This is a genomic window from Flavitalea flava, from assembly GCF_054461575.1.
In genome coordinates this window covers 1-57,671 of the sequence record NZ_JBTLQH010000029.1, presented here as the reverse complement: position 1 = coordinate 57,671, position 57,671 = coordinate 1, and the positions used below count along the sequence as shown (strand labels likewise).

The 57,671-nt window shown below is 45.7% G+C and carries 47 protein-coding genes (1 of these 47 running past the window's edge); 24 read left to right on the top strand and 23 right to left on the bottom strand.

The features are described 5' to 3' along the window. The 3 genes from ACX0G9_RS22005 to ACX0G9_RS21995 all read left to right on the top strand — a co-directional run. Window positions 1–173 carry the 3' portion of a tetratricopeptide repeat protein gene (locus tag ACX0G9_RS22005; RefSeq protein ID WP_459067118.1) on the top strand. It extends 463 nt beyond the left edge of the window, so only the last 173 of its 636 coding nucleotides appear in the window; its start codon lies off the left edge, out of view; its stop codon occupies window positions 171–173. 304 nt (window positions 174–477) lie between these two features. Next, entirely contained in the window at window positions 478–840 is a 363-nt protein-coding gene (locus ACX0G9_RS22000; RefSeq protein WP_459067117.1) for a hypothetical protein, read from the top strand. Next, window positions 824–1,726, top strand: a complete 903-nt coding sequence (locus ACX0G9_RS21995; protein WP_459067116.1) for a hypothetical protein — start codon at window positions 824–826, stop codon at window positions 1,724–1,726. Before ACX0G9_RS22000 ends, ACX0G9_RS21995 begins: the two co-directional genes overlap by 17 nt. Before the next feature lie 49 nt (window positions 1,727–1,775). Here the strand turns inward: ACX0G9_RS21995 and ACX0G9_RS21990 are convergent, their stop codons facing one another. From ACX0G9_RS21990 to ACX0G9_RS21930, 13 genes are all read right to left on the bottom strand, one after another. After that, window positions 1,776–2,696 carry a hypothetical protein gene (locus tag ACX0G9_RS21990; RefSeq protein WP_459067115.1) on the bottom strand — a complete coding sequence of 307 codons (921 nt, stop codon included), beginning with the start codon at window positions 2,694–2,696 and terminating at the stop codon, window positions 1,776–1,778. Window positions 2,697–2,736: 40 nt separating this feature from the next. Beyond that, entirely contained in the window at window positions 2,737–4,029 is a 1,293-nt protein-coding gene (locus tag ACX0G9_RS21985) for an MFS transporter (RefSeq protein WP_459067114.1), read from the bottom strand. A 16-nt stretch (window positions 4,030–4,045) separates the two neighbouring features. Next, window positions 4,046–7,222 carry a glycoside hydrolase family 20 zincin-like fold domain-containing protein gene (locus ACX0G9_RS21980; protein WP_459067113.1) on the bottom strand — a complete coding sequence of 1,059 codons (3,177 nt, stop codon included), beginning with the start codon at window positions 7,220–7,222 and terminating at the stop codon, window positions 4,046–4,048. 19 nt (window positions 7,223–7,241) lie between these two features. Beyond that, window positions 7,242–8,345 (bottom strand): acyltransferase family protein, encoded by a 1,104-nt coding sequence (locus ACX0G9_RS21975; protein ID WP_459067112.1) that lies wholly within the window; start codon window positions 8,343–8,345, stop codon window positions 7,242–7,244. Window positions 8,346–8,357: 12 nt separating this feature from the next. Next, window positions 8,358–9,779 (bottom strand): RagB/SusD family nutrient uptake outer membrane protein, encoded by a 1,422-nt coding sequence (locus ACX0G9_RS21970; RefSeq protein WP_459067111.1) that lies wholly within the window; start codon window positions 9,777–9,779, stop codon window positions 8,358–8,360. 54 nt (window positions 9,780–9,833) lie between these two features. Then, the gene (locus ACX0G9_RS21965; RefSeq protein ID WP_459067110.1) at window positions 9,834–12,953 is read right to left on the bottom strand and encodes a SusC/RagA family TonB-linked outer membrane protein; all 3,120 of its coding nucleotides are present in this window, start codon (window positions 12,951–12,953) and stop codon (window positions 9,834–9,836) included. A gap of 126 nt (window positions 12,954–13,079) precedes the next feature. Continuing rightward, entirely contained in the window at window positions 13,080–13,832 is a 753-nt protein-coding gene (locus ACX0G9_RS21960; RefSeq protein WP_459067109.1) for a glucosamine-6-phosphate deaminase, read from the bottom strand. A gap of 55 nt (window positions 13,833–13,887) precedes the next feature. After that, window positions 13,888–15,339, bottom strand: a complete 1,452-nt coding sequence (locus ACX0G9_RS21955; RefSeq protein WP_459067108.1) for a Gfo/Idh/MocA family protein — start codon at window positions 15,337–15,339, stop codon at window positions 13,888–13,890. A gap of 129 nt (window positions 15,340–15,468) precedes the next feature. Further along, window positions 15,469–16,485: a LacI family DNA-binding transcriptional regulator gene (locus ACX0G9_RS21950; RefSeq protein ID WP_459067107.1), complete on the bottom strand. Its 1,017-nt coding sequence runs from the start codon at window positions 16,483–16,485 to the stop codon at window positions 15,469–15,471. A gap of 23 nt (window positions 16,486–16,508) precedes the next feature. Next, window positions 16,509–17,081 (bottom strand): biliverdin-producing heme oxygenase, encoded by a 573-nt coding sequence (locus ACX0G9_RS21945; RefSeq protein ID WP_459067106.1) that lies wholly within the window; start codon window positions 17,079–17,081, stop codon window positions 16,509–16,511. Between the two features lie 52 nt (window positions 17,082–17,133). After that, window positions 17,134–17,499 (bottom strand): response regulator, encoded by a 366-nt coding sequence (locus ACX0G9_RS21940; RefSeq protein WP_459067105.1) that lies wholly within the window; start codon window positions 17,497–17,499, stop codon window positions 17,134–17,136. Between the two features lie 21 nt (window positions 17,500–17,520). Continuing rightward, complete coding sequence (locus tag ACX0G9_RS21935; protein ID WP_459067104.1) at window positions 17,521–19,743, bottom strand: ATP-binding protein; 2,223 nt, start codon at window positions 19,741–19,743, stop codon at window positions 17,521–17,523. A 102-nt stretch (window positions 19,744–19,845) separates the two neighbouring features. Then, the gene (locus ACX0G9_RS21930) at window positions 19,846–20,274 is read right to left on the bottom strand and encodes an SRPBCC family protein (protein WP_459067103.1); all 429 of its coding nucleotides are present in this window, start codon (window positions 20,272–20,274) and stop codon (window positions 19,846–19,848) included. A 241-nt stretch (window positions 20,275–20,515) separates the two neighbouring features. Between ACX0G9_RS21930 and ACX0G9_RS21925 the strand changes: the two genes are divergently transcribed. The 6 genes from ACX0G9_RS21925 (at window position 20,516) to ACX0G9_RS21900 (ending at window position 29,236) form a co-directional block, all read left to right on the top strand. Then, window positions 20,516–22,777, top strand: coding sequence for a TonB-dependent receptor domain-containing protein (locus ACX0G9_RS21925; RefSeq protein WP_459067102.1), 2,262 nt, complete (start codon window positions 20,516–20,518; stop codon window positions 22,775–22,777). Window positions 22,778–22,845: 68 nt separating this feature from the next. Continuing rightward, a complete protein-coding gene (locus ACX0G9_RS21920) occupies window positions 22,846–23,301 on the top strand; it encodes a carboxymuconolactone decarboxylase family protein (RefSeq protein WP_459067101.1) in 456 nt (151 codons plus the stop codon). 20 nt (window positions 23,302–23,321) lie between these two features. After that, complete coding sequence (locus ACX0G9_RS21915) at window positions 23,322–24,215, top strand: sigma-70 family RNA polymerase sigma factor (protein ID WP_459067100.1); 894 nt, start codon at window positions 23,322–23,324, stop codon at window positions 24,213–24,215. Window positions 24,216–24,303: 88 nt separating this feature from the next. Beyond that, window positions 24,304–27,384: a ligand-binding sensor domain-containing protein gene (locus tag ACX0G9_RS21910; RefSeq protein ID WP_459067099.1), complete on the top strand. Its 3,081-nt coding sequence runs from the start codon at window positions 24,304–24,306 to the stop codon at window positions 27,382–27,384. Window positions 27,385–27,441: 57 nt separating this feature from the next. Next, window positions 27,442–28,095 (top strand): response regulator, encoded by a 654-nt coding sequence (locus ACX0G9_RS21905; RefSeq protein ID WP_459067098.1) that lies wholly within the window; start codon window positions 27,442–27,444, stop codon window positions 28,093–28,095. Window positions 28,096–28,315: 220 nt separating this feature from the next. Next, window positions 28,316–29,236 (top strand): hypothetical protein, encoded by a 921-nt coding sequence (locus ACX0G9_RS21900; RefSeq protein WP_459067097.1) that lies wholly within the window; start codon window positions 28,316–28,318, stop codon window positions 29,234–29,236. Between the two features lie 94 nt (window positions 29,237–29,330). Here ACX0G9_RS21900 and ACX0G9_RS21895 read toward each other — a convergent pair whose 3' ends face one another. Next, a complete protein-coding gene (locus ACX0G9_RS21895) occupies window positions 29,331–30,317 on the bottom strand; it encodes a hypothetical protein (RefSeq protein ID WP_459067096.1) in 987 nt (328 codons plus the stop codon). A 300-nt stretch (window positions 30,318–30,617) separates the two neighbouring features. Between ACX0G9_RS21895 and ACX0G9_RS21890 the strand changes: the two genes are divergently transcribed. Beyond that, window positions 30,618–30,923, top strand: coding sequence for a hypothetical protein (locus ACX0G9_RS21890; protein WP_459067095.1), 306 nt, complete (start codon window positions 30,618–30,620; stop codon window positions 30,921–30,923). 175 nt (window positions 30,924–31,098) lie between these two features. After that, window positions 31,099–31,533, top strand: coding sequence for a hypothetical protein (locus ACX0G9_RS21885; protein WP_459067094.1), 435 nt, complete (start codon window positions 31,099–31,101; stop codon window positions 31,531–31,533). 15 nt (window positions 31,534–31,548) lie between these two features. On the opposite strand, the gene ACX0G9_RS21880 is transcribed toward ACX0G9_RS21885, so the two are convergent. Together ACX0G9_RS21880 and ACX0G9_RS21875 are read right to left on the bottom strand one after the other, a co-directional pair. Further along, a complete protein-coding gene (locus ACX0G9_RS21880) occupies window positions 31,549–32,256 on the bottom strand; it encodes a DJ-1/PfpI family protein (protein ID WP_459067093.1) in 708 nt (235 codons plus the stop codon). 101 nt (window positions 32,257–32,357) lie between these two features. Then, window positions 32,358–34,616 (bottom strand): S9 family peptidase, encoded by a 2,259-nt coding sequence (locus ACX0G9_RS21875; protein WP_459067092.1) that lies wholly within the window; start codon window positions 34,614–34,616, stop codon window positions 32,358–32,360. 415 nt (window positions 34,617–35,031) lie between these two features. Between ACX0G9_RS21875 and ACX0G9_RS21870 the strand changes: the two genes are divergently transcribed. Both ACX0G9_RS21870 and ACX0G9_RS21865 read left to right on the top strand, forming a co-directional pair. Continuing rightward, complete coding sequence (locus tag ACX0G9_RS21870) at window positions 35,032–35,643, top strand: RNA polymerase sigma-70 factor (protein ID WP_459067091.1); 612 nt, start codon at window positions 35,032–35,034, stop codon at window positions 35,641–35,643. 66 nt (window positions 35,644–35,709) lie between these two features. Further along, entirely contained in the window at window positions 35,710–36,051 is a 342-nt protein-coding gene (locus ACX0G9_RS21865; RefSeq protein WP_459067090.1) for a hypothetical protein, read from the top strand. Window positions 36,052–36,116: 65 nt separating this feature from the next. Here the strand turns inward: ACX0G9_RS21865 and ACX0G9_RS21860 are convergent, their stop codons facing one another. Then, on the bottom strand, window positions 36,117–38,489 hold the full coding sequence (locus ACX0G9_RS21860) for an ABC transporter permease (RefSeq protein ID WP_459067089.1): 2,373 nt from the start codon (window positions 38,487–38,489) through the stop codon (window positions 36,117–36,119). A 318-nt stretch (window positions 38,490–38,807) separates the two neighbouring features. Between ACX0G9_RS21860 and ACX0G9_RS21855 the strand changes: the two genes are divergently transcribed. Continuing rightward, the gene (locus tag ACX0G9_RS21855; RefSeq protein ID WP_459067088.1) at window positions 38,808–39,806 is read left to right on the top strand and encodes a hypothetical protein; all 999 of its coding nucleotides are present in this window, start codon (window positions 38,808–38,810) and stop codon (window positions 39,804–39,806) included. Between the two features lie 324 nt (window positions 39,807–40,130). Here the strand turns inward: ACX0G9_RS21855 and ACX0G9_RS21850 are convergent, their stop codons facing one another. Together ACX0G9_RS21850 and ACX0G9_RS21845 are read right to left on the bottom strand one after the other, a co-directional pair. Then, window positions 40,131–40,694 carry a Crp/Fnr family transcriptional regulator gene (locus ACX0G9_RS21850; protein WP_459067087.1) on the bottom strand — a complete coding sequence of 188 codons (564 nt, stop codon included), beginning with the start codon at window positions 40,692–40,694 and terminating at the stop codon, window positions 40,131–40,133. 89 nt (window positions 40,695–40,783) lie between these two features. Continuing rightward, the gene (locus ACX0G9_RS21845; protein ID WP_459067086.1) at window positions 40,784–41,488 is read right to left on the bottom strand and encodes a type 1 glutamine amidotransferase domain-containing protein; all 705 of its coding nucleotides are present in this window, start codon (window positions 41,486–41,488) and stop codon (window positions 40,784–40,786) included. A gap of 184 nt (window positions 41,489–41,672) precedes the next feature. Here ACX0G9_RS21845 and ACX0G9_RS21840 point away from each other — a divergent pair, with 184 nt between their 5' ends. From ACX0G9_RS21840 to ACX0G9_RS21830, 3 genes are all read left to right on the top strand, one after another. Then, on the top strand, window positions 41,673–42,050 hold the full coding sequence (locus ACX0G9_RS21840; protein ID WP_459067085.1) for a VOC family protein: 378 nt from the start codon (window positions 41,673–41,675) through the stop codon (window positions 42,048–42,050). A 76-nt stretch (window positions 42,051–42,126) separates the two neighbouring features. Further along, entirely contained in the window at window positions 42,127–42,579 is a 453-nt protein-coding gene (locus ACX0G9_RS21835; protein WP_459067084.1) for a hypothetical protein, read from the top strand. Window positions 42,580–42,852: 273 nt separating this feature from the next. Then, window positions 42,853–45,762, top strand: a complete 2,910-nt coding sequence (locus ACX0G9_RS21830; RefSeq protein ID WP_459067083.1) for a M16 family metallopeptidase — start codon at window positions 42,853–42,855, stop codon at window positions 45,760–45,762. A gap of 19 nt (window positions 45,763–45,781) precedes the next feature. Here the strand turns inward: ACX0G9_RS21830 and ACX0G9_RS21825 are convergent, their stop codons facing one another. The 3 genes from ACX0G9_RS21825 to ACX0G9_RS21815 all read right to left on the bottom strand — a co-directional run bounded on the left by ACX0G9_RS21825 (window position 45,782) and on the right by ACX0G9_RS21815 (window position 47,908). Further along, a complete protein-coding gene (locus ACX0G9_RS21825; protein ID WP_459067082.1) occupies window positions 45,782–46,309 on the bottom strand; it encodes a DinB family protein in 528 nt (175 codons plus the stop codon). 52 nt (window positions 46,310–46,361) lie between these two features. Next, the gene (locus ACX0G9_RS21820) at window positions 46,362–46,946 is read right to left on the bottom strand and encodes a hypothetical protein (protein ID WP_459067081.1); all 585 of its coding nucleotides are present in this window, start codon (window positions 46,944–46,946) and stop codon (window positions 46,362–46,364) included. A 104-nt stretch (window positions 46,947–47,050) separates the two neighbouring features. After that, window positions 47,051–47,908, bottom strand: coding sequence for a DUF6597 domain-containing transcriptional factor (locus ACX0G9_RS21815; RefSeq protein ID WP_459067080.1), 858 nt, complete (start codon window positions 47,906–47,908; stop codon window positions 47,051–47,053). A gap of 423 nt (window positions 47,909–48,331) precedes the next feature. Here ACX0G9_RS21815 and ACX0G9_RS21810 point away from each other — a divergent pair, with 423 nt between their 5' ends. The 6 genes from ACX0G9_RS21810 to ACX0G9_RS21785 all read left to right on the top strand — a co-directional run bounded on the left by ACX0G9_RS21810 (window position 48,332) and on the right by ACX0G9_RS21785 (window position 55,275). After that, the gene (locus ACX0G9_RS21810) at window positions 48,332–49,204 is read left to right on the top strand and encodes an RpnC/YadD family protein (protein WP_459067079.1); all 873 of its coding nucleotides are present in this window, start codon (window positions 48,332–48,334) and stop codon (window positions 49,202–49,204) included. 99 nt (window positions 49,205–49,303) lie between these two features. Further along, window positions 49,304–49,837 carry a DinB family protein gene (locus tag ACX0G9_RS21805; protein ID WP_459067078.1) on the top strand — a complete coding sequence of 178 codons (534 nt, stop codon included), beginning with the start codon at window positions 49,304–49,306 and terminating at the stop codon, window positions 49,835–49,837. A 1-nt stretch (window position 49,838) separates the two neighbouring features. Next, window positions 49,839–50,399 carry a GNAT family N-acetyltransferase gene (locus ACX0G9_RS21800; protein WP_459067077.1) on the top strand — a complete coding sequence of 187 codons (561 nt, stop codon included), beginning with the start codon at window positions 49,839–49,841 and terminating at the stop codon, window positions 50,397–50,399. A gap of 124 nt (window positions 50,400–50,523) precedes the next feature. Further along, entirely contained in the window at window positions 50,524–51,156 is a 633-nt protein-coding gene (locus ACX0G9_RS21795) for a hypothetical protein (protein WP_459067076.1), read from the top strand. 39 nt (window positions 51,157–51,195) lie between these two features. After that, window positions 51,196–52,905 carry a hypothetical protein gene (locus ACX0G9_RS21790; protein WP_459067075.1) on the top strand — a complete coding sequence of 570 codons (1,710 nt, stop codon included), beginning with the start codon at window positions 51,196–51,198 and terminating at the stop codon, window positions 52,903–52,905. An 18-nt stretch (window positions 52,906–52,923) separates the two neighbouring features. Continuing rightward, on the top strand, window positions 52,924–55,275 hold the full coding sequence (locus ACX0G9_RS21785) for a tetratricopeptide repeat protein (RefSeq protein ID WP_459067074.1): 2,352 nt from the start codon (window positions 52,924–52,926) through the stop codon (window positions 55,273–55,275). Here ACX0G9_RS21785 and ACX0G9_RS21780 read toward each other — a convergent pair. Beyond that, complete coding sequence (locus ACX0G9_RS21780) at window positions 55,272–56,435, bottom strand: LacI family DNA-binding transcriptional regulator (protein ID WP_459067073.1); 1,164 nt, start codon at window positions 56,433–56,435, stop codon at window positions 55,272–55,274. The two genes, ACX0G9_RS21785 and ACX0G9_RS21780, sit on opposite strands and share 4 nt — an antisense overlap. Window positions 56,436–56,650: 215 nt before the next feature. Between ACX0G9_RS21780 and ACX0G9_RS21775 the strand changes: the two genes are divergently transcribed. After that, window positions 56,651–57,671 (top strand): TonB-dependent receptor plug domain-containing protein (locus ACX0G9_RS21775; RefSeq protein WP_459067072.1); only part of this gene is annotated, 1,021 nt, incomplete at its 3' end.

Below are 57,671 nucleotides of genomic sequence, written 5' to 3'. Positions count from 1 at the left end.
TTGAACGGCGATTACTGTATGTAAACCTTGCAAATTCCTATCTTAAGCTTAATCAAAACTCCAAGGCCCTACTCCTGCTGGATAGCGCTAAATCAGGTCTTTCAAAGGGAGTTTTATATAATAAGGTAATTGCCATTGAACGAAGTGTAAAATCCTTTGATATAAGTAACTGATGAAATCGAGTTTTAACTATCGGGCGCGCCCCATTACTTTTGCCAGCAGGTTTTTGATATAGTTGGTTATTTTGTTGCCGGAGATCCTGATCGAATTATACCCCAGGCCAGTGTTTAAAAACTGTTATTATGCATGACGCTTTCTGGTATATAAATTGTTGTAAATCAAACAAATACATATTAATTAACGAAAGTGTTATTGAAAAATGCATTTTTATTAAAGTATAATAAAAACTGTGAATTATCAGGAGGGATATGAGCCTACACCAGAAATTAGTAATAAAAATATTAGTATCTTAGTAGTATGAAATTTTATAAAAAAAATAATATTTCTCAAATAAAAGTCAGCCCAAGGGTAACAACATTGCACAGGTTCATTCGAATCCTTAAAAGTTTCAAGAAAAACAAGATAACTTACAACTTTTCAGAAATCGAGACAAGCCCTGCCGGTTCAACCGAAATTCAAAAGCTTGCTCGTGAGGCAGGACAAGCTGCAGCTTCCGAAGCAAAAGCTATCGGTATTCCAAAAGTTTTTGCAAAAAATGATCAGGTTCTTAAACAATTTCCTGATGGCCGGATTGAAGTAATACCAATCTCGGAAGGCCTCAAAGAAAAGGTGTTTTTCAGGCAATTAAAATTAGGGGTATTACATGCCAGAAAGAAGTAAAAGGCTACGTATCCTCGCAGGCCCTAATGGAAGTGGCAAAAGTACCATCGTTAAAAAAATCAGGAGTAATTATTATTGCGGTTATTTTGTGAATGCTGATGAAATTCAGGTAATACTTGATGAAAAGAAAGTATTAAACTTAAGTGTCAATTATGGTCTTGAAATTCCTCCTGAAAGTTTTGACAAATACCTTTCTTCAGAAGGGAAAAGTTGGCTGATAAAAGCAGCTAAAGAGAATACTCCAATAAATATTTATTTTTCCGACAACAATATTGTTATTAAGGATGGCCTAATGGCTGCAATTTATGATGCGGCTATTGTTGCGGATTTTATTCGGTTACAATTGCTTACAAAAAATAGCACGTTTACTTTTGAAACGGTCCTTAGTCACTCATCCAAGCTAGACTTTTTAAAAAATGCAAAGGAGTGCGGATACAAAAATTACCTCTATTTTATTTGTACTGTGAGTCCGGCCATTAATATTGCCCGTGTAGCTCAACGGGTATTGTTGGGAGGTCATGATGTACCTTCCGATAAAATAGAAACCCGATATTTCAGTTCCCTGGCACTTCTTTCGGATTTAATTCCACATACATATCATATTGTAAAAAAAGATGCAACAAAAGCTGTTCAATATTTTTTAAAATCAATTGAGGGAGATTATAAGAATGCCTATTATGATTTAGCAGTTTGTTATGAGAAAGGAGTTGGAGTAAAAAGAAGTTTTAAAGCAGCTTTTGAGTCCTATTTAAATGCCGCATTATTAGGGGATAAACAATCTTTATATGAAGTTGGAAGGTGCTATTACTATGGAATTGGTGTTTCCAAAAATATAAGTATTGGCCAAGTCTGGCTTAGGCACGCTAAACTTAATGGGATAATTTAACTTCTCTACCTAAAACCCATTTAATGGTATTTCTTGATGGATTACTCTATTAGCCAAGCTTCTTCTCCAAAGCATCAATCTCCTTCAGCAGCCGCTGATAAACCAAAGTCTGTTCTTCCTGGTAATTATCCTGTATCTGTTCCCGGCAATATTTTTCGGCGAGTTCCAGGTGTTTATTTTGGATAAGTAGGCTTATTAGTTCTTCATTATAGCCGTTTTTATAACGCACCGTTCTGAACAGGTGATAATATTGCGTGAATAAGCCGCAGTTCTTTATAATGGTGAACATAGTCGCTATATAGATCCCGCCATTATAATAATCCTGCGGTTTGCTGGTTGCAAACCTTTTTATTAGCTTTTCGGCCAATGTCTTCTTTTTTTCCCAACTACAGGAATCGATAAGGCTGGTCAGAAAAGATAAATAATAGGTCCGAATCGTATGAAGATTTCCAGGGAGCCGGTCCGCAATAAAACCCGTCGCGATATTCCAGGAATCGTCATTTTGCAAATTTTGGAACTTCTCCATTACTTTTGCCAGCAGGTTTTTGATATAGTTGGTTATTTTGTTGCCGGAGATCCTGATAGTCAATTCTGCTTCTTCACAAGATTCTACCAACGCATTAAAATGCAGGAATGATTTTTTGTTGGTTAGATCGGCACAATAGTGCGTAATAATAGGATCATGGATCTCTGTCCACAGATCGACTATTTTTTTAACTTCGGCGGCATTTGCCTTTTCCCTGTTTTTTAAAACGGTTTTGACCGCATTATGGGTAAGGCGTTTTATGAATAAAGGAGTATAATGCTTTTCCGGAGATGCAAAGCGTTGCAAAAAAGAAAATTCAAGATCCTTATTTTTTACGAGCGTCTCTTTTACCCACGATTTCAGAGATGCAGGATCGGCCTCCTGCATCAAGGCTTCCAGCTGCCCTGCCTTTTTGCCATTTCCTATGGGTGATTGATGAGGCATTGTTTTTCCCAACCTTATATTCAAACATTAGAAGCTCTCCTTACAACTTCACTTTCTCCATCTTCGGTACGATAAAATGAATTATTGCCCAGGCCAGCATAAAGGAGCTTCCGCAGATAATAAAAATAATATTATACCCGGCCACGATATTACCGGCATTCTTATAAAAATCGAGAATAAAGCCGATAAAGAGCGGGAATAGTACGCTGCCGATCGCACCGGCCATGCCACCCAGACCGACAACGGAACTGATCGCGCGTTTTGGGAACATGTCAGGGACGATGGCGAAGATATTGGCACTCCAGGCCTGGTTGGCCGCTACGGAAATACTGATTAAGGTAACGACTACCCACATGTTGGTAGTATACCGGGAGAATATGATCAGTATCACTGCTACCGCTGAAATAAATAGTGCTATTTTCCTGGCCTTATAAACCGGGTAACCTTTTTTGATTAGCCAGGAGGAAAGATAACCGCCACCCAAACTGCCGATCATGGCACCGGAATAAATAATAGCTAATGGCAAATTGGGTTTTTTCAGATCCAAATGAAAATAAGAACTGAAGTAGGAGGGAAGCCAGAACAGAAAAAAGAACCAAATAGGATCCGTAAAGAACTTGCCTGCAATAAATGCCCAGGTTTGTTTTAGCCCTAGCAGCCGGCCCCAGGTCACTTTGCCTTTGGAGGGGTCCGCTGCTCCCTCCTCGGCTTCATCACTATTGATATATTCAAACTCAGCCTTGGAAAGCCGTTTCTGCCGCGCAGGTATTTCATAAAAAATCAGCCATAAGACCAGCCAGATAAAACCCAGGGAGCCGGTTATTAAAAAGGCCGCCTGCCAGCCATACCAGGCTAAAAGCCAGGGAACCAGGATTGGGCCGACGCAGGCACCGATATTGGAACCCGAGTCCAGTATGCCGATGGCCAGGGCTCTTTCTTTTTTGGGGAACCATTCCGCGGAGGTTTTTATGCCTGCCGGATAATTTCCGGATTCTCCCAAGCCCAGCAAACCTCTCACCAACCCAAAACCAAAAGTGCTTTTCACGGCGGTATGCAACATGGCGGCCAGACTCCAAAGGGTGATGGAAAATGCATACCCTTTTTTAGTGCCGATCCTATCGATTATCCGTCCATAGACCAATTGACCAACGGCATAACAGGCGGTAAAAGCCATGACGATCCTGCTGAAATCCGTTTCCGTCCACATAAATACCTTTTCCAATACCGGTTTTAATAAACCGAAGATCTGCCGGTCGATATAATTGATGGTAGTGGCGGTAAACAAAAAAAAGCAGACGATCCAACGGTAATTCCTGATAGTAGATCCTGGCATATGGTATTGTTATGTATTAATTCGTAATGCCCGGAATCCACCGCAGCGCATTTTTATAATATATTTTATCGACGACATCACGGGGCAGTTTTAAACCTTTAAAAGTACCATTGACCTTTGGTACGTGCATCAGGTCATCGGTGGTAAAAAAGCGCCAGTGCCGGAGCCAGACTTCATGGGCATGCCGTCCCAATCCTTCGGCTCCTTTTATATTTTCGTTGACGATATCCGAGGCGTCGCACCGCATATCCGTCCCGTACAAAAGTCTGTCCTGGTATTTGATAAAAAAATCATGCACCTTTTGCCAGTTCGTCAAGGCCTGGTATTGAAGATGGGAAATGCGCTCGGCCATGTCAACGGCCATGTTGGGGAATTTGTCGAGTCGTTTGGCCAATTCATCGACGCTCCATTCCAGACTGCCCAAATGAGCGCCAATAAAGATAAGATCGGGATGTTTTTCCAGCATATGATCCCTCACCCGGATATATTCTTCATAGGAGGGACGGTCAGGATGTAAATACATGTGTTGATCCGGATGCACCGCCGCATAATCCCTGTTCCCCTTTACCGTCATTTTATCCAGGGGCAGCCAGGAATTTTTATGTTCGCCCAGATGGCCGATCAACGGGATATGGCTTTTTGCCAGGAAATTCAGTATGGTATCGAACCGGGGGTCATCGATAAAGACGAGTTTGCCGGCGGTATCCCGGAGTTCCATACCGACATTTTTCCAGACTTTAACGGCAACGGCGCCCTGCGCGAATGATTGTTTCAGATAGGCGATCACTTCCTCCGACCATCCGGGACGGTTGAAATTTTTTAAGGAAAAGGTGGTGGCATAGGTCATCCTTCCGGGATAGGCCCGGATTTCTTTGATGGCGAACGCCTGCTGTTCTTCGATGGGCATTCCATCCGACCCATAAACATTGATGTTCAGCATCCGGAAATTATCCGCCTCCGCCTGTCTGATAAAGGCCGTGTCGGCCTCTTCCGTAATATGCTCATGCGAATCGATCTTTTTAACAGATCCGAAATCGGCTACCGTGTAGTATGGTGCTAACCATGCCGCCACTTTTTTATTCATTTGCAGCTCGATAAAATAGTTCCAGTCGGTAGTGTTTTTCCAATCGGTATGGTTAGGGACATCCGCCCAATGTGCCCGGGGATTGGAATCCCAGCTATAATCATCGGGGTTTTTTAGTATACGGGTAACGGCATAGACTTTCTCGAATTTTTCCCGGATCTCCGGGAACCCGGCAAGACATTTTTCGATCTGCTGCAGCTGGCTTTTCCGGTCGCCTTCTGCGGCTACATCATACCGGTGCAGCAGCAGGAGTAATCTGGCGGAATAAGCCTGGACCTCATTGATCTGATACATTACCTCCAGGGCATACCTGTTCCTGCGGGCTAGCAGCAAGGACTTTTGGATCCTGTTCCTTATTTCATAATAAATGGAGTCTGCATATTTAGCCTTTTCGATTTTGTCTTTATACAGACGGCTCCATTCCCCGCGCCGCTGCGGGTTCGGCATGTCAAGGAGGTTATAGGATGGTTGATAATTTTCACGGTCGCCCTCCTTTAAAAAGGCAGTTTCCCAGAAGGTGACTTCGTCTTCGAGTTTATTCTGAAAATCAAAGGAATCAGCGGACAAAGCCGGTGAATAAAAACGATGTCTGAACAGGGCGTGCGCAATCGGTTCGGGGTAGTCGGCGGCATTCCAGCTGAATAAGGCAAAATCATATATGCCCCGCCAGGTGGTCTCGAAATGCGGCGAGCTGTCATCCCAATTGGTGCATACAATTTTATCGATTTTTTTAGCGGCGCTTAACTGGCAAAAATCCCTTATCCCATTGAAATTGGAATGATTTCTTGGCAGCAGCAGGTATGACTGTTGGGAAGCCGTTGCTGCCATCACATCCAGCTGATGCGTCTTGTACCAATCGAGCGCCATTTTATTTCCCGGCAGGGCCGGCGTCTCGTAATTCCATCTTGCATAAATACAGGTTGACGGAAAAAGAGAAATGCTTTCGTTTAGGACAGATTGTTTTGTTTTCCATAACTCATCTGCCTTTTCTGCACTCACAGCGGGGTCATAGGTTGTTTCGTAAAGACCGGCGATCTTGAATAACATATCATCCCAGAATATAGGAATACGATGGTGAGCGATGGCAAAATCGGTTACTTTTTTGAGCCAGTACAACTGAAGCTCTAGCGGTTTCATACCCGACGCTTTTGCGAGAGACGACTTACCCAATGCGCCTACTTCATCGCCCCCGACATGCAGATATTTCCCAAAGGGAGTCGCAGCTATGGCATCTTCGTAGAGGGAGAACTGAAGCGCATAGGTTTTGGGGTTCAGCGGATCAAATACAAAATCGGACAAAGAATCATCACGCAGCTCTTTGTACTGTTCGTGTTTTAAAATAAAGGAGGCATGCCCGAGTCCCTGCACTAATGGACTTATTTCTATATTTCTATCCCTGGCATATTTACTGATCGCTATAAATTCTTCGACGGATAAGGCATTGGATACCCCTACCGCCTTTGCCTTGCGGTAACGAAGTTTGTCTTCGAATTCTATAATGACGGTATTGATCTTGATCTTTGCCAGCCTATCGATAATGCTGTAATAATAGTGACCTGCATCCAAATGAGCTTTAAGATCGATATGCACAGCCCTACAGGAAATAGCAGGATAATCGACGATCCGGCAGGCCGGAATTTTCACGAGTTGATCATGTGCGTCTTCCAGCAGCTGACCTAATGTCTGAAGCCCATAAAACAAACCGGCCTGATCACGCGCCCGGATGGATACCCGGTCATGCTGAAGGTCCAGGATATACCCTTCATCCGAAGGAATATCCAGTTCTTTGTCAATGACCAAACTTACTACGCCCCTGGTTGGGAGGGCGTTTATGGGCAAAGCCTCCAGCATTTCCGGCATAACCGCCGGCCGGGGCGTATTCTTTAGGTAAATCTGGCGCAAATCCGAATACAACAACCCATCACCCTTTAATAGCGTAATCTTTTGAGGTCTGGGGAGCAGTTGAAAATAATGATTAAAACTATCCAGATTTGCGACCAAGCCCCTGGAACCAGCCAAACCGCCGGAACCGGCCAAATCTTTGTGACCGGCCAAGCCGCTATAACCCGCCAGGACCCCCGTAAAAAATAATAAAAGAAATTTTTTCATTTACTGCAATCATTGCTTTTTAGATTCGGATAAATAGTTGACGTTTGTACAAAAAATAACAGATATACCACAACATACCGGACACGGCCAGTACATTAACCGTATACAAAACTGACGGACCGATCCAGCCAAACACTCTCGACGTGACAGGGATGGCCAGACTTTCCAGGATTCCTTTTCCACCCGTATGCACAAAAAGATAAATAAAAAGCGGGTTCATTCCGACAATGGCAAAGAACAGCACCCCTTTTCTTTTTTTCCAGACATCGATCACCAGGTAACAAAATGCAAGCATAAGTAAGGCCCAGCCTCCGCTTGCTAAAATAAAGGAACTGGTACAGACCCTTTTGATCATCGGAATATACAAACCCAGCGTATAACCGGCTACGATGCCCGAAAGACCGCCCAACAACAGCGTAATGATCTTTCTGCGTGGAGGCCAGTCTTTCATAAGTACGGTCCCGGCAATTACGCCCCAGATGGTATGGGCCGTTGTCGGGATGGCATTAAAGGAGACCCATCTGTCCTCACTTAACCCGCCTGTTAAAAAAATATCGAACCAGGAGCCAAAATTATGATCCGCTGTAAATGGCTGGTCGAAACCCGGAACCGCCCATACCCTGTAAAGAAGGTCATTAAAAATGATCAGGGCGAAAGATGCCAATAGCTGCCATTTGACAGGTTGGCGCATCAACAGGAAAGCGATCAGATAAGTAACCGACAATTGAGCCAGCACATTGGTAAAGGTCGATTTTATTTCGGATGAAAGCAGCCAGCCTAAAAACAGCAACAGCAGGGACCGCCGCAAAGCGCCACGCAGTGTACTGTTCCAGCTTTCTCCGGCAGCCCATTTCCTGGAAAAGGCAAATGGCATGGCCACCCCGACGATGAACATAAAAAATGGCTGTACAAGATCCCAGGCCGTGAGCCCCTCCCAATCGGCATGTTCCAATTGGTGTCCCATGAAGGCAATGAAGGGATTAGCACTATTTCTGCTGAACAACTGACCGAAATTAGAGACAAGCATGAACATGGTAAACCCCCTTAAAAAATCTACCGAGAGTATACGTTCCTGGGTGTTACCTGCATTAACCGGGCTGGCCATATTCAACGGGCTGGTCATATTCAACTATTTTTAGTAACCATGATTCTGAACGAGCAGCGGGTTCACCCGGATATCATTGGAAGGGATAGGCCAAAGATAATCGTCTTCGGAAAAATTAATCTGGTATTCCGGCAGACTTTTTTCTTTCAGGATATGTTTTCTAATGAGATCGAACCAACGGTCCATTTCAAAACACAGCTCATAATCCCTTTCCTGGATCACTTTCGTATCAAAATCTTCCATGGACATCGCCGTAGTAGCCAGGGGATCGTCTGCATTGGGTACATAACCATTTCCCCGGTCGATCACCTTGTTGATGGCATCGACTGCGGCGGCCGTCGGAGCGCCATTGGCCATGTTATCGGCTTCTGCAAAAATCAGCAGGACATCGGCAAAACGTATAATGGGCATGTTTACCACGGACCGGTTGGCGGCGAAGTCCGCAGGGTTATCATACAGGAACTTCTGAACGCCCGGCCAGTAGTCGCCAAGATTATAATACAGCACGCCGTCGAGTTCGGTCTCTATAAAGGCATCTTTCCTGGGCGATTTGGGATAGGCCTGCTCCCAGGTCGGCTCGGCACAGATCGTACCGAATCCTCTCATATCGGACCAGGTACGCGGGTCAACCCCCAGATCCACTTCATTGGAGTTAAAGCTCCACATCATTTCCGGTCCGTATTTTGTCGCGACGCTGAAAAGCTGTTTGATATCCGGAACCAGCGAATAGTTAGCGGAAGTGATCACCTGACCGGCGAGGTCTGCCGCTTTTGCATAATTCGCCGTTTCTTGCAAAGGATAAGTGGCCATGGTTAGATAAGCCTTTGCCAGCAGACCTTTCGCGGCGTCCTGGGTAGGCAGGCCCTGCTGATCGGCGGATAGCGTAACGGGAAGTTTGGCGATCGCTTCTGTAAAATCGGCGATGATTTGATTATAAACTTCTTTAATGCCGGAACGCGCCAGTTTGACGGTAAAGGGATCAGGTGTAGTCTCCGTGATCAGGGGAACACCGCCGAATTCTCTGACCAGCATAAAATAGTTGTAGGCCCGGATGAATTTCGCCTGGCCCATCAGCGCGTCGATCGTAGCCTGGCTAACTCCGGCCAATCCCTTGTTCAGGACCCCGATCACGGTATTGACATTGAGCAGGGAGCCGTAGTGTGCAGCCCAGACTTCGTTGGCATAATCTACCGGAATATTCAGGTCACCCCTGGTGATCTGATCGTCCTGGTTAAAAAGGTACATACCGTCCTGGTAACCCTTGAATAAATGCCACAGATCATTCATCGAGGCGACCAAACCCGATTGTACCTGTGCCGGGGTCTTGTAATAGGAATCAGGAGTAATGACACTCTTGGGGTTCTCATCCAGTTTTTTGCATCCTGACAAAAGCAGCACGATGGATATCATCGCATAGCTGATGTTACGGGCATATAATTTTGACATTTTCATTTTCTTGATTTTTAAGAAGCTAACATTTAGAAGCTAACGTTTAGAAGCGGACATTTAGAAACTGACATTTAATCCGATATTCAGTATTCTGGACTGAGGATAGGTGTTAAAATCCGATCCCAATTGCGCATCGTTACCCGAGTAAGCGCTGACCTCCGGGTCGTTGCCCTTGTAATGGGTAAGGGTGACCAGGTTGGTAGCTCCGACATAGAGCCTTATGTTGTTCAAATGAATAACTCTTGCCAGGTCTGCGGGTAAATTGTAGCCAAACGTGACATTTTTCAGCCTTACATAAGAACCGTTTTCCACCCAACGGGAATTCCTGTTGCCAGAGCTGCCGGGGATCCTTATTTTGCTCGCGAGACCTGCGCTGGCTCTCGTTTGCTGATCGATGATAGCAGGGATGTCCGAATTCTGGTTAGTCGCCGAATACCGGTTCAACAACGCAGCTCCTGTACCACCCGGCGATTCGAGCGAGATCCGGGTGATATTCATGATGTCATTCCCCTGTGAGCCCTGGATGAGGAAGTTGAGATCGAAATTTTTATAAGACAGTTTATTGCTCCACCCGAAGGTATATTTGGGCATCGTATTGCCTATCACTTTCTCATCTTTTAAATCGATGACTCCATCCTTGTTGACATCTTCATATCTGGGATCTCCGGGTAGTTGTCCGTATGCTGCGGCTTGCGGAGCTTCTTTTTCATTCCAGACGCCCTGGTAGCCGAAACCCAGCATCTGTCCATACGGCTGTCCTTTGACGAGAAACATAAAGGGGCTTTGTACGCTTTGTCCCCCGAAGCCTCCGGATGTGAACGAAATCCGGTTCACTGCTCCCAGATCCATCACTTTCGCCCTATTGATCGTGACATTCAGACTGGAGCTCCAGGAGAATTTTCCGACATAAGGATCTCCTGAGATAGAAAGCTCAAAACCCCTGTTACGGATCGACCCTACATTGTCGATAATACTCGCCAAACCGGAGTAGGTGGGCAGGTCTCTGGATATAAGCAGATCACTGGTCAGTTTGTTATAATAATCCGCCGTCAGACTCAGTCTGCCTTTCAGGATCGCCAGGTCTATACCGATATCCGTCTGAGCAGTACGCTCCCATTTTAGATGCGGATTGGCCGTGGAGGTGATGGCAAAACCCAGGTTGGTCGCGTCAGACCCGAAATAAGGATAGGTGAACCCGGAGCTGATATGTGCCAGGGTCTGATAGGGATTGATAGCCTGGTTACCGGTGATCCCGTAACTGCCCCGGAATTTCAGATCGGTAAATACATTCAGGTTTTTGATAAAATTTTCTTCGGATGCCCTCCAGGCTACAGAGCCGGAAGGGAAGTAACCCCATTTATTGTCCTTTCCAAAAACAGAGGATCCATCGGCCCGGAAGCTACCGGTAATTAAGTATTTGTCGTCGAAAATATAATTCACCCTGCCAAGATAAGAGTTGATCACTCTTTCAGAATAAGCGGAGGTGCTGGTTACCAGACTGGCACCGGCCAGGTCATAAACACCAATGGCCTGATCGGCAAAGTTGCTCGCAGCAATGCTGGAGTTGAAGTCTTTGGTGATCTTTTGCTCTCCGACTGCGGTAATGGTGAAATGACTTTTACGGATGGTCTTATCATAGGTCAGGATATTGGAGTTCTGGAAATAAGTGTTGTTATCGTTATAGATGCCTCCGCTTCCGTTTTTGGACAGCCCTGTGTAGGTCTTGCTGTTGTAAAAGTTGTACCTGTTTATATTAATCGTGGTCGATCCGCCTGAAATCCGGAAGGATAAGCCGTCGAGGATCTTAAAATCCAGGAAGGCGTTGATATTATCACGAATGGTCCCGTTATCGATAATGGGTTCGAGCGTGCTGGCCAGCGGGTTCCAGAGGGTTGGATTGGCATATCTCAGCGCAGCCTTGCTGTAATTACCCAGGGAGTCATAAATGGGGATGGTCGGTGAGAACCGGATCGCCGCTCCTATGGGATTGCCCGGGTAATCGATCGCTCCACCGAATAAGGCCGAATTGGCTTTTTCTTTGGACCAGGCTATGTTTACACCAAAACTTGCCCATTTGGTAATTTCCCCTTTTACATTGGCCCGGACGGTGTATCGTTTGTAGGCAGAGTTCTTTAGTATTCCCTGTTGGTTCAGATAGCCGCCTGACAGGAGGTAGCTTATCTTGTCGCTGCCGCCGCTGATGGAAAGCTGGTTGTTCTGGGTTATGGCATTATGATAAACCGCCTTAACCCAATCGGTCCCTCCGGTCTGTTGAAAATGCTGAATATCTGCATCCGTGAAAATTGGTTGAGGGGTCACGCCGCCTCCGTTAATGGCCAGACGGACTTTATTGGTTTCTTTCGCAAAGTCAACCACATTGAGCAGTTTGGGCATATGGTTGAGGGTGGACGTACTGAGATCGTTGATATAATTGATCACGGGTTTACCTGCACGGCCTGTTTTGGTAGTGACCAAAATAACTCCGTTTGCGCCCTGGGAGCCATAGATCGCCGTAGCAGAAGCATCTTTCAAGACCTCGATTGAGGCGATGTCATTGGGGTTTAAAGAATTCAGGTTGCCCCCCTGTAGTCCATCGACCACGATCAGGGCGCTGTTATCCCCATTGATGGAATTCGTTCCGCGGACGCGGATGATGGTATTTCCCCCGGGAGATCCATCGGTATTCTGAACGGTCACACCCGCCGCACGCCCCTGCAGCGCCTGATCTACCCGCTGTGTGGGAAGCAGTCGGAGATCGTCCCCCTTAACGCGGCTGATGGCGCCGGTCAAATCTCTTTTTTTCTGTGATCCATAGCCTACGACGACTATATCGTTCAGCGAGTTCACCGACATTCTTACACTGATCTGCATTTCTTTTTTGCCGCCTACCTTTCGTTCTATCGTTTCGATATTCGCAGCTGTGATCACAAGGATGGCGTTTTCGTTAACCTGCGGGAGCCGGAATTCGCCATTGGCGTCCGACGTGGTGGCGAGCGTAGTTCCTTTCACGGTTATCGTGGCGGCAACCGGTTCACCGGCTTCATTCAGGATGCGCCCATGAATATCAACCGGCAGATACCTTATGTACAAGGGGCCGTTTGGCGGGGCCGCTGCTGTGGTCAGTCGGAGAATGAAGACACCCAACAAAATGAATGTCATCCTGGTAATCGATTTCATAACGCTAGTTGATTTTGGTTAATAAAATGGCGGCAATGGGTCGTTATCTATGACTGACTAAAGAATAGGTTTAAGCTAAAGAGAAGGTTTAATTGAAAGGGCAGGTTTAATCTAAGGGGTAGGTTATCAGAGAGCATGATCTTTCGACAAAAGAGAGGCAGAGGCGGTGTCGAGGAAGAGCCGGCAATCGGGATGTCCCTGTAAAATAGTAGCGGGATATAAATTACTGACGGCCTTTTCCAGACAATCCTTTACGGCTTGTGCCTTACGCAGGTCGGGTACCGAGCAGACGATATGTTCCGAGCGCATGATCTGGCTGACCGAAATACTGATCGCCTTTGGCGGAACTTCGGCGAGGGTATTGAACCAGCCCTCGTTAACCTGCTGCATGCGGCAGTCCTCATCGAGATCGGGAATGATAATATAGGCATCCTCCGTATCGAAATCCGCAGGCGGATCGTTAAAGGCCAGATGGCAATTTTCTCCGATCCCGATCAGCGCGACATCGATAGGATGTCTGGAAATGAGTTCCCCCAATCTCTTCCGTTCTGTTTCCGGATCGGCTTCACCATTAATAAGATAGGCGGCTTTTAAAGGCGCGACCTTATCGAGGAACCGCTCCTTCAGATATTTCCGGAAACTGGCCTTATGGCTGACCGGCAGGTCGATATACTCATCCAGGTGGAAGGCGGTCACTTTTCCCCACTCTATATCCGTTCTGCCGATCAACTGTTTCAGGGTTTCGAATTGGCTGGCCCCCGTGGCCAGGAGGATATTGGCGAATCCTTTCCCGGCGATGGCTGCGGTTATCAGATCCGCGGCCTCATTTCCGGCTGTCTTGCCGGCTTGTTGTGCATTTTCTCCAACGTAAACTTTCATCAATTTTTTTTTAATAAGCTATGTAAATAAGGTGTGGTCATTTAAGATGTGGTCATTATTTGATAGCAGGCAGGCCGTCATGATCGATCGACAACGATAGCTGACCGTTCTTTTCCCAGGAGCCGCAGGTAAAATCCGGGAATTTCACGGCAGCCGAACCATTTTTTACGGAGGCCTCGCTCAGCGGCACCACCGAACTCCAGAGTGCGGCATCATAGACATTGTAATCCATCGGAAGCCCGTTACGCAGACAATCGATCAACCGCCAGTCCATCATTACATCCATCCCGCCATGACCGCCGATCTCTTGAGCCATGGCCTTGATCCGGGCGACGAAGGGCAGGGTATATTTTTCTTCCAGAGCTTTTAATTCTTCGGGGGATGCCCAGGCTTCGCCGGTGATCGAAACTTTTGGAGGATAAGTATCGAATTGGGCGATGGCCTTGGTGCCGCTGATCAGATAGCGGGACGATTTTGGGCGACTGGACGATATATCATGCTGCAACATTATAGTCTTTCCCTTTTTCGTGCGGATGGTGGACGTATTCATATTACCCGAAAAAGGACGGCCTACATATTTTTGATAGGCAGCAGGATCCTTGGCCGCCAATTCTTTGGCGATGGCATTCAGGGTAAAATCGCCGCTGCTTACGGAGACCATATAGTCCAACTGGTCACCGCGGTTGATATTCATGACCTGGCAGACAGGGCCAAGACCATGGGTAGGGTACAAATTGCCATTACGGTGGGCATTTTCATCGAGCCTCCAAAGCCCCGGGCGGCGCTCGGGGTCGAACAGACTGCGGGATATATTATGTACATAGGCTCCTTCTCCGTGGATGATTTCTCCGAAGAAACCCTGCCGGGCCATATTGAGCGTCAATAACTCAAAAAAATCAAAACATTCGTTTTCGAGCATGACGCAATGTTTTTTCGTTCGCTCCGAGGTCTCCACCAATTGCCAGCATTGTTCGATGGTCTGAGCTGCCGGTACTTCCACGGCTACATGTTTGCCATGATTCATCGCATACAAGGCCATGGGGGTATGAAGGGCCCAGGGCGTGGCAATATAGATCAGGTCGATATCGTCCCGCTCACACATTTTTTTCCAGGCATCCGCCGTTCCCGAATATCCAACGGGATGGTGCGGTGAGTCTTTGATACTATCGATGGCCAATTGCACCTGGAGTGGTTTGATATCACATAAGGCCCTTATATCGACCCCCTGGATATGATTCAGCCGGGGAACGGCCTCCGAACCCCGGTTGCCTAAACCTATAAAGCCGATGCGGACTGTTTCTATTTTTGGGGCAGCATAACCCGTCATATTAAATAGCTGTCTGTGTGTACCGGGATCACTGTACTGCCCGGAGGCGCCGGCTTCCCGGCCGCTCTCTATAACGGAGGCTGAATCGGGAGAAGCAGCCAGACCTTTGAGGCCGCCGCCTGCCATTCCGGTCAGCGCCAGACCGGTATATTTCAAAAACTGTCTGCGATTATTACTCATGTTTTCCAATTAAATAAGTGGTATAAATTTCAGGGGTTAGGTCGTAGTAACCAAGGAACAGGAGGGATATATTAGCGATAACGTTATCGGCCTGTTACCGGCCGGACACCGGTATTTACTGGTGTTGTTTCATTTCCGTTTGGTGGAATCCCGGATAATGAGTTTTGTCGGCAGAATGATCTCTTCGGGTATGAATTTCTTTTTACGGAGATGTTTGATCAATAATTCGCAACTTTTTCTTCCGATCTCCAGGGCGGGTTCCTCCATGGTTGTTAAGGAAGGATGGACGATCTCGGATATCGGATCATTGGTAAAACCTATAATGCCGATATCCTTACCAATAACTATATTTTTTTTCTTTAAGGTGAGCATAGCGCCCACTGCTTTGCGGTCATTAACGGCAAAAACAGCGTCGGGTCTTTCTTTGCACAATAACAAACGGAGCATATCCTCTTCTCCGCATTTTTGGGAAAAACCCGAATGAATGATCCATTTTTTGCCGGCAGGTAATTTATATTTCTTCAGGGCTGCCAGATACCCTTCCTGTCTTTTTTCCGTAATCAACAAACCCTCGGGCCCCGAAATATGGGCGATCTTCTTATATCCGCATTGGATCAGATGTTCGACGGCTTTGAAGGCGCCGTTAAAATCGTCCTGCATTATTTTGGAGGTTTTGATGCCGGAAGGAACCCGGTCAAAAAAAACGATCGGTATCCCATTGTCGATGACCTGCTGAAAACGATCGCTTTGATCGGGCATGGAAGAGATACAGATCAGCAAACCGTCGATATTACTAAAGGAAAGTTCGTCCAGTATGGCCTTTTCGCGTTCTGCCGAGTCATCTGTCAGGAACAGGACCATGTTGAACCCGTTTGTAAAAGCGATCTCCTGGATACCGGTGATTACCGTCGAAAAATAATAATTCGTGATGACGGGCAGGATGATGCCGATATTATTGGAACTGTTTTTAACCAGCCCGATCGCATTAAAATTCGGTTTGTAATTCAGTTCGGCCGCTTTGGCAAGCACCGACTGCCGGGTTTGTTCATTTACGTCATGGGTATTTCGGAGCGCCCTTGAAACGGTAGGAACCGAGATATTCAGCTCTTTGGCAATGTCTTTTATGGTAATGGAATGACGTTTCAAGAGCCTGAATATAAACAAAATAGTCATTCATTCTGCACGGATGCTATAAGTTCAAACATCGTATGGGCCCCGGCTAAAATTTGCGGATAGGCAGTGTCTGGCTGCCGGTTGAGTACTTCACAGAATGATTTCCAGTTTTGGACCAGATTTTCTCCATAGACCCGGTAATAATAGAAGTTCAGGTTTAAATGATTCAGGTGGGGATTGACGGCAAGCCTTTTTACGATCACATTTCCTCCCAGCGTGGCGCCTTCCAGTACATATAAGGCGCCCAGCACCGAAAATTCATTTTCGGGAACCAGCCACTTTTTGTCCATTTTACCGGCAGAAGGCAGCTCTACCTGCAATTCATGCAGATCCATGATAAGAGCGGGTAATTTACGACGGTGATAAATTCCCAATTCCTCAGCCAGGAGAGGAGGCAGGAGGGTAAAAAGAGAATTTTCGTATGCCTCGTGTATAAGGTAATTGGTAGTCAGCAGCCCTTGGTATTGAACCCGGGATAAAGAGCCGTCCATAATGGAACCGACAAACATAAGTTCTTCCAGGCGGTCATGATCGGGTCTTGTATCTTTTTTTAATCTTTCTTGTATCATGTTATGCTTGTATCATGTTATGCTTGTATCATGTTATACATGAAGTCTCTTGCTACGGGTTTGGTGCCGATAATACTTTTTCGATACAGGCGTATAACTCGGCCAATGCGAACGGTTTTGCCAGCCAGGCGCTGGCTCCCATTTTCCCGGCCAGGTATTTAATATCCTGATGACCGGTGAATAAGATAAAAGGTATGTCTTTCCGGGTAGCAAGAGCCTGGATTTCCTGCATGACTTCATCCGCCTTTTTGTGACCAATATAATAGTCAATCATGATCAGGTCAGGCCTGAATTCTTCCAGTAAGGGTAACAGCCCCTGCATGTCGTTACTGGCTTCCACCAAATGTTTACCCGCTAAGGCCAGTTTGATTATTTCTGTGATATCCGGATCGTCCTCAATGATTACTATTTTTTTCATGTATCCTGATCTTCCGGTTCTTTAATCGATAAATGCAATATAAAAAACGGTGCCTGCCCCTAAGGTACTTTCAAACCATATCCTCGCCTGGTGTTTTTCAACGATACGTTTGACAATGGCGAGGCCTACGCCCGTCCCTTGGAAATCTTTTACATTGTCCATACGTTTGAATAGTTCAAAGACATGGTTGTAATAATTGATATCGATGCCGATGCCATTGTCCGAAACGGAATAAACGACCTCGTTCTTTTTTTGGAGACCTTCTATTTTCACTTTTGCGGGTTTCGACCGGGCGGAATATTTTACGGCATTGTTGATCAGGTTGGTAAAGACCTGGTTGATCATGACGGGATCTCCTTTTATGGAAGGCGTATCGCCAATTAAGAATTCCAGGTTTTCCGGCTGCAGATCGTTGATCACTTCGGCCCTGATTTCTTCCAGTAAATTGCCCATATGAATCGGCCTGACTTCTACATCCATTCTCCCCATTTTTGAATAGTTCAGGATCTCCGTGATCAGGTGATTCATCTTATTGGCACAAAAAATGATGCGGTCAAGAGCTTTCCGGGCTTGTTCGTCGAGACTGTTATTGTTCACGGATAACAATTCGGAATAACTTTTTATGGAAGACAGGGGGGATCGCAAGTCATGGGAAATAGTATAACTAAAGGTGTCTAACTCTTCATAAGCCAGTTTGAGCCGTTCGTTCAGCAAACGAATCTCACTTGCTCTGCGGTTGATGGTGTAAATAATTTGTTCTCTGATCCTGATAACGACAGCCAATTCTCCGCTTGTCCACTTTGCGGACGTGTTTTTTACGAGTTCGGTCCACTTTTCAAACGATTTTCGCGGAGAAATGGTGATGGATCCATCATTTTGATCAGGGTCTGGTTTGGCAGGATTGCCGGCCCAGATTATTTGACCTATTTGCTCGGGCTTGAACCAGATGATTATTTCACCCATTTCTTTGGACAGTATACAGACCATTATCCCGCTGGCTAGCTGGCTGTATCCCCTGGCAGGGGGAAAAAGGGCAGGGAACCGATGAGTAGAGTAAACGGGTTCCTGCATAGTAACCATCAACCACTGAATGATCTCTTTTATCTGGTCTTCATCCGGAGTTGCACCCAGCCGGGTTATGGTATGATCTAATACCAGGACTGCGCCGGAGGCCGGTACAATATTCAGGATGGTTGTCGTATGAGCCGTAAGTGCAGCCTGTATGTCGTCCTCCTTTACAATAAATTCGCCCAGTTCCATGGCTGCCCTGTTAAAGGAGGAAGTCATTTGCAGGAATTCCTCCTCCTGCCGGTATTCCAGGGCCGATGAAAGGATCTGACCAATGATCTTCGATGCATCCCGCGCCTTAAAATTGATGAACCGGGGGGTATAGCTATGGCATGCGATCAAACCCCATAATTCGTTACGGGCTATCAGGGAAATGCTGAAACTGGAGGCGACCCCCATGTTCTTTAAATATTGAATATGTATCGGCGATACCGCCCTTAATTCAGAACGGGTCAGATCGAGCGGAACGTCCCCGGTCTCGTGCGTAAGGATGGAGGAGCTTTCGCTGTAGACATCGGCAATGATACGGGTCAGGTTTATTTTGTACAGCTCCCTGGCTTGTTGGGGAATATCGGATGCCGGGTAATGAAAACCAAGGAAAGATTCCAGGTCTGCATTCCTGTCTTCGGCCACGACCTCTCCATGGCCGTCCTCTCCGAATTTATAGATCATTACCCGATCGTAACGAATGATATTTTTAATTTCCCGGGCGGCATTTTGAAGTACAGCGTTCAAATTTTTACCCGAAAGCATGCCGGAGACCGAGCGGCTGATCATTTTTTGCAGATCCAGACTAAGATCGGATGTTTCGGGTTCGAACTCCATGAGCTGTTCCTTTCCGGATGGGCTTATAATAAGATTGAAGGGCTTTTGGCCTATTTCCAGATAGAAGGGATTGATGGTTTCGCTGCCTTTATTGGTATTAGCCAGGGTTAATAAGCGGGAGAAATTTAAGGGTAACGCAGAAATCCCCAAATCATTTTCCAATTTTTCTATGGGTTGGCCGAGATAATTACCTGCTTCCTTTGCGGTATAATGTTGGCTGTTTTCACTGATATAACTAATTAAACAGCTTTCGATGTTTACAGCGACTAAAAACCCGTGAGATTGGATCTTGCCGGGAATATGGATTGGTTCCTTATCACAATTAGTCAGGGCTTCCTGGTTTATCGACATTAGCTGCTACTCCTAAGTTAACCCGTAATGTAGTGTAATTTAAGCCCGGAATACTTTCTATTATGGATTCTGCCCATTCCCGTTCTCTGAAAGAAGCAGAACTTATGCTTTCTCCACGAAGTTTTTGAGGTTGGTGCCGATGATTGCGGTCCATCCTTTTGCGAAACTTTCCCTGGCAAAAGCAGGATCGTTCTGAGGGAATGTTTCCAAACCGCTATGGGTCAGTTTCACCCTGGTCTTGTCTCCTTCCCCGAATAGTTCGAAGGTTACTTCTGACTCCCCTGCATAACCCTGATACTTCCAGGTATAGGCCAGTTTTTTCCCGGGAACAACGGCCGTGACCTTACAAAGATGGACGTATTCAACCTTGCCATCGCCGGCCGTGAATTGGAACTCAAAGCCAACCTCCGGTTTAAAGGCGGCAATGTCGAAATACCATTGTTTCATTTTGTCTTTGTCCGTAAGGGCCTGCCAAACGGAATCAACAGAGGCCTGATAGGTTCGCTCGATTACAAATGGTTGGTTATCCATGTCGGTAGGTTTAATTTGTCCTACAAATTTATGAAACCGTTTGGTTACGCAAAATTTATTTTTTCACCCTCCTGTTTTGCCCTGAACCGCTCTCCCCTGAACCGCCCTCCCCCCAAAGGCGTGATTTTGTTGTGTGGTAATTAGTTATTGATGCTAAATTATTTATTTAGTATCCACAATAGTTTAAACAGGATTTATGATCAGGAAGGAATGATAAAATGATTAAGAAAAATAATTGCCAGTGAACCGATCGCTCTTTTTTATCCTCATTTTTGTGCTGACGCTCCTTGTGTCAGGCAGCAGCCGGGTCTACGCACAGACCGATTCTGCCAAAGGACAGACCGATTCCACCAAAGGACAGACGGGTTCTGTTAAAACACAGACCGATTCCTCAAAAACCAAAACCCTCCAAGCCGTCATCATAAACGGGAAAAAGCCCATGATCGAGCGGCAACCCGGTAAAACCGTATTGAACGTGGATGGCAGCATCCTGGGTGCAGGTAGTTCGGTATTTGAAATCCTGGAGCGGGCGCCCGATGTCTCGATCGATCAGTCCGACAATATCAAGTTAAAAGGGAAGGCGGGCGTATTGATCCTTATCGATGGAAAACCTTCGCCCATTGCGGGCACCGATCTGACCAATATGTTGAAAGCCCTGCCTGCGGGTGCGGTCGATAAGATCGAACTCATTTCGAACCCCGATGCGCGGTACGATGCGGCCGGGAACGGTGGTGTGATCAATATCAAACTGAAAAAGAACCAGCAGATGGGCGCCAACGGATCCGTCAATTTTAGTTATGGTCAGGGCGTCTATGCTAAAACCAATGCAGGGTTCACGTTTAATTATCGTCACGGAAAGATGAATATATTCGGCAGTTATAATTATTCTTACCGAAAGACCTTTTCCAATCCCAATTTGTACCGGATTTTCCTGAACGGAGATACCGTACTGGGGGCCTTTAAACAAAATGACCGGGTCGTATTTCCCTTCCATACCCATATGGAACGAATAGGGGTGGATTATTCCCTTAGCTCAAAAACAGTTATCGGCATGGTCGTTAACGGCCTCCAAAACCGGTACAACTGGAAAGGCGATAATTATACGGATGTCCTGGACGGCAACCTGGAAAAGGTATCTGATTTCCAAACGCAAAGCCATTCCGAAAATCAATACAATAATTATTCGGTCAACGGGAATTTCAAACATTCTTTTGATTCTTCCGGCACCGAACTGACGGCGGATCTCGATTATGCCCGTTATTCGAATAGCTCCCATCAAACCTTTATCACCGACTATTTTAATAATGACGGAAGCCCTATGTCTCCTCAATATATCCTGTTCGGAACACTCCCCGGAACCCTCTCTATAAAATCCCTGAAGGCGGATTATACCCGCCCGGCGGGCAAACATTCGAAATGGGATGCCGGTCTCAAATCCAGTTATGTGGTCTCCGATAACGATATTACCTTTTATGACAAAAGCAATGGGATCACCACCTATGATTCCACGAAAAGCAATCACTTTATCTATAAGGAACAGATCAATGCCGGCTATTTTACGTTTCACCGGGAGCAAAACAGGATTGCCTATGATCTGGGGCTGCGTTTGGAGCAAACCCGGATCAAGGGACATCAGCTGGTGTCGGATCAAAGGGTGGATACATCCTATCTGCAAATGTTCCCCAGTCTTTCCCTCAGGTATAAAGCATCGGCTGATCATCAATTCAGTTTTTCCGCCAACCGCCGGATTGAAAGACCTTCTTACAAACAATTAAACCCGTTTAAGTTCTATATCGATCCCACGACCTATGTACAAGGCAATCCGCTGCTCCGGCCGCAGACTACCTACAACCTGGAATTCTCCCACACCTTCAAGGGAATGCTGACCACCACTTTATCCTATAGTACCACACATGACAATATCACCGAGGTTCTTGCCCCGAGTACGGTAGAGAACAAGGTAACTATCCAGACCGACAAGAACCTGGAGCGGGTCCGGTATTATGTCGGTTCCGTTTCTCTATCCCTCCAGGTTACAAAGTGGTGGAATACACTTTCGGATGGCAGTGTGTATTACGGTTCTTACCAGGGCAATCTTTCCAATACTCCGCTGAATAATGGTAACGTGACATTTAATCTGAACAGCAATAATACCCTGGTGATGGGGAAAGGGTATAGCGGTGAAGTCAATTTCACCTATCATGCAGCGGAAGTATACGGGTTTTATTATATAAACCCCAACTGGCAGATGACCACCGGGGTTCAAAAAAATATCCTTCACGATAAAGGAAGCCTGAAATGCACCGTCACCGATCTTTTTTATACGAATATTACCAAAGGCCATACTTCCTTCAACGGCTATTACGAATCCTTCGTTACCAAAAGGGATACCCGGGTAGCCACACTTTCCTTTACCTACCGGTTTGGCAACAAAAAACTGGATCCTGCCCGCAGAATGAATGGCGGTGCGGAAACGGAAAAAAGCCGGGCCATTGTAAATTAATGGTAAGATTGGTCACGTTCCCTTCTTGTGTTGTGTCTTGTTTAGGAAATCAATAAAAAAACAAGAAAATGGAACCAAGAATCACTTTTCAGGATGCACGTAAAGGTATTTTAGACGGTCTTTTTAAATCAGGCGCCCATCTCACAAAATCAGGTCTGGATATCAACCTGCTGGAATTGATCAATTACCGCGTATCCCAGATCAACGGCTGCGCCTTTTGCCTGGATATGCACCATAAGGATGCTATCCACCGTGGTGAAACCGAACAACGTCTTCATGGCCTGGCTGCCTGGCGCGAAACGCCTTATTATACCGAACCGGAAAGGTCCGCTCTGGCATTGGCAGACAGCCTGACCATCAAATGCGATGTGGATGATGTAATTTTCGAAGGACTGACCAAACATTTCTCCAAAGAACAGATCGCCGATCTGACCCTGGCCGTAGCCACGATCAATTCCTGGAACCGGCTCAATATAACGTTCCGGTCAACGGCAGGAAATTACCAGCCCGGCCAATTTGAGTAGCCTTTTTTATCTTTGTACACATGAAAGATTATCACGCTATTCTTTTTCCCTATGCCTATAATATCCTGGGTTCCGCAGAAGATGCCCGTGACACCATACAGGATGTACTCACGAAATTTTATGCGGATGCCCGGGAAGGCATCGAAAATGAAAAGGCCTACCTGGTAAAAAGTGTGATCAACCAGGCGGTCAACAAAAAGACCCGCACCAAACGAACGGTGCAGGTAGAGGTGTGGCTGCCGGAGCCGGTAGCTACGGAAACCGCGGACGCTCATATGCATCTGAAGGATATTTTGTCCTACTCTTTACTGGTATTACTGGAGAAATTGAATGCCAAAGAACGCGCTGTTTTTATTCTGAAAGAAAGTTTCGATTATGATCATGAGGAAATAGCAGATATTCTTTCTATTACCGTGGAGAACTCCCGTAAATTACTGAGCAGGGCAAAGACCAGTCTTTTTAAGCCCGGCGAAGCAAGGGAAATGGTTTCCAGCAAAGAGGTTCAGGAGAGAAATGAGCGTACAACGGTTTTGCTGAACAATTATATCGACGCCATACGCGCGCGAAACCTGGAAAAGCTGGAACACCTGCTGACAGAAGATATTGCTTTCTATGCGGATGGCGGCGGCAAGATCAAAGTCGTCAAAAAGATCTGTACTGGTGCAAGTGCGGTGGCCGAACTCTTATTCCTGACCTATCATACCTATCAGCGGAAGTCTATCGTCCGGCTCACCGAGGTCAATTACCAGCCTGCCTTTCTGTTCTATAATGGCAGCCGGCTGGTGACCTGTCAGGTCTTCGATATTTCACCGGTGGATGGCAGGATCCTGCAGATCAGTACGGTGGTGGACCCGGATAAGCTGAAGAATATGGTAGATCCGGGACATGATTTTCGACCCCAAATGGAAAAATAACCATCATCAGGAGTTATTATACCGCTCATCTTTTGGTCTTACCGGGTTCTGGTCTAATGGTATAACTTAATGGAAACGAATTTACCTGGTGAAATGGCCGGTATGTCATATCCTGCTTTTTGTATTATCGTCTCTATCGGGCTATGGACAGAAATATTGTTTTTTTAACTACCAGGTGGAAAATGGGCTGGCCCAATCGCAGGCATATGATTTTTGCCAGGATAGTTCCCACCAATTATGGATTGCTACTTATGGAGGCGTCTCCCGTTTCGACGGCGCTCATTTTACCAATTTTACGAGGGCAGATGGGCTGATCAATGACCTAACCACCTGTCTTTTACGGGATAAAAAGAACAATATCTGGATCGGGACCCATGCCGGTCTTTCCCGATTCGACGGTAAGGGGTTTCGTAATTTTTCCTTTCCCGGTCAGCCCTCCCATTATATTGCCGCCCTGGCGGAAGATAAAGAGGGGTCGATCTGGGTCGTGGCCGGTTTCCGGCTTTTTTGTATCCGCGACAGTACGGTAAAGCAGGTTGATGTTCTGTCCGGGGCAGCTTCGCCGATCAGCACCCTGAGTGCGGACAGAAAGGGTAATCTATGGGTGGCCGTTTACAAACAAGGTGTTTTCTGCCGGGAAAAAGATACCTGGGTGAAGGAGATTGATTTTTCCGGAGCCCCGGATCCGGTCGAATGCAGGAAAATCTGTTTTGATGTAACGGCTCCGGGCACCTGCTGGATCGTACACCGGAAAGGTTTGATGTATTATGATGGCAAATTGCCTCCGGATGCCCGGTCCACCGGGGAAAAATTATTTCCCGGCTTAGATGGAAAAGAAAATCTTCTTCCTCCGGGGGAGTTCTACGCGATGGAAACGGATGCCTTTGCGAAGATATGGATACTAACTTCTGAAGGGGTGTTTCGTCTGCATGACCAGGGCTATGAACGATTTAGTTGCGAAAACGGTTTTACGGATGATGCAGTGACCAATATGTATAAGGACCAGGAAAACAATTTCTGGTTCTCCACTATCGGAGCTGGGATCTGGCGGTATTCTTTCGATCCTTTTACCATCCTGGATAAACCACCGGGTGGGAAACTGGCAGCAGTTACCGCTTTTGCCGAAGCCGGACAGGAGGGAAACAAAAGTATATTGATAGGGACCTATGGGCAAGGGCTACTGAAATATGATGGGCATAATCTTTCCCGGGTAAAGATCCCCTGCGCAAACGCGGAGACAAAGAAGATCCTTTGCCTCCTGCGCGATGACAAGGGGACTCTTTGGATCGGGACGGATAATAAAGGAGGGTTATGGCGTTTTGCAGATGGACGCTTTGAACGGATGGACACGAAAATAAAGGGATTGGCTCCCGCCATCAATCATATCAGCCAGGACGATCGGGGCGGGCTGTGGTTGTCCACCTCTGCAGGTTGCCGGTATTTATCCGCAGCCGGGGTCGTCATTCCGGTAAACCTCAACTCGGTTTGTACGCTTCCGCTGGGAGGGGATTCGGTGTTGGTTGGAACAGAACAGGGCCTTTACCGGGTCAGGCGAACAGAGGAAAAATTGAAGACAACGTTTAGTCTGGAAAAGGTACTGGAGGGTGCGCTTGGCACCTATTCTATTTTTAGCCTCCTCAAAAAAGGTGATTCCATTTTTATCGGAACCCAGAGTAAAGGGCTGGTCGTTTGGAACAATAAGCTGGGCACCGTTACCAATCTTACAACCCGGGAAGGTTTGAATTCCAATATTATTTATGCTTTGTTATCTGACCGGATGGGTAATCTGTGGGTGGCTACCGGTAAAGGGATCAATAAGATCGACATCGGCCCGGATAAAAATCCGGGTAACCACCCGGGCATGCTTTCGGGCACGCAACCATTCAATGTGTTTAATTATGCCATTCCCGGAACGGTCACCGCATCGGAAACCGATCAGAATGCCGTACTGCAGGACGGAAAGGGAAATTTATGGTTCGGCACCACGATGGGAGCCCTGTTGTATGATCCGCATCAGGTGGGGATTGCCGGTATACCTGCCACTGTGGTCATACAGCATGTAAAGGCATTTACAAAGGACCTTCAAAAAGGGGTCCGGTTGCCCTACGAACAGCATCCATTAACCTTTGAGTTCAGGGGCATCAGTTTTAAGAATGCCCATGACCTGCTTTACCAATATAAGCTCGATGGTCTGGAAAAAGAATATTCCCCACTGACCCCTGATGCTTCCGTCGTTTATTCGGCATTAGCCCCCGGCCGGTATACTTTCCTGGTCAGGGCTTTTATTCCCGGTGTCGGTTATTCGCCGAATACGGATAGTTTCCCCTTTTCCGTTACCGGGCCTTTTTATACGAGCCGGTTTTTCCCTTTCGGGGTGTTGCTGGGGCTGATCCTGCTTGCTCTTGTCCTGCAAGCATGGAGCAATAGTCGCCGGGAGGAACGGAAAATAAAACTGGAACTGATCCGCCAGGATGAACAGGATAAAGTCCGCAAACGGACCTTGGAAGATTTTCACGATGAAATAGGAAATAAGATAACCCGGATATCCGTATTGACGGAACTGCTATATAAAAAACTCGAAGACAGGGAAGAGGCGCGGAAGATCATTCGCCAGATCAAAGATAATATCGGCGCCTTATATACGGGTACCCGCGAGATCCTTTGGTCCCTGACCCCCATGAGCAATCATTTGCAGGAAATTGGCAAACACCTGCAAGGCTTCGGGATCGAGCTGTTCCAGGATACCCGGGTGCAGTTCCATTTCTCCGCTCATTATCCCGGAAACCAGCCCGTCCATATAAATAGTGAATACAGCCGGAATATTATGATGATCGTGAAGGAGGCTATGAACAATATCCTCAAACATGCGGAGGCCGGCAATGTTTTACTGGAGATCAATTTGTTCCCTGACGGAGTCCTTACGGTTTGGCTGGAGGATGACGGAAAAGGCTTTGATCCGGACTCGGTAAAAATGGGACATGGGATCGCCAATATGCATATGCGGGCGGGAAGGATCCATGGGAATTTGCAACTAAGGGAGAACTCGCACCGGATGTCCGGGGATGAACCGGACGCCACAAAAGGATCAGGGAAATTCATGGCCAGAGGTTCCCGCCTTATTTTAACGACGAAGCTCCCCTTTTTTGAAGCGATGTCTTATAGGCTCTAGTTATTAAGGCGAAAAAATTATTTAGGCGAAAACCGATAAGGAAATAAATCAACGAAGATGACAGACAGATTTATGATAACGGACAGATTTACGATCAGGGTTGTGATTATCGAAGACGATGAAACGATACGGGACGGTTATGCTTTTCTGATCAACGCCAACCCTGCCTGTACGGTGGTACATACCTACGCTTCTGCCGATCAGGCTTTGCCTCATCTGGTTGCGGACTTACCCGACGTTATCCTTCTTGATGTAGGGTTGCCGGGAACCAGCGGAGTGGACGCCCTTCCGGGGATCAGGCGTTTGTTGCCGGACACCCAGGTACTGATCCTTACTGTCTATGAGTCCGAAGAACTTATTTTAAAGGCGCTGGCTAACGGAGCCTCCGGTTATCTTACGAAAAATACTCCTACGGAAAAGATCATGGAAGCCATTGAAGAGGTGATGAAAGGAGGCGGCCCGATGAGCGCCAATATTGCCCGTATGGTGATCGGCTCCTTCCGGAAAAACCAGGGAAGCCCCCTAACCAAAAGGGAGACCGAGATCCTGGAATATATTTCCAACGGGATCAGCCGCAGTAAGATCGCCAAAGATCCGTTCATCGATCTGGAGACCGTTAAGACCCATATCAAAAATATTTATGGCAAGCTGAATGTTCATTCCCGGGCAGACGCCATCCGGGAAGCCAGGTTGAACCGGTTCATCCGCTAAAAGGGTTGGGGGAAATTACCCAACGGCGGCAAAAAAAAGATAACGGACCTTTTTTAAAATTGGATTTTTGTAGGTTGGCACTCAGTTTGATACATATAATGAACTATGGTTATTCCGGCCGGTTTTCCAATGCAGGTAATATTTAATATCTTCGTAAATAATCCAAACGGCAGGTCCTCTGTGGATCTGTATCGTTGAGCACTCATCAAAATTGTTTTTTATGCGCCTGGTCCCCCTTTCCGTTTTCTCCTTCCTGTTAATGATCGTTACGGTTATTGGTATCAGCAGCTGTCAGAAGGAATTGAGCCTTGAAAATCCATTTCCCCCAGGGACTTTGGCCAAGGGTTCACTAAAGGATACAAGCGGCAATTGCCTGCCAGCCTCGGTTAATGGGACCTGGTACAATGGGGTTACAGCCGGCGATACGAATTTTGTCACGATCAAGGTGCGTGTTACTTCCGTTGGTAATTACAGGATCTCCACCGATTTGCAGAACGGGGTAACACTTTCCGACTCCGGTGCTTTTACCAGCATTGGATTGACTACCGTTCATCTGAAAGCAAGCGGCACCTTTCTTAATCCGACAACCACTTTTTTTACTATAAATTTTGATGCCTCGGCCTGCCAGTTTGCCGTAAACGTAAAAGACAGCACGGGTACAGGACTGGGTGGAAATCCTGGTGGCGGAAATCCTGGCGGCGGCGGAACGGTGGCGCTGAATACCTGGCAGTTTGAAGTGAATGGACATGTCTACCAGGGAAATGTTAATGCGGCCCAGTTTTCTTCCCAATTGGGACCTGGTATCCTGAGTCTCGTCGGAAGCATGAAGAGCCTGCCTCCAGGAAGTATGCCGGATACCACCTTCGCGATCGGGGTCACCTTTTCTGCTGCGGCTATTGCTCCGGGTACCTATACTACAGACGGAACCTCTTATTTTTTATTCGATCTGGTTCCCAGCGGGGATGTGATCTTTGCGGCTAATCCGCAGCCGGCCTCGCCTGTATTGAGCATTGTCATTACCAGTTATGACGCCTCCTCCAAAACGGTGACAGGTACCTTTAGCGGGAATTCCTATAATATTTCATCACAGACCGTCCCGATTATCAATGGGGCGTTTAAATCGAAAGTGCCTTTGCCTTAAGGCAGAAAGTAACCGAAGGACGAAAGGCTCACGGGGCCGCGCTAAAGGTTGAAAGGAGGCATTTAAGTTTGCCGCGGAGCGTTGGAAGCTGCGGTCAGTTCTTTAAATCGATAGTAAAGGCATCGGTTTGGGTAATGCCCCCTTGGGTGGCTTTTCGAAAATAAAGAAGATGACTGATCCATCCGCTTGACTGGATAAAGATATATTCTGTTGAATCATTTATTTCAAAGGAAGCCATTTCCGCCAGGAGTTTTTTTAATTCCCCTTCATTTTTGATGTTCCGCTTTTTTATGACTTCATCGAAGATGGGTTTGGAACGGCCTTTTTCGATGTTCTGCCGGATAGCCAGGGTAAAACGGTCATGCTGCGGATCCAGCTTCGTAATCCGGAAACTTTGGATGGCAGGAAGAGGTCTGCCTCCAAACGGATTGGACAATTCTGTTTCTACCCGCAGATCTTTGGTGGAAAAAGAATATCCATAGGGATGATGATAAACCAATATTTCTTTGATCAATGCCCCTTCCACCATTTCTTTTGACTGGAAAAGTTTTTTAGCCTGGAGTATTGCCGCTTTGGAGGCGCTGTCCTGGTTTGGCGGGTTTGAAGGATTTTGCGAAAGGGATGATTCCAGCATATGTAAATAGTTATCCCGCACTTCCTCCCAATTGAACAATTCTTTATAGGCTCCGACTTCCGAGATCGTATAGATAACCTGCATCCCATCGAAAATGGGCAGCGGATCCGGTTGTTTCATCAGTTCCTCTTTCATTTCCGGAGTAAGATGATATACCCATTGGATCGTATACTCGCTCGCTGTCGAATCGACTACTTTAACATGGACCTCATAGGAAAATCGTACAGCGGATGGTTCCTGGCCGGATTGACGGGTACTTTTCGTATGTACGATCGAATAGATCTTTTCTTCGCCTGTTTTCCAATTGGCGAGACATTCGGCGGATGAATCTTTTATTGCCTTTTGGGAACGGGCAGCAGTAGAGATAAGGATTACCGGAAGCAATGCCAGTAAAAGCCGCAGACGATTCCCGCCTGATGGTAAACGAAGTACCCGGACGAATTTCATGAAGGCAAGATAACAGATATTTTGAATACAAATAATTTTCAACAATTGATTGCATTTAACCTGCTCCTATTGTTGATATCTAAAGCCAGCATACTCCGGTCAAAAGATATTAACATCGTGGAAACAAAGGGCTGGAAAGGAATAGATTCTTTTCCAGTCATTTAATTAACTTTCCATTGACAGTTGTCATTCTAATTATTAGTAAATATGGCTATTATATTAATTCACCTTTGACCTATACCTGCGAGATGTATACGAAATGATCAATAATTTTGATTTCAGCATCAACTATCTGGCAGAATGAATAATCTAATAGGAAAGAGAGGGGAGGGTTTATTTGAAGCCATTATTACACGGTTTTTTCCGGAAAAGGGTATTTTATTTTATCCTACATTTTTAGGTGATAAATATCCAACGGTCGATTTCATTGTAGACCTTCAGCTATGTCCTTTTAAGGCGTATTTTTTTGCAAGTATTAAAACAACCATGCTTGGATATTATACGGGTGGGGATAGAATAAAAGTTAACATAAGTAATAAGGAGGTTACTGAGCTTTGTACATATTCGGTGCCGGTTTATATTTTTGGAATTGATGCGAGGGGGTGAGACCGGGTACTTACTCTCAGCGAACAATTTAGATAATGTTATGAATATCAGCGGGATACATACCAAATTTCCTGTTGATCGTCCAAATAGTGAGTTGCTTTGGAATGAAGTTGCTGATTATTGGGAAAAAAACCTTGGAAAAACGAGATTTGTATCATCTTTCAAATAGAACAAAATGAAAAATAAAAAAGAATTTGAGAAATGGAGGGCAGGGAAATTGGGTTATGTTTATTTTTCCAGGCTTTCTGACCTGATCATTAATGAGGCTAATTTTAAAGATCCATTGTTTGATTATTTGATTGATATTGGCGAAAATGATAAACAAACCGGGAGATTTTTTGGCGTGGAAGTCGAGTCCTACAACAATAAAAGAAAAAAGTTGAAGGATGGGTTAAGTGAGGAATACCAAAACATTTCCTTTCCGGCTCTTTTAGTTTTATTTGACAATAAGAATGATCATGGATATTTCCGGTGGATCAAAAAGCCCGAAATAAATGGCCGATTGATTGTTGAGACCTCCAAAAATGGTTTGGAAGAACTAAATAACGATAGTTTACATCAGATTGTGACAGAAGTAAAAGATTGGTATTCCAGGCAAAAAGTAGCCTGACCCGTTTAATTCCACTCACAACAACTTCTTCACGGCTGCCGTCAACAATATATTTTCCTGTTTGCGGGCTTTCAGCAGATCCTGGCTGATATCGCCCAGGGCGACCGATGGGTCTCCTGAATTAATGGACGGGCAGGGTGCGTACTGGATATAAAGCTGGGTTTTCTCCGCGGCCTCGAAACCTTTGATTTTTAAGACCAGTTGAAGGGCGAGATCTATCGAAGAAGTGGTGCCGCCGCCCGTGAAGATCCTTTTCTCTTCGTTCAGCAGGTGCCGGGGAAAGCCGTAGGGAATCTCCAGTTTCATTTTTTTACTGAGCCATTCCAGGGTAGGGATTTGTGTCCAATAGGTGGTTACATTACAGCCCCTGATTAGATCGGCCGCTGCCAGGATAAAGGTGGCCGAACTGACCGAACCGGTCCATAACGCTGTATGCGCTGTGGACCGGATAAAACTCAGGAATTTTTCGTCCTGCATTTTCCCGATCACGGATGCTACATTTCCACCCGGAATGAATAATACATCGATTGGCGGATGCTCATCAAAAGTATACTGAGGGTTCAGGGTGAATCCTTCATAGGTCGTAATGGGATTCAGATCCGCTGCCAGCCAGATCGCTTTAAAACCGAAAGGAGCGGAAAATACCTGGGTAGCTCCGGCAAAATCCATCAGAATACAATCCTTATACAAGGGGATTCCAACGATTAAATCCTTTTCAGGCATTCGTAGTCAGATTATTTGGTTAAACAATACAATTGAAATAAGGGTGGGGCGAACAGATGTGCAGGTAAATCAAAAGTAGCCATTGGACGCGAAGAATCAAACTATTTCCATAGCCATCTCTCGAAAAAGCTATAAGTGCGGAGCAATTGGTCGATTCGCTGCCGGTTGTCGCCGCTCCGGGTAAGTTCATGCGTAGCTCCGGGATGGCGGATATATTCTACCGGGCGGTTGAGGACCTTCAGACTGCGGTATAACATTTCACTTTGGACAAAACCTGTCCGCCGGTCGTTCTCCCCATGAAAAATAAGCAGCGGGGTGGTGATTTGCTGTACATAACTGATGGGAGATTCCCTTTGCAGAATAGCCCTGACTTTTGGTTCCCAGGGATAACCGCCGAAGTACAAGGGAACGAGACGCCAGGCATTGCCTTCTCCGAAGAAGGTTTCCAGGTCGTATACACCCCGCTGGGCGCAGGCCGCCCTGAAACGATGATCATGCCCTACAATCCAGGCTACCAGGTAACCGGCATAGGAGCCACCGGAAACCAGCAAACGGCTGGTATCCGCCCAGCCTTCCGCCACCGTTTTATCCAGTATGGATAAAACGTCGCTGGTGGGGCCGCTTCCCCAGTCCTCGATATTGGAACGGAGGAAATCGTTGCCATAACCTCCGGATCCCCGCGGGTTACCATATACAACGCCATAGCCTTTGGCGCAGTAATATTGGAATTCATGCCACATGGAACTTTCTCCAGGCCCCCACATGGCAGACGGCCCTCCATGGATGTCTAACAATAAGGGGAATTTTTTGCCCGGAACATAATTTGTTGGACGCATTACCCAGTATTCGATCGTTTGCCCCTTACCGTTCTTAAATTCATGTTTCTCCGGAAGGGAAAGTTGTTTAGTGGTCAGCCATTCATCATTAAAGGAATAGAATTTTTTGGGGTTTTGCCCGCCCGTTCCCGCGCTGTATAAGGCAAAAGGGTCGTCTACACCTGTCCGTACATAAAGTACACGGCCGGTGTCCAGGGCAAAACTTCCAATGCCGCTGTTAAAATCGGTGAGCTGCTCTATTTTTTTCGATTGGATATTCAGTCTGTACAAAGGCGCTCCGCCATTGGATTGAGCGGTGAAATACAGATATTCCTCATCAGCGCTCCAGGTGAACCCGCCTTTGCTCCTGTCGAAGGGAATCTTCACCTTATCACCGGCTTTGCCGTTTAAGGGCATAATGGCCAGTTCGGGAATGCCGATTCTTTCGGTCGGACCATATTGAAAGGCCAGTATTTTTCCGGAAGGCGAGAGGGCAGGGTTGGTGAAAGAGATATTCTTTTCACCCAGGATCAGGCGAAGATTTTTCCCATCGGCATCGGCAATAAAGATCTCGGTTTCCAGGGACCGGTCGGGATGCTGGGTGGAATCGATATCCCCCGTCAGGATCAGTTGTTTGCCATCAGGGGTAAAATCAGCCCCGGTAAAACGGAAATAACCATGGGTCACTTCCACCGGCAATGCATCCGGGGAAAGATCCTGTATAAAAAAATGGTTAAAGGACAGATCCATGTTTACATTCATTTCATCCTGGAAATTGAGCCTGGTCAGGACCTTGGCTTTTTTATCCGTAACATTATTGTCCAGGTAGGCCCGTACCTCTTCGGGGCTGCCGTCCGGGTCCTGTTTAGCTAAGGAAGACGGTGCCCCTGGCGCGCGCAGGGATTCGTTCCTGTCGAAACCGGCCTGTTCATAGGGCCATACCGGAAGGGAGTGCCCAGGATTCAAAAGGGTATCTTTTAGCAGGTCCTTCAGACCGATCGAAGAAGAAAAAAGGATCTTTTTCCCATCAGGTGACCATTTGGGCGCTCCTGCCCCATAGCGGAAACGGGTGAATTGAACCGGCTCTCCACCATCCAGCGGGAGAATAAAGATCTGCGTCTTGCCCTCTATGGAACGGACAAAGGCCAGCTGTTTCCCGTCCGGACTCCAGGCGGGTTGGGACGAACTTTCTTTGACCGTCAGTTCCTTTGGGGGAGCCGAACCATCAACCGGTGCAACATAAATATGATTGACATATTTGTAATCCATCTTTGAATCCGGATCGGCCTCGATGCGGGTGACGGTGAAGGCGATCCTGCGGCCGTCCTTGCTGATTGTCAGTTCACTAAGTGTTCTTATTTTTAAAAGATCCGTTACTTTAATTACTCCTTTGCCGGTATCTCTGAGGGATGTTTTCCCGGAAGATTGGGCATGTATGGCAACAGGGCTACCGGTCAGGGCTACCAAAAAAAGAGCAGCAGGCAGGATAACAGACTGACATACAAAAGAAAACAATACAGTGGTTGGAATAACGGTCCTGCGCATAACGGGAATTTACACTCAATGTACAAAAATGTACAAAATGATTGGAGCCGGTTGAAAGACGGCCCCAAAAAGGTTCCGGATTTTCTCCTTGCCTTGACCCGATCGGACTTATTTCCTCTAAAAGGTATCCTGTAAATATGTCTAAATGTAACCCATTAGGACAAGCGTTATGTTTAGGAGATTTTTATAGCTGCAAAGGACTATTTTTTTGCGCCTCCTCTGGGTAGTGGGTATTTTCAAGTACCCAACTACGATTGCCCCTTTGAAAAAAGGTATGAAGAGGCCGGCTTAGATTTTTTGTATTGAAGACTATGATGAATAAGCATTAAACCTTCTCCTCACATTTTGGGCTTACCGCCATTAAATGAAATTTGTAAAAGTCATTAGTCATTAAACCTAAAAGAGATTAAGCACCATGGGACTTCCCGAGTTAAGGCCAGATGTGATTTCCGGTTTTAGAAAAGGTGATTCACAGGCTTTCGCCTCCTTTTTTCATCTTTATTACAGACCCCTTTGTTTTTTTGCGGACCAGTTGATAGACGATATGCCGGAATCGGAAGATATCGTCAAAGAGTGTTTTGTAAAACTCTGGTACAAACACAGGGATTTTGACAGTGCGCAAAATATCAAAGCCTTCCTTTATATCAGCACCCGAAATTCCTGCCTCAATTTTCTCCGCCATCTCCAGGTCAGGGATGCCTCCCGCAGGGAAATGATCTACCTGGAATCCGGAAGAGAGGAAGAAGTGGTCATAAATCACCTGATCAGGACCGAATTACTCACCCGGATCTACTCCGAGATCGAATTGATGCCCGAAAAACGACGGGAAGTATTTAAACTGGCCTATCTCGAAGGACTGAAGAACAGCGAGATAGCCGATCAGCTGGATATTTCCGTCTTCACCGTAAAGGAGCATAAGGGTAAAGCCCTTCAGCAATTGCGGCTGACCTTCTCCGATAAACAACTCGTGTTTTTGCTGCTGGGAGCCTCCCATTGCCTGGCCCTGGTCAGTGCCAAGGTTGCCTAAAACAGCCGGAAATGCAACGTTTCAACAAAAGGGGTTGTCAAAACAGGGAACCCAAAAACGTTGTGTATGAAGTATTTTCTGATGCTGTTGGGCATTTCCTGTTTTCTATGGGGAGCTTGTAAAAAGAACGTGGAGGATAAAAATGCATCCCAGGCCCATGGCACCCTGTATTTCCAGGACCCTGCTGCAGATGGAGTTGGGTTTTATTATAAAATAGATACCAGTGGGGAATTTATCCTTTCCCCGGATTTCAGCAACCCTGAATGGAACCAATACATCAATGTTCACACTTCGCTAAAGTTTGTTTATTTAGGGAAAAAATCTTGTTACGAATTTGGCATGGCGCCCCTGGCCTGCGGCACTCCCTTAAGATCCGTCGAGGTGATTAGTTTTACCAAATTGCCCTGAAGAATATGCTCTGCCTGAAGGATATCTTCTGTCTAAAGGATTTCCCGCTTCTAGAAAATCCTGCTTTATTCCGATCTCAGACTTTTTGCCGGGTTGGCCACCGCCGCCTTTATGGATTCATAACTGACGGTGAGCCAGGCAATGCCCAGGGCTGCCAGCGAAGCCATCCCGAATACGAGCCAGTTGACCTCTATATGATAGGCAAAGCCATCCAGCCAGCGATGGATCATAAAATAGGACAGCGGAACGGCAATGATAACGGAGACCAGGACGAGCCGGGTAAAACCTGTCGATAACAGATATACGATATGGAACAGGGAGGCGCCGAGTACCTTACGCACACCGATCTCTTTGGTCCTTTGCTGGGCCAGGAAGGCGGAAAGACCATAAAGACCCATACAGGAGATGAGGATAGCCAATACGGCAAATAAATTGAAAATGCTGCCCATTTGCTGCTCGCCTTTGTACAGATTGGCCAGATCCTGATCCAAAAAATTATAACTGAAGGGGAATGCCGGGCTTAGCTGGCGGCTTATGTTCTCCATCGCTTTGATGGTGGCTTCGGTGTTCCCGGGTTTAGTCCTTACCACGACGGTTCCTCCCCACCAGTCCAGTCCGATGACCAGTGGTTCGATGGGCTGCTGGATAGGTTTGAAGTTAAAATCCTGTACGACCCCGATGATCGTTCCTTTCCTGTCTCCAAAACTAAGGGGTTTACCCACCGCATTGTCGAGCGTCATTCCCATTAACCGGACGGCTTTTTCGTTGAGAACGTAATTGTTGGAGTCTGCCTTGAAGGCGGTGGTGAAGCACCTGCCTCTCAGGAGTTTTATTTGAAATACATCGATAAAATTTTCACTGACGTTCATGGAGGGGATGACAACCTGGGATTTGGGATCCTTTCCTTCCCATTGTACATTGATCGTGCCGGACATCAGATTGATGGGCAGTTCATTGACAATCGTAAAATTTGCCGTAAGCGGATCGTGCGCCAGACTGGTTTTGAGGGCATCCTGTCTTTTCCACATATCCCCGGTCATGGGCATATACAGGAGACCTCCTTTTACAAAACCGGGATTCCTGTTCTTGATGAATTGCAGCTGGTTATAGACGACTACCGTACCGATCAGCAGAACGATGGATACGACGAATTGGGTAATGACCAGGCCGTTGCGGAACAGTAGATTGCCCCCAAGGGATTTCAGACTTCCTTTTAAAACTTTTACCGGTTGAAAACCGGACAGGTACAGGGCCGGGTAACTGCCGGCCAGCAAGCCTGTTGCCAGGGCGATGCCCAGCAGACTGAGCCATATTTTTCCATCGGCAAGATGAAGGGTCAAATCCTTTTGGGCCAGATGGTTAAATGCCGGAAGTGCTAATTCTACCAGGGCTATGGAGAAAAGCAGGGCAAAAAAGGAAATCAGCAGGGACTCGCCCAGAAATTGTTTGATCAGCTGCCCGCGCAACGCCCCGACCACTTTACGTAAGCCTACCTCTTTGGCCCGCCGGGCGCTCCTGGCGGTAGCGAGGTTCATAAAATTGATGCAGGCGACGATAAGAATAAAAATAGCAACGATAAAAAAGATATTGACATATTGCCTATTGCCATGGCCCGGCAGGTCGATCTGCAGATTGGAATGAAGATGAATGCTGGTCAGGGGTTGTAAGCGAAAGGTCACCTTTAATGGATCTTTGGTAGTATTTGCCGTATAGATCCTGTTCATTTGCTGCTCGAAAGCGGCCAGGGCAGCCGGCGTAGGGACAAAATTTTTGTCCAGTTGAACATAGCCGTAAAAATTAAAATTGGTCCATGCATTTCTTTTCAGATCGTCATCTTTTCCGGCAATCGAAGACATGGGTATAATAAAATCGAACTGCAGATGGGAGTTGGAAGGTATATTGGATAGAATTCCCGTTACAGTCAGCAGTTGGTCATTGTCCTTTTTTAAGGTCCGCCCCATGGCTTCACCCGTCCCAAAATACTTTATGGCCATGTCCCTGGTGATCAGGATGCCATCCGGTCGTTGTAATGCGGTTTTGGGATTGCCCTTTTCCAGGGGGAAAGAAAATATCTCCAAAAAGGTGGAATCGGCATAAAAGACTCTTTTTTCTTCAAACCTGCGGTTGCCGGTTTCAAAAAAATTCGTGGAGATATGACTGAGCCGGACCGTATTTTTTATCTGAGGCATTTCAGCCTGCAAACCAGCCACCATCGCTGCCGGATTCACCGCCGCCTTAAAATCACTTGCCTGTGCCGTAATCCGGTAGGTCTGATCTGCATGTACATGAAAGCGGTCATAACTCAACTCGTTTTGCACCCAAAGAAGGATCAGGATACTGGAAGCCATACCTATGGCCAGCCCCGTTATATTGATAAAGGAATAGGCTTTATGGCGAAGAATATTTCTAACGGCGATCTTGAGATAGTTCTTAAGCATGTTTGTCTTTTCTGGTTGCTAAACAATAAGTAGAAAAAGCACCAAAAAAATGCCATAATGCAAAAGATTGATAATTGGTTATCTATATAGTATTATAAATATTAATGTGTTCGGATTCGATACCCGGAGCGTCCACTTTTGGAGAGGCTTGACTCGCCATTCTTATCTTTTTTTATATATTTTAAGAAACTTTTCTAAAATGACTAGTTCTGATTTCGAATTCAAGTGTTTTTATATGTGTAAAAAACAAATTAAGAGCTGTTTGGGCTCTCCTTAAAAGGGTTTTACAAGATCGGAAACAAGTATAATTATCATTTTATGAATGTAAAACGAACCAGAATAATTTTTATCTCCTTGGCTATATTATCTATAATAGGATCCCTTGTTGTAAATATTATTTACGATAAGGTTATTGTTGTGCCCAAAACAGACACAGTCATTGACGTCTATGGGAATAAAAAAGAATTTACAACAATGGAATATTCTCCAGCTTATAAATATCCAAGGGTATTAGGTGAATTTTTTTATACTCTTGGAATTGCTATCTTAATTTTTTTCCTGATAGAGTATACCTTGTCCAATTATGAAAGAAATAAGATAAATAAAGATGTTTTTGAAGGGGTGTTGAAAAAAATTATCCCGGAACCTCTTTTCGAAATAGTAACGAATGATATTTTGTATAAAAGCTTTATTAGAAAAAATGTAGTTTGGGAATATGAAATAAGTAACAATAATACAAATGATGGATATGATTTAACACAATTGATAATATACGAGTTTTGTAATATTTCCAATATAAAGGTGTCGGTGCCCGTTAGCATATCTATTCATCAAACAAAAGAGAATACTGCCTCTTTTGGCTATTTTGACGTCCAAAAAATGGATGGTGCCAAAATTTCGGTTTCTCCTGAAGATAAAGGATCTGAAAGAATCTTCAAATTGGATTTTGAACCTGGTCAGACGTTAAAAGTTATTCATCATATAAAAATAAGTTATGGAAGCTACCATGTTACAGATTGCCATTTTACGAACTATTCTATTATAGGATTAGAAATACGTATTAGAAAGCCAGCGGATTGTAAATTTCATTCTATTCCAACCTTTTCCAGTAATCTTGAAATATTAAAAGAAGACGACAGAAATATTATTTATAAGCCTGTAAAGGGGCTTTTGAAAGGGCAAGCTCTGGTCTATCTGTTGGAAAAGGAAGATCCATGTACCTTATTACAAGAACAAAGTTCATTTGCTAAAAAAGAAGCAGTCCTTGAAGTCGTTAATAATACTTTAGAAGAGATTTTAACCAAAACTGATTCTTAAATAATTGATAATCAATTTAAAATGTGTAATTTATTTTTTTGAGGGTATATCAAAAGATCTTTTTTTTATGACTTTTTTATACCAAAAAGCCTTGACAAATCGTTTTTATTAAGTATTTTGCAACTATAAAACTAAAGAATATGGCTATAACATTTGTCACCGGAAGCTAGTTTTCATTTTTCTTAATAGATTTAGTGAGGATAGATATAAATTATGAAACTGGCAACTTAGTTCAATCATTTTTCGCTTCGAAACTATATTTTTAAAGAGGACCATATCTTAACAGGTATGGTTTTTTGTTTTAAGGAATTAACAAAGCCAGCCCTATGCCGACAACCTGCTCAGGGTTTCTCTCGAAACGCCCAGGTAGGAAGCGATCAGTGTCTTGGGAACCCGCTGAAAAAGTGCAGGATATTGTTGAAGAAGATGGTTATACCGTGATTTGGCGTCATCGTTTAAAAAGGAGAGGATCCTTTTTTGCAACCCCAGGTAGCCGACACTTGTCTTGACCCGGAAAAAATGCTCCATTTTGTGTAGTTCCGAACAGAGTTTGTTTTTGTTAGCCAATGTTATACAAAGCAGGCTGGTCTGTTCGATACAATCAATGTTCAGGGTTGCCTTTTCGGCACTGTATAAAGCCTGGTAATCGGAGATCCACCAGTTCTCCATGGCAAATTGAATGATATGTTCCTTGCCGGATTCATTGATAAAATAGGCCTTCATCAGACCGCTGACTACAAAATATTCGTATTCCACGGCATTTCCTTCCTGGACGACGAATTGATACCGCTTCATTTCCCTGGATGAAAAATGCGTCAGGATATAGTCAAACTCTGCATCCGTTACCGGAACGATTTGCTCAATGTGCTGCCGAAATAGAATACCCATAGTTAAACTCCTGATCTTCAAAAGGAATGATTTACCAAAGTACGACATTGTCCGAAGATCAGGAGTATTACCATCTTTTTTTAGCCGGGCTATTGCCCTGCACCGGAAATTTTCAACGCCGTTATCACTTTTTCCGCCACCAGAGCCGCTGAGGCCGGGTTCTGACCGGTGATTAATTGCCCGTCGGCTACTGCAAAACCTTCCCAATCCTTTCCTCTTTCATATACTCCGCCTTTCGATTTCAACATGTCCTCCAAAAAGAAGGGCACCATATCCGTGGTCTGCCCGGTCGTTTCTTCCGTATTGGTATACCCCGTTACTTTTTTGCCTTTCACCAGGGGATCGCCATTGGCTCCTGTGACATTTTCCAGCGCGGCAGGCCCATGACAGACAAAGGCAGTTGGTTTGCCCTGCTGGTAGAACGTTTGGATCAGGCTGATGGAAACCGGATCGGTAGGAAGATCCCACATGGGGCCATGGCCACCCGGATAAAAGACCGCATCGTAATCTGCCGCTGAGACCAATTCCAGTTTTACGGTATGTCCCATTTTATTTTTCGTTGCCTGGTCTTCAAAAAATCGTTTGACGGAAGGGGTACTATAAGCGGGTAGGGTGCTTTTAGGATCGATAGGCGCAAGGCCTCCTTTGGGAGAAGCGATGGTTATTTCGACTCCTTCATCGGCTAGTCGGTAATAGGGAGTGGCAAATTCTTCGATCCAGGTGCCTGTCTTTTTATCCATACTTCCTGCATGATCGGCCGAAGTGACGACGAATAATACTTTTTTCTGTTTCATGGTATTTTAATTAAAATTCTTTATACAAAGCTGACCCAAATTCTTACGGTGGGCAAGGAGCCAGGTCACAGATATATTGTGAGGTAGATCACACCTTATTAATTAATTTTAAGACTTATTCGCCCTGAAAAGAAAGTTTTCAGGCAAGCATTACCCATAAAATTGACCCATAAAAACAACCTATATGCATATAGATCACACAACCTTAAGGACGGCGCGGCTGGAAGAAAACAGGGATTTTCTGTTAAGCATATTCGACCTGGTGGAAGGACCGCGTCCTGAACTTATTGCCGCCAATATGCGCGGGCATTGGTTATATCATAAGAATGCTCCCCTGATCCATTTGATCGAAAGTCATGATAAACCAGAAGTTCAAAAAGGGTATACGGTTGAGGCGATCGATCATACGGCCTTTTTTATGGAAGACTATGATGGATTCAAGAGCAAACTGGAAAGTCTCCATATTCCCTATACGCCGATGGAGCTCAAAGATATTGGCGAGCGACGGATCTTCATACGTACACCTACAGGCATTTTGCTGGAAACGGTTTTCAGGGATTAGATGTAACTATAAACTACTTTAATGACAATTCATATATTCGGGGAAGAAATTGATTGAAAATCCTGTAAAAAAATCTATGGGGATCGTCGAATATTTAGAAAAACTGAGAAAGGATGATAACTTTGAGGATGGCTATCGGCAAGGTTTTGAAGCGCAAGGACGCCGCATTGTCCAGAATTTTTTGAAGGTCACCGACCTCCCTCTGGAAAAGATCGCTTCCTTGGTAGGTGTCTCTCTGGAAATGGTCAAGGAAATAAGTATTACGTCTATTATTGAGCAACTGGCTGGAGAAAAACGGAAAGAAATTCTGGAGGAATGCCATGCCAGTTCCTATCGTGAGGATTATTCAGAAAGATATACGAGAAACTATGTACAAAGTTATAAAGTAGGTCTTCAGGATGGTTTTGAACTGGTGATTCGCCGTTTTGTTGAGGGCCTTTTAAAAAATTCGAGCCACACATCAGAGGAAATTTCTTTTTTAGCAGGCGTCACTCTGGAAACAGTAAAGAAGATAAAAAGTGCGCTCTGATTTATATCATGGACCTGGTGGATGAAGATTTGGAATTTTATATTTTTGTACGTTATAATTGACAAATTTTGATTTATGGCATTTTTGTACGTTATGTTGGATGAAAAGGAAAAGAGTCATCCGTCAAATAACCCCATCCAACCACCTCTGCGGGGTGGTTGGTCCATTTTGTGCCTTCTTTAACAGGGGCAATATGCACAAGGCCCAACAAATTTCTAAACATAACAATACCTTTAAATATTGAAATTTCTCTTACTTTAATAATGGCTTTTCATGAAAATACACCTTACTAAATCCTTATTGTTCTTAACGGCCGTCCTTCTTTGTTGGGTTGTTGTACCGGTTTTTGCACAAAAAACGGTTACGCCGCCGACGACCGGGAAGCCGGTTCCAGGCAAAACTGTGTCTGTCAAACCAGAACTCCTTAAATCGGAAACCCTTAAACCGGAAACGTCTAAACCGTTGGTCCTCGATCCTGCCGTACGCACCGGCAAACTGGCCAATGGTTTTACTTATTTTATCCGTCGTAATACGGAACCCAAAAACAGGGTGTTCCTTTATCTGGTGAATAAGGCAGGCTCTATCCTGGAGGAAGAAGACCAGCGGGGTCTGGCGCATTTTGTAGAGCACATGAGTTTTAACGGGACCAAACATTTTCCAAAAAATGAGCTGGTCAATTATTTACAGAAATCAGGCATCCGTTTTGGCGCGGATCTGAATGCCTATACCAGTTTTGATGAAACGGTCTATCAGCTGCCCATTCCATCCGACAAGCCGGAGTTGTTGAAAGGCGGGATGGCGATCATGCGGGATTGGGCGCAGGAGGCCACGCTGGACCCGGAAGAGATCGATAAAGAAAGGGGAGTTATCCTGGAAGAAAAACGGTTGGGGAAGGGCGCAAATGAACGGATGCAAAAAATTTACTGGCCCATCATCCTGGGCAATTCCCGTTATGCCGAACGTATTCCCATTGGTCTGGACACGGTGCTGGAAAATTTTAAACCCGAAGCGATCCGGCGTTTTTACAAAGACTGGTACAGACCCGATTTGCAGGCCCTGATCATCGTTGGCGACATCAATGTGGACCAGATGGAACAAACGGTCAAACAACAATTTTCTTCTTTGAAAAACCCTGTCGGGGAAAAAGCCCGGAAAAAATACGCCGTTCCGCTGACCGGTAAAAACCAGTTTGTGGCGGTAACCGATAAAGAAATGACCGCCACCGTAGCCGAGGTGATGATCAAACATATTGCCCCAAAACTACAAACAACAGCCGATTACCGTAAAGGGGTTATACAGAATTTGTTTAATCAGATCCTTGGAGACCGTTATTCGGAACTGGCCCGTAAGGCTGACCCTCCCTTTATCGGAGGTAGTGCAGGGATCTCCGGTTTTATTGGCGGTCTGGATAATTTTGACGCCAGTGTACAGGCAAAACCCGGTGAATTGGAGAAAGGCTTTAAAGCCGTTTGGCGGGAATCGGAAAGGGTCCGGCAGTTCGGGTTTACGCAGACCGAACTGGATAGGGCTAAGGCCGCATTGCTTAGCGGAGTGGAAGTATCCCTAAAGGAAAAGGATAAAACGAACTCCGGAAATTATGTAAATGAATACCAGGAATATTTTTTGAAGGGAGTTGCGGCACCGGGGATAGCCGTTGAATACCGGTTGACTAAAGACGATCTCGCGGCAATAACCTTAGCCGAAATCAATCAATTGACAAAGGAATACATTAAGCCGGTCAACCGGGACATTTTGATATTGGCTCCGGAAAAGGACAAGGCCGTTTTGCCGGATGAAAAGACGGTGAATGGCTGGTTACAAGAGGTGGAAAACGAAACGCTTAGTCCGTATAAAGATGAGGTTAGCAGCAAACCGTTATTAGGCACCGATCCCGTTCCCGGTAAAATAACCGGCGAACAAGGCAACAAAGAATTAAAATTAACCAGGCTTACGTTAAGTAATGGTTTGGTGGTTTTAATCAAGCCCACGAATTTTAAAAACGACGAGATCGTGTTCAGTGGTTTTGCACCAGGGGGAACCTCCTTGTACAAGGATGCCGAATATCAGTCCGCTGCCAATGCTGCCGGGATTATTGCGGCCGGTGGTGCGGGGAATTATTCCACCAACGAACTGGAGAAATTTCTGCAGGGCAAACAAGTGAGCGTACAGCCCTTTATATCGGAAAGGTATCAGGGCATTAACGGGGCCGCAGCGCCAAAGGATCTGGAAACGGCAATGAAGCTTCTTTATGCTTATTTTGCCGAACCGCGTAAAGATGAGGAAGTTTTTAAAGGGATCATCGCGCGTTCAAAAGCAGGGTTGGCCAACAGGGCTAATGATCCATCCAGCGTTTTTAACGATACCGTAGGCGCTGTTTTGGGGAGTTATCATATCCGCAGAACCGGCCCCACCGTGGAGAAGCTGGATCAGATAGACCTGGATAATGCCTATCGTATCTACAAGGAATCTTTTGCCAATGCCGGAGATTTTATCTTCACTTTCGTTGGCAGTATCGATACCAATACACTTAAACCGTTGCTGGAAAAATACCTGGGATCCTTACCGGCAATTGGCAACCATTTGAAGGCCATCGATCTTGGTATTCATATCCCTGCCGGGAAGATTGAAAAAAATGTATACAAGGGAAGTGAACCCAAAAGTACGGTGCTGCTTATTTATTCAGGAAATATCGGGTACACACCGGCCAACCGGGTCGGGATGGATGCCTTAAAAGAAGTTCTGGAGATCAGGTTGCTGGAAAGATTGCGGGAAGAGGAGAGTGGGGTCTATAGCCCGGGAGCTTATATCAATATGGGAAAATACCCGGATTCAAGGTACAGTCTGATCGTCGAGTTTGGCTGCGCTCCAAAGAATGTAGATAAATTGATCGCCTCCGTAACGGATGAGATCAACAAACTAAAAACTACCGGTCCTCCTCAGGGAAATATCGACAAATGGCGGGCAGAAGAAAAAACCAGCACGGAAACATCCCTGAAAACAAACGGCTTCTGGGTTTCTTATCTGAACGAACAGTTACAAAATGAAGAGCCGCTGGACCAGGTGAATGATTATTTTAAACAGTTGGATCAGGTTACGCCTGCTGCAATAAAAGAACTGGCTGCAAAATACCTGAGTGGTGATAATTTTATCCGGCTTGTTCTGCTCCCGGAAAATGGAAAGTGAAGATATTAAATATCAAATTTTAAAATAATTCCTGGTCTGGTGGTTTGATACCCTGTAAATGAAAATAAACAGTCGTTTGCCCCCGGTGATGGGTTTGATGTTCAAATATCTTGCTCAATAACACAGCTTTAGTCATCACATATTTATTAAAAAGCTTTATGGTGTCCTGGAATTGTTTAGGGTTCATGTTTTTAATGTTACTAATAACAAAATCATAGCCCGCCATTACCATCTTTATGGTATAGGCTTTCGATTTGTCAGTGGATTTTGAGGCCGCACCTTCCTCAATCGGACTTTTAATGCCGCCGGCTAAGGGTGCCAGCTCAAAATTTGCGTCAGTAAAATGCAGCATATGCTCAGCAAACGTTCGCATTTCAGGGGTCGGTTTAAAAGCATAACCAGTTTCCGGCATTGCCTCTAAATAATGCAGGGTAAAGGTTTTTGCTCTTTCCCAATCCTTAATCATTTGCCCGGCATCCTGAGCTTTGGCAAAAGTTGCAAGCAAAACCAGCGTTAGAAAAGTGAATAATTTTGTGATCTTTTTCATTATAGTTAACTTTTTTTTGGTATAAAACAGTCATTCGCGATACAATCATTGTCTAATGCAGGTTGCCGGATTCATCCTGTACCCTTGTGAAGGTCATGATCCAGTTTGTTTCCCAGGTCTTACCCCCGTCGGCAGAAAAAGCCTGCTCGAAACGAACTGATGTGGGAGTAATATCGTAGAAGCCGTTTCGTGCGAGAATGCTACGCCCGTTGAAATTCTCCTGATCGAAGAACTCACCGTGTCCATCCTTAAACTCGCCGATCATCGGTTGCGTCAACATGCCTTGACTGCTATTCGTCCAGTTGAGGTTCCACTGATGGGATTCGGGGTTATATAAACGCAGTCCGACCCCTTCAATGTGTCCCGCCGGGCCATCGACCTCGAGCTCGAGAACACTTGCGCGACCATTCCACAGTTTGCGCACGAACGACATCCCGTTATATTCGGTCCAGCTGGTTGAGCCCGTCAGCGGGTGCAAGAGTCGCGTCACCTTCGTTTTCCAGGTACCGAAGTGGAAATCAAAATCATGTTGACCGTCGTGTTGCGTTGAAGGATTCTGTTGTGCATTACCCTTAATTGATAATATAATGAGGAAAGCCAATATTAGAAAAAAAGATAATCTCGTGATTTTTTTCATTGTACTTAATTTTTGTTTTAATTTCCGGGTGCAAGTTATTCCTAAAACAATTTGGGAAATTGTACAAAATCGTCATTCACGATAAAATCTATAAACGTAATTTGTCAAACGAACCATCCGCAGGGAAGATAGCCATCGAACGGCCGCTCTTTTGCGGCGACAGGGAGATCGTTGTTGTGTTTGGAAGGGTTATTATTTTCCTGGTCTATCGGTTTGAAATATCGAAGCGGTTGCACCCCTGAGAATTCTTTAAACTCCCTGTTAAAGTGCGATTGGTCATAGTAATGGCAGGAATAGGCGAGGCTGGTCATTGTTTGAGGCTGGCCGAAACAATACCTGTCTTTTACGGATTGAAAACGGACGATTCGCGCAAAGTATTTTGGAGGGAAACCAGCGATGGCTTTAAATCGTCTTTCAAATTGTTTAACTGATAGGCCAGACTCTTTTTGTATGGTTGAAATATCCACAGAACCTGCAGATTGGATGACCTGATCAACAAAATAGTTGACAGGGTCCACCTTATAACGCAATGCCCTTTTTGTAAGATAATCTGAAACCCGGGCCAGGCGCTCAGTAGTATTAGCCGCATTATATACCTGGTCAGCGAGAACATCTCCTTCGGATTTAAATAAAGCAGAAAAATCAAAAACGCGGTTTGCGACTTCACTAGCTGGGATATTAAGTAATTGATTTACAGCATGCGGATATAACCGGACGCCAAAAAAACCAAGTTTGGTTCCAACAGCGAATTTATCGTGAATAGAATGCTGGAAACGTATCCGGGCACTTTGAGCCGAATAGTTTTGAAAACCTTCATTGTATTGAAAGATAATTTCAGGACAACTGTCTGCCATCAAAAAGTAGTCTTTCGGAGTAGGCTCATTTGGATCGCTATCCAGCGTCCAAAAGCATTTCACTAGCTGCCTTAGCTGCACTGAGGGTGTGAATATTTTGTAATCCATTTTAAGAAATTTGTAATGAGGCCGCCACAAGTTTACGGGAAATTCGTAAGATACTTTTATAACCCGATATAAATCTTAACAAAACTCATTTTCGGCTTTCCTCAAAATATTATCGCGCGCACATATTGCTAACATAATTAGTTTATTACTAAATAAGTTGGTTTTTAGTAATATCTTTATTCAGTTATGAAACTATATATCGGGCATGTATATCCCTTATGTAGTTTTTATATTTTAACCGTTTAAAGTTTACCAATGAAACAGCGAAAAAAAAACGATATTACTGAATGCAGGAAAAAAATATTTTTTGAATTTAATTTTTTTCCCGCATTCCCTTTATTGTGAGCTTCAGCCTTTGGCTGAGCTCACGAACTGGGCGGAGCCCAGTTCTGGAAAGTAGTTCTGGAAGATGTTTTTGATGATTTGTTGCGCTTTCTTTATACCGATGCCGATCAGGTATATGATATGGCCCGCGGTATTGAATTCCTGGATAAGGAGCTGGCCCAGATTGACCCGGTTCCCGGAGAAAAAAGGAATACGCGGTTTGTGGACAAGTTAGGAAAGGTATATAACAAACAGGGCAGGGAAGAATGTATTTTATTCCATTGTGAAATACAGGGTGACACCTCTAAACCTGAACAGTTTTCTGAAAGGATGTTCACCTACTTCTACCGGCTGAGAGATTTAGACAAAGGGCCCGTTTCTGCAATTGCTTTATTTACAGGAAAGAATGCGAAGAAAATGCCGGATAAGTTTGAATACCAATACCGGAAAACCAAGCTGTCTTATCAATATCATATTTTATCCATCCTTGACTATTCAGATGAGGAATTGCAAGAAAGTGATAATCCTTTTGCCTTGATCGTACTCGCGGCAAAAACCGCTCTTCTGGAGGGCAGAATACCCGAAGTAGAATTACTGAAGCGTAAGCTATTAATTGCTAGTGAATTAATAAAAAAAGGGTTCTCCCGAAGGAAAATAAATGCCATTTTCCGTTTTTTAGATAACTATGTCTTATTTGAAGATCCGCAAATGAATCGTATCTTTAAAGAGACTATTCAATCACACGATAAATATAAAAATATGGGTATCGAAGAATATCTTAACCAGGTGAGTAAAGAAGAAGGAAAAGCTGAAGGATTGGCCGAGGGATTGGCCGAGGGCCAGGCTAAAACACGTCTTATAATTGAGAATTTGCTGAAAGTCTCGGACTTTTCTACACAAAAGATAGCCTCTATTGCTTGTGTCACGGAAGATTTCGTGAACAAGATCAGGCAGGAAATTCTGGTAAAATAAACCACTTGAATTTTGTTAAAAACAATATTAGCCGTCCGGGATCCGGGCGGTTTTTTTGATCTTTCCATATCAAAAAAATTATTAATAAATAAACAGGTTATGCTAACCATCCTAAAGGAAAGTCTGTGGAAACAATTCGGCGCAAGCATCGACATGCTTGAAAATGCCATTATCCTTTGGCCGGAAGAACGTTGGTATACCGACGGGGCTAACGATAGGCGTTTTTTTTATATGGCTTATCATTGCCTGGTATTCCTGGATTATTACCTGACCATCCCGGCTCAAAATCTTTCTTCCCCACTTCCATTCACTATAACTGCAGCCGGTGATATTCCAGCCGATGCCATTGACGACCTTGTTCCGGACAGTATTTATAGTAAAAAAGAATTGCTGGACTATCTCCAGGCAAGCCGTGAAAAATGCCATACCGTAATCGCAGGTCTAACAACCGAAAAATTAGCAGAAAGATGGATAGAGGAAGTGGGTTCTGGAGATATGAATTATGCAGTGCTGGAGATACTGCTGTATAATATGCGACATGTTCAGCATCACAGTGCACAATTGAATAAGCTTTTGCGAAACGAAATAAATAACGCACCGGGATGGGTTTCCCGGGCTAAAGATGATTTGTGACATGTCTTCCCCCTACCATATAACAACGCTTACCAACCAGCAACCAATCATCGATGAACTGGCTGGCCTCCTTATCGAAACAGTCGCCAACGGCGGTTCGGTGAGTTTTATGCATCCGCTTGATCCGACAGTCGCCAGGGCCTTTTGGGAAAAATCACTGCAAGCGGCAGATCGTGGGCAGCGGATTGTGCTAGGGGCATACGAAAACATGCCGGCCGAAATCGCCGGAGTTTCCAAAACCGCCGAAAACGCCACCCTCATCGCCACGGTTACCCTTCTCCTTGACTTCCCTCCCAACCAGCCCCATCGCGCTGAGATTGCCAAAATGATGACGAGGATAAGTCATCGCCGCCGCGGCCTGGCCAGGGCGCTGATGGTGGAGGCTGAACGTTTGGCCATCGAACAGGGACGGACCTTGCTGACTCTTGATACGGCCACCGAAGACGGAGCCGCAGGTCTATATGAAAGTCTGGGATTTCAGCGGGTGGGTGAGATCCCCAATTTTGCCCTGAAACCCCATGGCGGTCTTACAGGAACCATTATTTATTATAAGATAATTTAATTGGTTTGTCTGCCATGCAGTTATCAGGCAGTCCCCATTAATAAATCTTTTACCTGTCTTTTAATCTACCGGTAACAAAGGGCTCGCCTATTTTTTGTAATATTAGGGATAACTTCTTCAGCTCATGAAACTGTTTTTCTCTACCCTCCTGGTTACCTTGTTTTTCCTGCAAGGCCGTTCCCAGTCCATTTTGGTCAATACCTCGATGGAATTGAGCAAGGATTTAATGCCTGAACACGGTTTTTTGCCAGGGAAAAAATTCGCCTTTTATCCAACGCTCGAAAAATACGATTTCAAAGGGAAGAAATTCCGGGTGGAGCTCTATGACCAAAGGGATAGCCTTCAATTAATGCATGTGGCCTGTTCAGAGGTGGAGATCAACAATAAGTCGGAATTTGCCGGTCCGGGCGGGGCGGGGAAGGTCGTGGAATATTTCCGGAATCTTTTGCCCGCCTCTGGTATAACACTGGACTCAACGGCAACCGAAACGATAAAGGTCAATCTGGAGGCATTGGATTCCCGTATCATCGGTTTTGGCAGCGGTACCGCTCACGGTCTTTGCCAGATGCATATTACCTGCCCGGGTATCTCGCAATCCTACTGTGTGGACATCACGGACAAGGACAAACATTCGCCCGTAGGAAAAAATGCCTTCGTGACACGCAAAACGGCTACCCGGATAATTCAGAGCGCCTCCATCAGGGAGGTTATTGAAAAATTCCTGGCCGATCTGCAAAATGCCCAAAAATTGCCCTGAACATATTCTTAAAAAAAGCTATTTTTAAGAATGAGTTTTTTGAACAAAACTATAGGCAAGGCAAGTGCTTTTGCCACTGCTTTTATCAGTGCAATTGTTTCTGAGCATTATAGTACCGTTCTTGGCCAGTCAGGTGGTGAAATAGCGCATTTGGCCGGACCGGTCATGCTTGTCCTGAGTCATTTGCTTACCCATATCGGCAGTGAATTTGTCGCTCCGGTCGCCGAAGAGGTGATGGAACAATTCGAACGGAAAAACCCCAATGAACTCAATCACGATCTGCAGAAAACGCTGCTGGAGTCCATGCAGAAGGCCATCGAAGGAATTGAATTGTTATACAAAGAGAAATACCCGGACAACCCTTTAAACAAACCCATCAAAAAATTCCTTCGCAGTCTTCGAAAAGATTTTTTTACGGAGTTCTCCTCCGCCGAAGGATTTACCCTGGAGAACAATGATTTTAAAAAGATCATGTATACCTCCGATGAGAAAAAAGATAACCGGTTTTTATATACTGACAAAGAGAGCCCTGTCGAAAATGATTTTTCAAAGGCTCTGAACCAACGGTTGGCGGAAGAACTGGCCGGCCAGGATCTGGCGCCGGAGTTCCAGGAATTGTTCATCAAAAATTTCCTGCCGCTAACGCAATTGTATTTTGGGGAGAAACTCAAACAGGATAAGGGAAGTGCCGCCCGCAGAGCGATGGAACGCATGTTGTCCGAAGAGACCCTGATCGGGATCAATAAACTGATCGCCATGCAGGAGACAGCCGCAACGGTTCGAAAAGAAGACGCTACGAATGCCGGATCGAATACCGGGTATCAGCGAAAGGGTGGTAAATTCCTAAAAATGTCTCCTCAACAAATGGAGGAACTCAAGTCGCTGGTCAGGGAGTTAAAAGACAACAACCAACTGGATGTCCAGTTCGGCGAAGCCCTGGACAACCGTTTTGAACAGCTGGCCAGCCAATATAAAGCGCTGCATGGAGAGGTACTCCATATAAAAAAGGAGGTCCATGCTATTCGCCATACCCTCTCCATCAATATGCGGTATGCCCTGATCGTTGCAGGGATCAGTTTAGTAGTGGCGACAATCCTCATCGTTCGGAAGATCAATACCCCTTTTACCGCTTCGGTGACCCTGGTCAATGATCCTGGCTTACCGTTGCCAAAGGATTATCCCGGTTTGAAGTTCCCGGTAAAAGGTTTGCTGTTACTGCCGGACCGGACGGAAACGATCGTTTTTAACGAAGACAGGAGCGCCGTCTCTCCACCGCTGGATCATGACTGGCTGCATAAAAAAATGGCCTTCCGTCTGGAAGATGAATATTGGAGCGTCTCGTCAGATTCACTTATCCTTTCCGATGAAAGGACCCGGGTAAGCATAAGGCCTACCGATAAACTGGCCCATGTCGAAGGAACGGTTGCCGCTTACTCCGGGAAATCCGGCAGCCCGAATCTATCGAATCAAACCAATCAACCGAATCAGCCGAATCAACCCAATCAATCGAATAAACCGAATCAACCGGGTAGTATTTTCATCAAAGGAGCGGAGGTCCACCTTGGCGGCGATACCGTTCTGTATACCAACGATCAGGGTGTATTTAAAGCCTTGCTGCCGTCAACGATGTTAAGACCCATGCATAAAGTGACCGTAATCGCACCGGGTTACAGGGAGGAGACGGAAGACTATTACCCGAATTCCACCCCGTTGCGATTTATGCTGCAGCCCCAAAAACCATTGCGTTAGCCGCAAAAAATTCCGTGTATGAAAGGAACCTTATTATTGATAGCGGGTCTGGGTTTTGCCTCCTGTCTTTTCGGGCAGAACCGGGAACTAAAAGGCACGGTCCTTTACCAGAATAGCGGAAAAAAACCTGCTGTAAAAGTAAAGATCATGGGACAGGGGGCCAATCCGGATTATTCCACTTCGTCGGGACAGTTCCAACTGGTCTATGCCAATAAAGGCCCCGGCGACCCGGCTGGTCTGAGTGTAGGTTCATTGGACCGGTACAATACCCCGGTCGAACTGGTCAATACCGAATTGGTCAATAATACCCGCATACCGAGCGAACCCAAAAATGACCTCTTTATATTTGTTTGTAAGGCCGGGCAACTGGCCGAGGCCAAAACGCATTATTATAATCTTTGCGATTCCAGTCTCCGGAAGAAATACGGCAGGCTGATCGGCGAAAAAGAAAAATTGCTGGCAAAGGCAAACACCAGCGAAAAGGAAAAAGGGCAATTGCAGGCGCAGTTAGATACGCTTCGGACCAATTTTCTGGAAGCCCTGAACAAACTGGATAATCTTTCCGGGTATATGGCGGCTATCAATAAGGATTTTGCTTCCGATATGGTAAAGGCAGCCATGGATAAAATGGAAAAGGAACAGGATATCGAGGGCGCTTTACGGATCCTGGACGATGCCAAACTGGATGAGGCCTACCGCCAGGCTATGGCTATGAAGGCCAAAGCGGAATCAGAAATCGAAAAGGTTACGGAAGGGTATACCCTGAAGATAAATCTTCTATTGCCGCAATTCCGGTATAAGGAAGCTATAAAGTGCTATGAAAAGGTACTTGCCATCGAAGAGGAAAATAAGGCGGACAGTTTACAACTGATCCTCCACTATCTGGGCCTGGCTTCGGCCTATAACGAAGATGGGAAATATACAAAGACGATCGCCATTTTAATAAGAACCAGGGACCGTTTCGATTTTAAAAAGGATTCCCTGACCTGGTCGGTCGTTGAAAATAATTTAGGGGATGCTTATCTGCAAATGGAGAAGGACGATTCTTCCTTGTATTGTTTTCAACAGGTGCTCCGGATCCGTGAAAAAATACTCGACAAGGATGATCTGATGCTGGGAAGTATCTATGATAATTTAGGAGCGGCTTACCGAAGGAATAACTTATTGGACAAGGCCCTGGAAATGGGTAACAAAGGGATCGCGCTCCGGGAACGGATCCTGAAAAAAGACGATCCCAAACTGGCTGTTTCCTATCACAATACGTCGTTGATCTATTTCCGCCTGGTCAATTTACCCAAGGCCCTGGAACTCGAAAATAAATCCATTGCGATCAAGGAAAAGATCCTGCGGCCGGACGATCCGGGTTTGGCTTCTTCCTACCTGCATTTATCCCTGATCCAATATTTTCAAAAGGATAATGTACATGCCATTCGGCATATTCTTAAGGCAAAAGCCATTTCAGAAAAGACCCTGGATCCGTTGCACAGGAATTTTGGAAGTATCTATGATCAATTAGGCCGGGTATATGCACAAATGAGTGTTGAAGATAGTGCGGCTTATTTTTTTAAAAAGGCCGTCGATATTTACGTGGCCAATGATGACAGCACCTCCGGCCGTTCCTCTTATGGTGATTACCTGGATGCCAGGGCGGTTCAGGCCCGGCAGGACAATAAATATATGCTGGCCATCCAATACCTGGATACCTTAAACCGGATCTATAAACCAAAGGATTTACTGATCCTGTTCCGGCTGGGGACGCTCTGTTTCATGATTCACCGTTATGACAGCTCCGCCAATTACTACCGGCAGGCGGAAGCTGCCCTGGAACCTGCTCCCGATAACCAGTACAGAACGATTATCCGTGACCGGATTTTTTATGCCCTGGCTTTCCGGTCTTATTACCGGGATAATGATTATGTGCAAACGCTACATTATTTCGACAGCCTTACCGTACTTCCGGATAGCCTGGGCGATTTAACCAAGACCGCGCTTTGTTATTACCAGCTTAAAAAGTATACACAGGCCATCCGGGCATTGAAACAGGTGCAGGTATTGGATACGCTGCTGGAAATGAAAGGGACCTTTAATGTGTTGGGGATGGCCTATGCAAAAAATAACCAACTGCCGGAAGCAGAGCAGGCCTTTAAGAGCTTCGAAGGACTGCACCTCAGTGAAGGCGTGGCCTTCCGGAACTGGGCCGCCTGGTTCGCGCTGAAGAAAGACAAGGATAAGGCCCTGGACAACCTGGACAAAGCCATCGCCAATGGGTATGCGGACCTGGACTGGATACTTACCGATGATAGTCTGGAATATATCAGAAATGAGCCCCGGTTTAAGGAGCTGGTGAAGAAGCTGAAAGAGAAAGGCTAACTCTTTTTCCTGACTGAAGATTGCCTTACGATAAGATTAGTGGGTAATTTGGTATGGACCGGCGTATAAGGGGCATTACCATTTTTTATTTGCTCCAGCAATAAGCGCATGGCCGTCCTGCCCATTTCGCTCACGGGTTGTTTGACCGTCGTCAGCTGCGGTTCGATGACCGAAGAGATCGGATCATCGCTGAAGCCAACGATCCCCAGCTCGTCCGGAACCTTGATCCCCCTGCTTTTGGCATATAATAAGGTCTGAATGGCCGCGGGGTCGTTGATACAAAAGATAGCATCAGGGCGGGTCTTCTGTGTCAATAATTTTTTTGCAGAGTCCCAGGCATTTTCAGCAGTCAGATCATGATGCAGGATCCATTTTTCATGGGTAGGTAGTTTGTGCGTCTTCAGCGCGTCGAGATATCCTTTAAGCCTGTTCTGGCTTACGCGGAGTTTGGGAGGGCCGCTGATATGAGCGATCCGTTTGTAACCGTTCAGGATCAGATGTTCTACAGCATTATAGGCTCCTTCATAATCATTTACGGTCACCCGCGAGGTGTTTATCTTTTCGCAGATCCGGTTGAAGAAGACGATGGGGATGCCATGCCGTCCAAAGGTCCTGAAATGATCGAAATCGCTGGTCTCGCGGGTCATCGAAATGATCACGCCATCTACCCGGCTCGCCAGCAGGACCTGGGTATTGGCCATTTCCGTCTGAACCGATTCCTGGGATTGACAAATAATGACATTGTATCCCGCTTCGCCGGCTATTTGCTGCGCTCCGATGATGACCGTTGGAAAAAAGGAGGTCAAAAATTCGGGAACGATAATACCGATAGTGTTGCTCCTGCTGTTCACCAGGCTTTTGGCTAGGAGATTGGGCTGGTAATCCAGTTTCTTCGCCATTTGCACGACGGCCTTGCGCGTCTCCTCTTTTATATCTGTATGCCCCTGCAGGGCACGCGAAACGGTGGACTTGGAGATATTCAGGGCCCGGGCGATATCGAGAATGGTGGCAATATGGGTGGGGCTGGGGGCCATATCCTGCTGAGCCGCCGGAATGGTAAAGTAGATCTGGCAATCCTTGCAATAATACCGTTGTTTGCCCCGGGCAAGACCCGATTTGGTAATGGCATGCACCTGCCCGCATTTAGTACAGCGTATCATTCCCATAAGCTTTTTCTTCCTTTCACCTACCGGGAACGATACCGCAATCGTTCCCGGTAGATACTGTTTTCAAAATTAAAGATCCTTAACATTTTCCGGAAAAAACTTTCCTAAAATTGCAATAGCATTCCATTCACTGAACGGAATGCTTTTATCAAAAGGCCTTAACAAGCTGCTTTAACAAACTGATTGCTTTACTTTAAATAAACTGCCATATGCGAAAATTCCGGACGCTCCTTCTGCCTGCCGTCTTTTTTTCCCTTTTTTTAGGTTCTCCCTTTCTTTCCCTTGCCCAGAAGCCTGTTCAGACTATCCAGGGAAAGGTGAGAGATGCCGATAATAATCCTGTCGCCGGAGCCAGTATCACCCTTAAAGGCTCCAAAAAAGGAACCACTACAGATAACAAAGGTGAATTTACAATAAAAGATAGTACACCCGATGCGATTCTGCTGATCTCTTACCAGGGCTATGACGAGGAGACGGTGCCGGTGAACGGACAGTCATTCGTGTCGGTAGTGTTAAAGAGACATATCGGCAAGCTGGAAGATGTGGTCGTCGTTGGTTATGGTACACAACGCAGGGCTGCTACGACGGGGTCGATCGCCTCGGTAAAAGCTGCAGAACTCACCCAAACGCCGGTAACCAATGTTGCCCAGGGGATCCAGGCCAGGGTATCCGGCGTACAGATCACCCAGAACAATGCCGCTCCGGGTGGAAATATCAGCGTTCGTATCCGGGGAACCAATTCCATCAACGGTTCTTCGGAACCGCTCTATATTATAGACGGGATCCAGATCTCCAATGGGGGAAGCGTTACGGACCCCAGCCCTTTGTCCACGATCAACCCCAATGATATCGAGTCGGTGGAAATTTTGAAGGACGCTTCTGCCACCGCGATCTACGGTGCCCGGGGAGCCAATGGAGTCATCCTGATCACGACCAAACGGGGTAAGAATGGTCCGACCCGTGTGCAGATAGAATCTTATCAGGGCGTTCAAAACGCGTTGAAAAAGATAGATATGCTCAATGCGGCCCAGTTTGCCAAGCTGGAGAACGATGTGTACAACAGCCCCATTTATTCCAATCCCGATTCATTGCAGGGCAAGGGGGTGAATTGGCAGGATCTTATTTTACGCAAAGCGATCATCCAGAATTACCAGATATCGGTCAGCGGCGGTTCCGAAAAAACCCAGTTCTCTTTATCCGGCAATTTTTTTAACCAGGATGGTATTATCA

What these genes read in the sequence shown, in the direction of transcription:
- ACX0G9_RS22000 (WP_459067117.1), top strand. Translation starts at nt 478, where the DNA reads ATGAAATTTTATAAAAAAAATAATATTTCTCAAATAAAAGTCAGCCCA.
- ACX0G9_RS21995 (WP_459067116.1), top strand. Translation starts at nt 824, where the DNA reads ATGCCAGAAAGAAGTAAAAGGCTACGTATCCTCGCAGGCCCTAATGGA.
- ACX0G9_RS21990 (WP_459067115.1), bottom strand. Translation starts at nt 2,696, where the DNA reads ATGCCTCATCAATCACCCATAGGAAATGGCAAAAAGGCAGGGCAGCTG.
- ACX0G9_RS21985 (WP_459067114.1), bottom strand. Translation starts at nt 4,029, where the DNA reads ATGCCAGGATCTACTATCAGGAATTACCGTTGGATCGTCTGCTTTTTT.
- ACX0G9_RS21980 (WP_459067113.1), bottom strand. Translation starts at nt 7,222, where the DNA reads ATGAAAAAATTTCTTTTATTATTTTTTACGGGGGTCCTGGCGGGTTAT.
- ACX0G9_RS21975 (WP_459067112.1), bottom strand. Translation starts at nt 8,345, where the DNA reads ATGACCAGCCCGTTGAATATGGCCAGCCCGGTTAATGCAGGTAACACC.
- ACX0G9_RS21970 (WP_459067111.1), bottom strand. Translation starts at nt 9,779, where the DNA reads ATGAAAATGTCAAAATTATATGCCCGTAACATCAGCTATGCGATGATA.
- ACX0G9_RS21965 (WP_459067110.1), bottom strand. Translation starts at nt 12,953, where the DNA reads ATGAAATCGATTACCAGGATGACATTCATTTTGTTGGGTGTCTTCATT.
- ACX0G9_RS21960 (WP_459067109.1), bottom strand. Translation starts at nt 13,832, where the DNA reads ATGAAAGTTTACGTTGGAGAAAATGCACAACAAGCCGGCAAGACAGCC.
- ACX0G9_RS21955 (WP_459067108.1), bottom strand. Translation starts at nt 15,339, where the DNA reads ATGAGTAATAATCGCAGACAGTTTTTGAAATATACCGGTCTGGCGCTG.
- ACX0G9_RS21945 (WP_459067106.1), bottom strand. Translation starts at nt 17,081, where the DNA reads ATGATACAAGAAAGATTAAAAAAAGATACAAGACCCGATCATGACCGC.
- ACX0G9_RS21940 (WP_459067105.1), bottom strand. Translation starts at nt 17,499, where the DNA reads ATGAAAAAAATAGTAATCATTGAGGACGATCCGGATATCACAGAAATA.
- ACX0G9_RS21935 (WP_459067104.1), bottom strand. Translation starts at nt 19,743, where the DNA reads ATGTCGATAAACCAGGAAGCCCTGACTAATTGTGATAAGGAACCAATC.
- ACX0G9_RS21930 (WP_459067103.1), bottom strand. Translation starts at nt 20,274, where the DNA reads ATGGATAACCAACCATTTGTAATCGAGCGAACCTATCAGGCCTCTGTT.
- ACX0G9_RS21920 (WP_459067101.1), top strand. Translation starts at nt 22,846, where the DNA reads ATGGAACCAAGAATCACTTTTCAGGATGCACGTAAAGGTATTTTAGAC.
- ACX0G9_RS21915 (WP_459067100.1), top strand. Translation starts at nt 23,322, where the DNA reads ATGAAAGATTATCACGCTATTCTTTTTCCCTATGCCTATAATATCCTG.
- ACX0G9_RS21905 (WP_459067098.1), top strand. Translation starts at nt 27,442, where the DNA reads ATGACAGACAGATTTATGATAACGGACAGATTTACGATCAGGGTTGTG.
- ACX0G9_RS21900 (WP_459067097.1), top strand. Translation starts at nt 28,316, where the DNA reads ATGCGCCTGGTCCCCCTTTCCGTTTTCTCCTTCCTGTTAATGATCGTT.
- ACX0G9_RS21895 (WP_459067096.1), bottom strand. Translation starts at nt 30,317, where the DNA reads ATGAAATTCGTCCGGGTACTTCGTTTACCATCAGGCGGGAATCGTCTG.
- ACX0G9_RS21890 (WP_459067095.1), top strand. Translation starts at nt 30,618, where the DNA reads ATGAATAATCTAATAGGAAAGAGAGGGGAGGGTTTATTTGAAGCCATT.
- ACX0G9_RS21885 (WP_459067094.1), top strand. Translation starts at nt 31,099, where the DNA reads ATGAAAAATAAAAAAGAATTTGAGAAATGGAGGGCAGGGAAATTGGGT.
- ACX0G9_RS21880 (WP_459067093.1), bottom strand. Translation starts at nt 32,256, where the DNA reads ATGCCTGAAAAGGATTTAATCGTTGGAATCCCCTTGTATAAGGATTGT.
- ACX0G9_RS21875 (WP_459067092.1), bottom strand. Translation starts at nt 34,616, where the DNA reads ATGCGCAGGACCGTTATTCCAACCACTGTATTGTTTTCTTTTGTATGT.
- ACX0G9_RS21870 (WP_459067091.1), top strand. Translation starts at nt 35,032, where the DNA reads ATGGGACTTCCCGAGTTAAGGCCAGATGTGATTTCCGGTTTTAGAAAA.
- ACX0G9_RS21865 (WP_459067090.1), top strand. Translation starts at nt 35,710, where the DNA reads ATGAAGTATTTTCTGATGCTGTTGGGCATTTCCTGTTTTCTATGGGGA.
- ACX0G9_RS21860 (WP_459067089.1), bottom strand. Translation starts at nt 38,489, where the DNA reads ATGCTTAAGAACTATCTCAAGATCGCCGTTAGAAATATTCTTCGCCAT.
- ACX0G9_RS21855 (WP_459067088.1), top strand. Translation starts at nt 38,808, where the DNA reads ATGAATGTAAAACGAACCAGAATAATTTTTATCTCCTTGGCTATATTA.
- ACX0G9_RS21850 (WP_459067087.1), bottom strand. Translation starts at nt 40,694, where the DNA reads ATGGGTATTCTATTTCGGCAGCACATTGAGCAAATCGTTCCGGTAACG.
- ACX0G9_RS21845 (WP_459067086.1), bottom strand. Translation starts at nt 41,488, where the DNA reads ATGAAACAGAAAAAAGTATTATTCGTCGTCACTTCGGCCGATCATGCA.
- ACX0G9_RS21840 (WP_459067085.1), top strand. Translation starts at nt 41,673, where the DNA reads ATGCATATAGATCACACAACCTTAAGGACGGCGCGGCTGGAAGAAAAC.
- ACX0G9_RS21835 (WP_459067084.1), top strand. Translation starts at nt 42,127, where the DNA reads ATGGGGATCGTCGAATATTTAGAAAAACTGAGAAAGGATGATAACTTT.
- ACX0G9_RS21830 (WP_459067083.1), top strand. Translation starts at nt 42,853, where the DNA reads ATGAAAATACACCTTACTAAATCCTTATTGTTCTTAACGGCCGTCCTT.
- ACX0G9_RS21825 (WP_459067082.1), bottom strand. Translation starts at nt 46,309, where the DNA reads ATGAAAAAGATCACAAAATTATTCACTTTTCTAACGCTGGTTTTGCTT.
- ACX0G9_RS21820 (WP_459067081.1), bottom strand. Translation starts at nt 46,946, where the DNA reads ATGAAAAAAATCACGAGATTATCTTTTTTTCTAATATTGGCTTTCCTC.
- ACX0G9_RS21815 (WP_459067080.1), bottom strand. Translation starts at nt 47,908, where the DNA reads ATGGATTACAAAATATTCACACCCTCAGTGCAGCTAAGGCAGCTAGTG.
- ACX0G9_RS21805 (WP_459067078.1), top strand. Translation starts at nt 49,304, where the DNA reads ATGCTAACCATCCTAAAGGAAAGTCTGTGGAAACAATTCGGCGCAAGC.
- ACX0G9_RS21800 (WP_459067077.1), top strand. Translation starts at nt 49,839, where the DNA reads ATGTCTTCCCCCTACCATATAACAACGCTTACCAACCAGCAACCAATC.
- ACX0G9_RS21795 (WP_459067076.1), top strand. Translation starts at nt 50,524, where the DNA reads ATGAAACTGTTTTTCTCTACCCTCCTGGTTACCTTGTTTTTCCTGCAA.
- ACX0G9_RS21785 (WP_459067074.1), top strand. Translation starts at nt 52,924, where the DNA reads ATGAAAGGAACCTTATTATTGATAGCGGGTCTGGGTTTTGCCTCCTGT.
- ACX0G9_RS21780 (WP_459067073.1), bottom strand. Translation starts at nt 56,435, where the DNA reads ATGATACGCTGTACTAAATGCGGGCAGGTGCATGCCATTACCAAATCG.